47 protein-coding genes (1 of these 47 running past the window's edge) are annotated in these 57,671 nt (G+C 46.3%); 25 read left to right on the forward strand and 22 right to left on the reverse strand.

Translation table 11 applies throughout. The features are described from left to right. Positions 1-306 precede the first annotated feature (306 nt). Positions 307-699, forward strand: coding sequence for a DUF983 domain-containing protein (locus ACFS25_RS08970; RefSeq protein WP_381498891.1), 393 nt, complete (start codon positions 307-309; stop codon positions 697-699). A gap of 65 nt (positions 700-764) precedes the next feature. Then, positions 765-1,670: a carbon-nitrogen hydrolase family protein gene (locus ACFS25_RS08975; RefSeq protein WP_381498895.1), complete on the forward strand. Its 906-nt coding sequence runs from the start codon at positions 765-767 to the stop codon at positions 1,668-1,670. Here ACFS25_RS08975 and ACFS25_RS08980 read toward each other — a convergent pair. The 8 genes from ACFS25_RS08980 to msrA form a co-directional block, all read right to left on the reverse strand. After that, on the reverse strand, positions 1,651-2,166 hold the full coding sequence (locus ACFS25_RS08980) for an O-acetyl-ADP-ribose deacetylase (RefSeq protein WP_381498898.1): 516 nt from the start codon (positions 2,164-2,166) through the stop codon (positions 1,651-1,653). The two genes, ACFS25_RS08975 and ACFS25_RS08980, sit on opposite strands and share 20 nt — an antisense overlap. A gap of 71 nt (positions 2,167-2,237) precedes the next feature. Next, a complete protein-coding gene (locus ACFS25_RS08985; protein ID WP_381498901.1) occupies positions 2,238-3,878 on the reverse strand; it encodes a S8 family serine peptidase in 1,641 nt (546 codons plus the stop codon). Next, positions 3,865-4,563 carry a hypothetical protein gene (locus ACFS25_RS08990; RefSeq protein ID WP_381498903.1) on the reverse strand — a complete coding sequence of 233 codons (699 nt, stop codon included), beginning with the start codon at positions 4,561-4,563 and terminating at the stop codon, positions 3,865-3,867. The genes ACFS25_RS08985 and ACFS25_RS08990 overlap by 14 nt, the downstream gene beginning before the upstream one ends. 91 nt (positions 4,564-4,654) lie before the next feature. After that, positions 4,655-5,158 (reverse strand): hypothetical protein, encoded by a 504-nt coding sequence (locus tag ACFS25_RS08995; protein WP_381498906.1) that lies wholly within the window; start codon positions 5,156-5,158, stop codon positions 4,655-4,657. A 149-nt stretch (positions 5,159-5,307) separates the two neighbouring features. Beyond that, positions 5,308-6,354 (reverse strand): hypothetical protein, encoded by a 1,047-nt coding sequence (locus ACFS25_RS09000; RefSeq protein ID WP_381498908.1) that lies wholly within the window; start codon positions 6,352-6,354, stop codon positions 5,308-5,310. 98 nt (positions 6,355-6,452) lie between these two features. Then, on the reverse strand, positions 6,453-7,466 hold the full coding sequence (locus ACFS25_RS09005; RefSeq protein WP_381498911.1) for a hypothetical protein: 1,014 nt from the start codon (positions 7,464-7,466) through the stop codon (positions 6,453-6,455). 117 nt (positions 7,467-7,583) lie between these two features. Further along, entirely contained in the window at positions 7,584-8,300 is a 717-nt protein-coding gene (locus ACFS25_RS09010; protein WP_381498913.1) for a hypothetical protein, read from the reverse strand. 197 nt (positions 8,301-8,497) lie between these two features. After that, positions 8,498-9,151 carry a peptide-methionine (S)-S-oxide reductase MsrA gene (gene msrA, locus ACFS25_RS09015; RefSeq protein ID WP_381498916.1) on the reverse strand — a complete coding sequence of 218 codons (654 nt, stop codon included), beginning with the start codon at positions 9,149-9,151 and terminating at the stop codon, positions 8,498-8,500. A gap of 238 nt (positions 9,152-9,389) precedes the next feature. On the opposite strand from msrA, the gene ACFS25_RS09020 reads away from it, so the two are divergent. The 7 genes from ACFS25_RS09020 (at position 9,390) to bioB (ending at position 17,468) form a co-directional block, all read left to right on the forward strand. Next, positions 9,390-10,130, forward strand: a complete 741-nt coding sequence (locus ACFS25_RS09020) for a tRNA1(Val) (adenine(37)-N6)-methyltransferase (protein WP_381498919.1) — start codon at positions 9,390-9,392, stop codon at positions 10,128-10,130. An 83-nt stretch (positions 10,131-10,213) separates the two neighbouring features. Beyond that, positions 10,214-11,209 (forward strand): glycosyltransferase family 2 protein, encoded by a 996-nt coding sequence (locus tag ACFS25_RS09025; RefSeq protein WP_381498922.1) that lies wholly within the window; start codon positions 10,214-10,216, stop codon positions 11,207-11,209. A gap of 45 nt (positions 11,210-11,254) precedes the next feature. Continuing rightward, positions 11,255-11,857 carry an inorganic pyrophosphatase gene (locus ACFS25_RS09030; RefSeq protein ID WP_381498924.1) on the forward strand — a complete coding sequence of 201 codons (603 nt, stop codon included), beginning with the start codon at positions 11,255-11,257 and terminating at the stop codon, positions 11,855-11,857. Positions 11,858-11,976: 119 nt separating this feature from the next. Beyond that, complete coding sequence (gene sppA, locus ACFS25_RS09035) at positions 11,977-13,746, forward strand: signal peptide peptidase SppA (RefSeq protein WP_381498927.1); 1,770 nt, start codon at positions 11,977-11,979, stop codon at positions 13,744-13,746. 87 nt (positions 13,747-13,833) lie between these two features. Continuing rightward, positions 13,834-15,057 (forward strand): helix-turn-helix domain-containing protein, encoded by a 1,224-nt coding sequence (locus tag ACFS25_RS09040; RefSeq protein ID WP_381498932.1) that lies wholly within the window; start codon positions 13,834-13,836, stop codon positions 15,055-15,057. Between the two features lie 80 nt (positions 15,058-15,137). Beyond that, complete coding sequence (locus ACFS25_RS09045; RefSeq protein ID WP_381498935.1) at positions 15,138-16,346, forward strand: acyltransferase family protein; 1,209 nt, start codon at positions 15,138-15,140, stop codon at positions 16,344-16,346. 114 nt (positions 16,347-16,460) lie between these two features. Beyond that, positions 16,461-17,468, forward strand: a complete 1,008-nt coding sequence (gene bioB, locus ACFS25_RS09050; protein WP_381498938.1) for a biotin synthase BioB — start codon at positions 16,461-16,463, stop codon at positions 17,466-17,468. Positions 17,469-17,563: 95 nt separating this feature from the next. On the opposite strand, the gene ACFS25_RS09055 is transcribed toward bioB, so the two are convergent. Further along, the gene (locus ACFS25_RS09055; RefSeq protein ID WP_381498941.1) at positions 17,564-18,337 is read right to left on the reverse strand and encodes a hypothetical protein; all 774 of its coding nucleotides are present in this window, start codon (positions 18,335-18,337) and stop codon (positions 17,564-17,566) included. Positions 18,338-18,412: 75 nt separating this feature from the next. After that, positions 18,413-19,819 (reverse strand): OmpA family protein, encoded by a 1,407-nt coding sequence (locus ACFS25_RS09060; protein WP_381498944.1) that lies wholly within the window; start codon positions 19,817-19,819, stop codon positions 18,413-18,415. Between the two features lie 116 nt (positions 19,820-19,935). Between ACFS25_RS09060 and ACFS25_RS09065 the strand changes: the two genes are divergently transcribed. Continuing rightward, positions 19,936-20,721: a UDP-2,3-diacylglucosamine diphosphatase gene (locus ACFS25_RS09065; RefSeq protein ID WP_381498947.1), complete on the forward strand. Its 786-nt coding sequence runs from the start codon at positions 19,936-19,938 to the stop codon at positions 20,719-20,721. Between the two features lie 27 nt (positions 20,722-20,748). Here the strand turns inward: ACFS25_RS09065 and ACFS25_RS09070 are convergent, their stop codons facing one another. After that, positions 20,749-21,477, reverse strand: coding sequence for a carboxypeptidase-like regulatory domain-containing protein (locus tag ACFS25_RS09070; protein ID WP_381498950.1), 729 nt, complete (start codon positions 21,475-21,477; stop codon positions 20,749-20,751). 223 nt (positions 21,478-21,700) lie between these two features. Between ACFS25_RS09070 and ACFS25_RS09075 the strand changes: the two genes are divergently transcribed. Then, positions 21,701-22,243: a hypothetical protein gene (locus ACFS25_RS09075; RefSeq protein WP_381498953.1), complete on the forward strand. Its 543-nt coding sequence runs from the start codon at positions 21,701-21,703 to the stop codon at positions 22,241-22,243. Between the two features lie 461 nt (positions 22,244-22,704). Here the strand turns inward: ACFS25_RS09075 and ACFS25_RS09080 are convergent, their stop codons facing one another. From ACFS25_RS09080 to ACFS25_RS09090, 3 genes are all read right to left on the reverse strand, one after another. Next, positions 22,705-23,538, reverse strand: coding sequence for a phosphatidate cytidylyltransferase (locus ACFS25_RS09080; RefSeq protein ID WP_381498956.1), 834 nt, complete (start codon positions 23,536-23,538; stop codon positions 22,705-22,707). After that, complete coding sequence (locus ACFS25_RS09085) at positions 23,519-23,737, reverse strand: putative signal transducing protein (protein ID WP_381498959.1); 219 nt, start codon at positions 23,735-23,737, stop codon at positions 23,519-23,521. The genes ACFS25_RS09080 and ACFS25_RS09085 overlap by 20 nt, the downstream gene beginning before the upstream one ends. A 101-nt stretch (positions 23,738-23,838) precedes the next feature. Further along, positions 23,839-24,717 carry a CPBP family intramembrane glutamic endopeptidase gene (locus ACFS25_RS09090; protein WP_381500834.1) on the reverse strand — a complete coding sequence of 293 codons (879 nt, stop codon included), beginning with the start codon at positions 24,715-24,717 and terminating at the stop codon, positions 23,839-23,841. A gap of 243 nt (positions 24,718-24,960) precedes the next feature. On the opposite strand from ACFS25_RS09090, the gene dusB reads away from it, so the two are divergent. The 6 genes from dusB (at position 24,961) to frr (ending at position 29,940) form a co-directional block, all read left to right on the forward strand. Further along, entirely contained in the window at positions 24,961-25,953 is a 993-nt protein-coding gene (gene dusB / locus ACFS25_RS09095; RefSeq protein ID WP_381498962.1) for a tRNA dihydrouridine synthase DusB, read from the forward strand. An 81-nt stretch (positions 25,954-26,034) separates the two neighbouring features. Next, positions 26,035-26,943, forward strand: a complete 909-nt coding sequence (locus ACFS25_RS09100; RefSeq protein ID WP_381498965.1) for a DMT family transporter — start codon at positions 26,035-26,037, stop codon at positions 26,941-26,943. A gap of 48 nt (positions 26,944-26,991) precedes the next feature. Then, on the forward strand, positions 26,992-27,489 hold the full coding sequence (locus tag ACFS25_RS09105) for a biotin/lipoyl-containing protein (RefSeq protein ID WP_381498969.1): 498 nt from the start codon (positions 26,992-26,994) through the stop codon (positions 27,487-27,489). A gap of 16 nt (positions 27,490-27,505) precedes the next feature. After that, on the forward strand, positions 27,506-28,474 hold the full coding sequence (locus tag ACFS25_RS09110) for a sugar phosphate isomerase/epimerase family protein (RefSeq protein ID WP_381498972.1): 969 nt from the start codon (positions 27,506-27,508) through the stop codon (positions 28,472-28,474). A 62-nt stretch (positions 28,475-28,536) separates the two neighbouring features. Beyond that, positions 28,537-29,271, forward strand: a complete 735-nt coding sequence (pyrH, locus tag ACFS25_RS09115) for a UMP kinase (protein WP_381498975.1) — start codon at positions 28,537-28,539, stop codon at positions 29,269-29,271. Between the two features lie 108 nt (positions 29,272-29,379). Further along, positions 29,380-29,940, forward strand: a complete 561-nt coding sequence (gene frr / locus ACFS25_RS09120) for a ribosome recycling factor (RefSeq protein WP_381498978.1) — start codon at positions 29,380-29,382, stop codon at positions 29,938-29,940. A 143-nt stretch (positions 29,941-30,083) separates the two neighbouring features. Here frr and ACFS25_RS09125 read toward each other — a convergent pair whose 3' ends face one another. Beyond that, the gene (locus ACFS25_RS09125; protein WP_381498980.1) at positions 30,084-30,410 is read right to left on the reverse strand and encodes a hypothetical protein; all 327 of its coding nucleotides are present in this window, start codon (positions 30,408-30,410) and stop codon (positions 30,084-30,086) included. A 38-nt stretch (positions 30,411-30,448) separates the two neighbouring features. On the opposite strand from ACFS25_RS09125, the gene ACFS25_RS09130 reads away from it, so the two are divergent. The 5 genes from ACFS25_RS09130 to ACFS25_RS09150 all read left to right on the forward strand — a co-directional run bounded on the left by ACFS25_RS09130 (position 30,449) and on the right by ACFS25_RS09150 (position 45,811). Beyond that, a complete protein-coding gene (locus ACFS25_RS09130) occupies positions 30,449-31,642 on the forward strand; it encodes a glycosyltransferase (protein ID WP_381498983.1) in 1,194 nt (397 codons plus the stop codon). A 204-nt stretch (positions 31,643-31,846) separates the two neighbouring features. Further along, positions 31,847-32,680, forward strand: a complete 834-nt coding sequence (locus ACFS25_RS09135) for a TolC family protein (RefSeq protein WP_381498985.1) — start codon at positions 31,847-31,849, stop codon at positions 32,678-32,680. A 9-nt stretch (positions 32,681-32,689) separates the two neighbouring features. Beyond that, complete coding sequence (locus tag ACFS25_RS09140; protein WP_381498987.1) at positions 32,690-34,879, forward strand: GumC family protein; 2,190 nt, start codon at positions 32,690-32,692, stop codon at positions 34,877-34,879. Between the two features lie 114 nt (positions 34,880-34,993). Continuing rightward, positions 34,994-41,728 (forward strand): amino acid adenylation domain-containing protein, encoded by a 6,735-nt coding sequence (locus ACFS25_RS09145; protein WP_381498990.1) that lies wholly within the window; start codon positions 34,994-34,996, stop codon positions 41,726-41,728. A gap of 6 nt (positions 41,729-41,734) precedes the next feature. After that, on the forward strand, positions 41,735-45,811 hold the full coding sequence (locus tag ACFS25_RS09150; protein WP_381498993.1) for a non-ribosomal peptide synthetase: 4,077 nt from the start codon (positions 41,735-41,737) through the stop codon (positions 45,809-45,811). 166 nt (positions 45,812-45,977) lie between these two features. On the opposite strand, the gene ACFS25_RS09155 is transcribed toward ACFS25_RS09150, so the two are convergent. The 3 genes from ACFS25_RS09155 to ACFS25_RS09165 all read right to left on the reverse strand — a co-directional run bounded on the left by ACFS25_RS09155 (position 45,978) and on the right by ACFS25_RS09165 (position 50,877). Then, positions 45,978-47,417 carry an MOP flippase family protein gene (locus ACFS25_RS09155; RefSeq protein WP_381498995.1) on the reverse strand — a complete coding sequence of 480 codons (1,440 nt, stop codon included), beginning with the start codon at positions 47,415-47,417 and terminating at the stop codon, positions 45,978-45,980. 49 nt (positions 47,418-47,466) lie between these two features. Further along, positions 47,467-49,803, reverse strand: coding sequence for a T9SS type A sorting domain-containing protein (locus ACFS25_RS09160; RefSeq protein ID WP_381498997.1), 2,337 nt, complete (start codon positions 49,801-49,803; stop codon positions 47,467-47,469). A gap of 72 nt (positions 49,804-49,875) precedes the next feature. Beyond that, complete coding sequence (locus ACFS25_RS09165) at positions 49,876-50,877, reverse strand: T9SS type B sorting domain-containing protein (protein ID WP_381499000.1); 1,002 nt, start codon at positions 50,875-50,877, stop codon at positions 49,876-49,878. A gap of 133 nt (positions 50,878-51,010) precedes the next feature. Here ACFS25_RS09165 and ACFS25_RS09170 point away from each other — a divergent pair, with 133 nt between their 5' ends. The 3 genes from ACFS25_RS09170 to ACFS25_RS09180 all read left to right on the forward strand — a co-directional run bounded on the left by ACFS25_RS09170 (position 51,011) and on the right by ACFS25_RS09180 (position 53,580). After that, a complete protein-coding gene (locus ACFS25_RS09170) occupies positions 51,011-51,781 on the forward strand; it encodes a 4'-phosphopantetheinyl transferase family protein (RefSeq protein ID WP_381499003.1) in 771 nt (256 codons plus the stop codon). A 51-nt stretch (positions 51,782-51,832) separates the two neighbouring features. Continuing rightward, positions 51,833-52,786: a hypothetical protein gene (locus tag ACFS25_RS09175; RefSeq protein WP_381499006.1), complete on the forward strand. Its 954-nt coding sequence runs from the start codon at positions 51,833-51,835 to the stop codon at positions 52,784-52,786. Between the two features lie 146 nt (positions 52,787-52,932). Further along, the gene (locus ACFS25_RS09180) at positions 52,933-53,580 is read left to right on the forward strand and encodes an acyltransferase (RefSeq protein WP_381499009.1); all 648 of its coding nucleotides are present in this window, start codon (positions 52,933-52,935) and stop codon (positions 53,578-53,580) included. Here the strand turns inward: ACFS25_RS09180 and ACFS25_RS09185 are convergent. From ACFS25_RS09185 to ACFS25_RS09200, 4 genes are all read right to left on the reverse strand, one after another. After that, a complete protein-coding gene (locus tag ACFS25_RS09185; RefSeq protein ID WP_381499012.1) occupies positions 53,577-54,755 on the reverse strand; it encodes a glycosyltransferase in 1,179 nt (392 codons plus the stop codon). The genes ACFS25_RS09180 and ACFS25_RS09185 overlap by 4 nt on opposite strands. 36 nt (positions 54,756-54,791) lie before the next feature. Further along, positions 54,792-55,943: a glycosyltransferase family 4 protein gene (locus ACFS25_RS09190; RefSeq protein WP_381499015.1), complete on the reverse strand. Its 1,152-nt coding sequence runs from the start codon at positions 55,941-55,943 to the stop codon at positions 54,792-54,794. Further along, positions 55,927-57,384: an O-antigen ligase family protein gene (locus ACFS25_RS09195; RefSeq protein ID WP_381499018.1), complete on the reverse strand. Its 1,458-nt coding sequence runs from the start codon at positions 57,382-57,384 to the stop codon at positions 55,927-55,929. The genes ACFS25_RS09190 and ACFS25_RS09195 overlap by 17 nt, the downstream gene beginning before the upstream one ends. Positions 57,385-57,473: 89 nt before the next feature. Further along, on the reverse strand, positions 57,474-57,671 hold the 3' portion of the coding sequence (locus ACFS25_RS09200) for a glycosyltransferase family 2 protein (RefSeq protein ID WP_381499021.1). The gene runs 732 nt beyond the window's last position; only the last 198 of its 930 coding nucleotides appear in the window; its start codon lies beyond the right edge, outside the window; its stop codon occupies positions 57,474-57,476.

Consider the following 57,671-nt stretch of genomic DNA (forward strand, 5'->3'; position numbering starts at 1 on the left):
AATTGCTGAAGCCTCTAAGAACAACTACGAACTGACGCAGAAAGCCGCATTGGGTTCTGATTTAGTCGTATTTATTTTCAGTATGCTGACCAGCGTTGATCAGTTGCGCTAGTTTGTGCCGGGTTATATGGTTTCATTTCCGAATCTTAAAATCACTTACGAATACGCCACTATCGTTGATTTGTACCATACATCACTTTGTTTGTCTTTTCAATCAGAATCTATACTACCTATTTTTGTAGCGTAAAAGCTTTCTGATTTACAGAGACTAATTGGAAGCGTTACGGTATAATTAATCCTACAGCCATGTCAACCAATAGTCGTTTACACAGCATTCTATTCAATAAATGTCCTCGTTGTCAACAAGGCGATTTCTTCGTTACCAATAGCGCATTTAGCCGGAATTTCGATAAAATGCATGAACACTGCCCTCATTGTGGTGAAAACTTCATGCCCGAACCCGGTTTTTACTGGGCTTCTATGTTCGTTAGCTATGCGTTTTATACGATTTATTCATTAATTACCTTTGCCATTGTGGTAAAATGGTTGGCTATTGATTTGGACTATTTCTTAGTCGGATTAGTACCTACCTTGATTCTATTAACTCCATACTTCTTTCGACTGGCTCGCCGAACCTGGCTGTCTATTTTTATCTCGCCTAGACCAAACAGGGTTCATTTGCCAGAAGGAGGCATATAAAAAGCCGGAAAATAGGACTAATTTGACGCGATAACGTTTTAAAACGTACGTGAACTGAGCAAGCTATGAAGGTTAAAGTGGGGGTGGTTCAGGCAACGCCGGTGTTTTTCGACATCAACAAAACCATTGATAAAATTGATGCGATAGTTGTTGATTGTGCCAAAAAAGGTTGCCAATTCCTGCTTTTCCCGGAATCGTTTATTCCGGGCTATCCACGAAAATTCACGTTTGGGGCCTCCATCGGTTTACGAACAGATGCCGGGCGCGATCTCTACAAAACGTATTGGCAAAATAGTCTCCAAATTCCTGGTCCTGAGTTAAGCCGACTGGAACAAATTGCCCGTGAAAATGGCGTATATCTGGCTATCGGTGTAACCGAACGGGACGCGTTGAATGGTAGTCTGTATTGTACCTTGGTCTACATATCACCAACGGATGGCTATATGGGGAAGCATCAGAAAATTAAGCCAACGGGCGTTGAACGATTAGTTTGGGCAGAAGGTACGGGAAAGGATTCCCTGCGAACATTTGATACGGCTATCGGTCGAATTGGTGGGTTAATTTGTTGGGAAAATTACATGCCGCTGGCCCGCATGCGAATTTATCAACAGGCGCCCCAACTCTATCTGGCCCCAACCGCTGATGCCCGACCCAGCTGGCCCGCGACGCTGCAACACATTGCCTGTGAGGGCCGTTGCTATGTGTTGGGCTGTAATCAGTTTTTTACGCGAAGTGATTATCCAGAAGCCTATCAGCAATTTTTGGAAGATGACGAAACCATATTGAGTCGGGGTGGTAGTGCTATTGTTTCTCCACAGGGTGAGTTTATTGCGGGGCCTTTGTGGGATGAAGAAGGCGTTCTTATTGCTGATTTAGATTTAGATGAGGTTCTGAAAAGTAAACTCGACTTCGATGTGATTGGTCATTATAGCCGGCCAGATTTATTCGTTTTCAATGCGGGTGCTGTTTAATTTTCTGCTCGTAGAGCGCAAGATTCTCCGCGTCGAAACACACAAAAATAATTTCCTGAATGGATGTTGACTCTGCTAAAAAACGGGTAACGGCAGCAATGGCTATATCAGCCGCTTTGTCTTTTGGGTAGCCATAAATGCCGGTACTAATGTTGGGGAACGCAATACTCGTCAATGTATTCTCTGCTGCAATTTCTAATGACCGACGATAGCAACTTGCCAGTAGATCCGGCTCGCGGTGATTGCCGCCCCGCCAGACTGGTCCAACAGCATGAATAACATGCTTGGCAAGCAGTCGATATCCTTTTGTAATCTTGGCATCGCCTGTTTGACAGCCACGCAACAGTCGGCATTCGGCCAGTAGTTCCGGTCCGGCTGCACGGTGAATGGCTCCATCAACGCCCCCGCCACCAAGTAAGCTTGTGTTGGCTGCGTTTACAATCGCATCAACTGATTGCTTCGTAATGTCTCCCAGAATAACCCGAATTGTTGCCATTTGCCGTAGTTAGTCGTTGTCAATCATTAACGAGAATGGGTATTCACCAATCACTAACTACTAACCCCTAGCTACAGTTTTACCAACTTCACCGTTCGTTTTTTGTCACCCGATACGAGTGTCATAAAGTATAAACCTGCCGATAAATTCAGATTGGGTAACGTGAATGCGCTCAACCCCGCCGATGTATACCGGCTCTGCCACACAATACGCCCGGCAGCATTTATCAGCGTTGCGTCAAGTGGTACATTCGCTTCGATTTCGCCCCACTGAACGCCAAGTGGTTCGGCATCGCTGAATGGATTCGGAAAGATCAGTAGCTGGCCGAAGGAATCTGCAAGAACCGATGCCCGCTCAAAATTTGGAATGCCGTAGCCCAGTTGATCATCTGGATTGCCAAATTGACTACCCGACCGACGTAGTGCTTCGGTAACCTGTGCAGCTGTTAAGCGGGGGTGAGCCTGCCAGAATCCAGCCGACAGGCCAGCCACCAACGGCGTGGCAAATGAAGTGCCACTTCCCGAAACAACCTGCCCGCCCGGACTACCCACGATGGTTCCCTGTCCACGGGCCGCTAAATCGGGTTTCACACGCCCATCTGCCGAGGGGCCGAATGAACTGAACGAGGCTTGTTGCCCGGTTTGTGTAACAGCTCCTATGGCCAGAACAGATGCGGCATCGGAAGGGGCCGACAGATAATGCCAGGCACTACTACCCTCATTACCAGCTGCCACAACGACAACCATGCCTGTTTCGGTAGCAATCTGAGCGGCTCGGCTGCACAGAGCGGTTTTGCCGTCCATACTTTGATAAGTATAGTTGGTAGACGCATCATCGAACTGGGTATATCCCAATGAGGAACTGATTACGTCCACACCCGCACTGTCAGCATACTCGGCCCCAAAAAGCCAGTTTGCTTCTTCTATTTGTTTTTCGCTGCCTGCATCTTCGGTGCGAAGCAGAATAAACGACGCTTTGTAAGCAGTTCCATAGAGTTGTTTGTCGGCTGTAGCGGCTATGGCTGACAAGCACGAAAGTCCGTGTGAATCATCTTCATAAACGCTCGTTTCTTTTTTGACAAAATCATACGTTGCCAATACCCGTTTTTCATCGAAGAGCGGTTTTAGAAAGCCAACTTTATCGGCGTTTAAGAATCCCGCATCCAGTACCCCAATGAGCATTCCCTCACCATTATACCCTTGCTGGTGCATTTTATCGACGCCAATCTGGGCAATCTGACTCTGCGAAGTGCCATAGTCTAAAGGTACATCGCTCACACTACCCGAATTTTTAACGATTTTGGCTGATGTAATCTGGGTTTCGGCACTTAATCGAGTAGTAGACAACGACCGGCCAAATTCCAACCCTTTTACAAACGGAAGCGCCTGTACAGCCATTATAGTAACATCTGTAGCTTCAACCAGTACGGCATTCAGCCAGCGCGACGAAAACCATATCTTAGCCCCTGCTTGCTGGAGTTGCGTTACATAAACCGGATTAACGGGCAGGTCGCGTTCTAAAATACTGATATTCTGCTTTTGCCGACGCAAAATAGACCGTTGCGACAGAAACTGCTCCGGTTGGCTAATTCTATAGGGCGTATTTGTTTTTTCGCGCAGCAGAACCAGATACTTACGCGTTGTCTGGCCGAAACCGTTCAACTGGCAGAATAGCAGCAGTAGTAGGAGCGAACCTGCTTTATTCCTTTCCATACGTCTGAATATTATACACCTGTCTAATGCCATAATCAATTTGGTTCTTCCCAATACAGGATGGGGTAGCCGTGCAGAATTGCAGATAAGTACGCTCTCTATGAATTAGCCCAATCTGCCGGGCATAGACATCGATATGTTTGTCCTGCAAAACAAGTGTAGAATCATCCTGCGCGGCAACCGTCACTGTTTCGTTGAATTGTTTATCCAATACGCGATAAGGCTGGCCGACGTTGCGTGCCTGATAATCGTTCTGATCGAACGCGTTGTGTCGGTTACCGTTCCAGCTTAGTTCGTTGCTGATTGGGAACAATAAGCTGACAAAATCCTGACCATTTTCGGTGCGAATGGCTTCATTATTTACCAACCGGGCCGACCAAACCGAATCGGCTTGCCAGGGCTGACTGGTAGTCGAGCGACGATAGCGAATGAGTCGATAAGCGGTTTGCCCTGTTACGTCGGCGTAGGTCGATCCTATAACTTCTTTGAGTTGGTAGGTTCGCTGGACTGGTCCGGCATTAAGCGTGTACTTGTTTTCCTGCACATCGTAGATGACATACCGACCAGTTTCCAGTGGAAAATACGCATAGTCTGCTATGAGGGGCTCATCTTCTGCTGAACGGCATCCCGAGAGAATACGTACGGCAAACAGAACCAACAAAAGCCTGCAAAAATGAAACGACATACCGTAACAGAAAAAGAATTTCCGAATATACGTAGTCAGCCAGTGTTGGGCAAGCGGTGGGAGAGGAGCCCGTAGGGATAAGCGTCTTTAGTCAAAAAATCCGATTCCAGGCGAAACGGATGATGATAAGTAGGGCCACAAAACCCACAACGATGTAGGAAAAGGGTACATAAGTGATCGCGTAAATATGCAGGCGGTCAATGAACCACAAAATACCCATCACAGCCGCAATTAGCGTCAGGAAGCTCGACAATTTACCGAATCCCGGAATATATGTGAACGGCATTTTGCGCCGGATAAGCATCAGAGTGCCTACCATTGTCAGAATGGGTAGGACTTGTATTGCAATGTTCATATCCCAGATACTTTGTCGCTCGAACAGAAACAGATAAATATTCAGCGTAACGGCAAAAATGCCTGGAATGCAAACGAAATAGACAAGCACAGCATATACGTATCGCCATTTCCAGATTTCATCCGCTGTTTCGCCCGACCATAGACTAACTAAAAAAGCTCCCGTCGGCATGGCCGTCAGGAGCAGAAATAGTAATATTGGTTGGCCCGATACAGCCTCAAATACGTCGCGAAGAGTCATAAGAGGTTGGTGGGAGGTGGCAAAAGAGAAGAGAGAGTAAGAAGGCTATTGTCTGCCTTACTTTATTTTCCCCCTTAGAAACAGGCTGAAGGATGTCTCTTATTCAGTCAAAAACTACCCCTTCTAGAAGGGGTAGTTTTTGATAATTTTTACTTCAACGTTAATAGATAGCCAATCGTAAAGTTGGCATCCCAGTCGAAAACGAACTGGTTGCAGCCAGTTGCTTCAGCAATGGATTTGTAAATATTCAGCCCTGCTTTCGATTTAGCATTTTCAAGTTTGTAAGCCGAAGGGGCATCAAGTACGGTGTAGCGTTCTTTATCTTTTCGAACTGACTTGGCCAGTTCAAACGGTACTCCGCCAATAATAAAGCAGGTTTTGCGGTGGTCTGTCGGTATTTGTTTCGCCTTCGCTTTTACTTCGGTCGCAACTGTTTCGTCGCTGGTACCGTTCTCAAAATATTTTGCCCCATAGGTTTCCAGTGCCCTTGTCGAGCCACCTGATTGCCATGAAATCTTGGTATTGCCTGAGCCAATATCTGTTACAAATGAGTTGTCCGCGTAGTCGGCGGGAAGCACTGACCGTAGGCCCAACGCACCTTCCTGCTCCGGCGTGACTGTGTTGACAAAATAATTAAGCGACTTAAGTGCTTTGATGATTTTCTGTGTGCCCTCTGCTTTGAGAGCACCTGAACTAACGACGAAATGAATATTTCGCCCGCCAACACCATAGTCAAGCATTTTGCCAATGTAACTCTTCAAGCCCGTCCGAATATCATTGTCACTTGCCATGTTCTCCATGACCAGACTATTGCCGAATTCCGCTTTTTCGAGTTTCCAGTGTTTTTGGTCATCAATCTTGACAATGAATGAATTAAAACCACTAGCGCCTAACTCAACGACGCCCTTAAGTTGGCCGTTCTGAGGCTCAGGAGCCGTATAGCTGAAGGCTGGCCGAGGCTGGTCGCTGGCAGTATTGTTAGACGAACCGCCATCCGAAGCACTTGACTCTTCTACTGCCCCTTCCGCCGTTTTATCGTCGGCACGGGGCAACGTTTGCGACTCGCTATATTCTTTGTCTTTTGGCGCAAGCTTGCGCAGGGCTTCGTTACCACCGAAATAACGGAATGCAAAGAAGGCAGCGGCTAGAACTAGGGCCGTAATAAGCAGCCGACCGGCTACGGTTAAACGTTGCATAGGAATGTGATTTTGATTGATTTAGTAATTAAATTTCGACTGACCATGTTTTGCACGATTGACTTACTCCAGTATGCAAAACCTAATCAGTCGCTTGTTTAGTCCAGCAAATTCTTATACCCCGCATCTTTTTGTGGGTTCGGACCAAGATTAACTGGCTGGGCAGGAGCATCTAACTGGACCATCTTAAACTCACCCTTGTTGTAAGCCTCAAGCAGAGCGTCGCCCTTGTCAGATAATACACCATTCTGAATGTCTACGCCATTGATGAAATCCATCGAAAGGTCCATTGCCCGCTTCATTTCGCCGAGTTTCATGCTCATGTCGTCCTGAATATACTCCATCGACTGATCAAAATAGAACTTCTTATCCGGATCACCTTTGAAGATGCTAACCGCCGTTTTGAGGGCGTTAGAACTATCTTTAACGATCTGATACTCTGTCTCTTTCAGACGAACTTTAATCTCAGTTTCTTTGATAATATAGTCTGCGCTCTGGTTAACCTTTTCCATGAAAGCCAGCACGTTTTTCATGTTCCGTTGGAGCGGGAGCAACTTTTCGTTCATTTCCTGTAGACCGGCGCCTTCAATGGTTGCCAACTGAGCGGTTTCGCGCATACCCGGTTTATCGCTCAATGAATTAGCCTTGTTGGCTTCGGCGAACTTCTGCTTGATCGTATCGTTATTTTCGTTGATTTTTTTGTTCAGCTTAACCTGCTGCCCAGCCAGAATATTAATTTGTCCCTGCATTTTCTCCCGTTTTTCTTTCAAATCCTGAATGTAGATCTTCATGATAGCGATTGGATTCAGTTGAATGACCGTACCCGTAAGGCTCCGCATCAACGACTTGAACAGGAAGAATACAGCCGTGCGGACATCACGGCTGGTAAACAGGAAAATCAATACACCAAGCGCACCTAATAACAGGGCTAATTCGAGAATATTGGACGTGGCCCGAATCAGAAACTCAACAATTCGGTTAAAGTAAACTAAGCCCAGACCCGCCACGCCAGCCAGCGTAATCATGCCCAGAACACCTTCGGGACGGCTCCAGAACGAACGTTTTTCCGCGTCCGCACTGCCACCAAGTTGAGAAAAATCAGGAGTTGCCATTTGTTGGAGTTTTCGAGTTGTGGTTTACTGTTTATAGTTTTCGGTGGTCTGTCATTACGCTAAGCTTATGTACAAACGATCATGTATAAGTTTAGCGTAAACCCAATACTATAAACCTTACGTCAAATATTGCGACATCTTTGCGATGTCACCTTTAATCTGGTCAGTAAAATGCGCGAAGGTTGATTCGTAATTTTGCCGATTCTGCGTAATTTTCGCGCTTTGGTCCGTAATTTCACCAGTAATAGCCGTCAGCCGGTTTGTATTGGCGTCAATCTGTTTCTGAATTTCCACCAGCTGTTTCGCCAGCGCATCGTTTTCGGTTTGTAAGCGTTTTTGTTCGTTTTGTAAACCACCTACCCGCTCGGTCAGAGCCGTTTCAACACTCTTGCCGAATCCGTCGCGGTCTTTATTCAGGGCTGCAATATACCCATTTGCCGTATTGGTCAACACTGTAGCGTCGCTAACGCCCCCCAATGCCTTAAAACTTGCCCAGGCGGCCTGGAACTGCTTGTCTTCAGGCAGGCCGAGGTTACTCAGGCTTCGCAGCGTTTCGCGAAACTCGAAATAGTCGGGGCCGGGCGGGTTGTTTTGCGCTAACACATTGGCGAAGTGCTCGGCGAACTTCGCATCTACCGTTCCTGTAGAACTGGTATTAGAGTTAGGTAGTGATGTCGGAACGCTGTTCGGCGAACCCGTACCGGGTGTTGTAGCCGGAGGTCGGGGTGTGACCGGGACCGATGGTGCTACTGGTGTGCCGCTGGCGGTATCTGTTCCCTCTTTGACGAAGAAACTCAGGATTCTACTACCAAGTGATTTTTCAGGTTCTGGCATAATTGTCTGTTCGGGGCCACCCGTGTGGTAAAAGACTAAGCAATGTTACGAGGTTCCAGCCAATCCAGCAATATCAGTTTTGGCCGAACGGTCACGGGGCTTGATAAATTGCCACAGGGCGGGCCGAATGTTAGCGAAGGTTTCGTGTATCTGGGGTGTACTAGTGGTAGCAGGGTTGAGAGCCGGTCACCACTACTCTACTGCGTCAATTTGCCTTCCATCTGTTCTCTGAATTTTTCCACCTTAGGTTCTGAAACAAGATGAATATATAGATTATATGGGTTATGGCGATAGTAATCCTGATGATAGACTTCGGCGGGGTAAAAGACATCAAAGGGCACCACCTGCGTTACCACTTGCCCCTGATGATGCCCAGAGGTAGTTTCGCGCTGGATGGCCGCTTCAATACGGGCTTTCTCATTGGGTGTTCGGTAGAAAATCACCGAGCGATAATGTTTACCTATATCGGGGCCTTGTCGGTTTAGCTGGGTTGCGTCATGACCAGCAAAAAACGCATCTAATAATACGTCGTAGGAAAGTACCGTTGGGTTGTAATAAATCTGTACGGCTTCAGCATGTCCCGTCTGGTCGGTGCCAACTTGCTCATAAGTCGGATAGGCAAGGTCACCACCGGCATAACCGGAAACTGTTTTTCGAACGCCTTTCAGCAACTTCATTTCTTCTTGAACAGCCCAGAAACAGCCGCCCGCAACCGTAGCTACCGCTTCGCCGGGAAGTACAGCCGGAAGTTTAGCCGGATTAATGTCGATAACCGTAGACGTTTTCTCGGCTGATCGTTGATGACAACCACTCAGAAAAAGAAGAGCACAAAAAATAATACGACTAAACAATAGATGCTAGGCGAGCTGGTTTTAAACAGACAGCTTACAGGGTAAATTTAACGAAAACCTTGTTGTGCGTCATGTCACACTCATTTTTAACCTTTACTCAGACTATTTGTTCGTATCAACCAAGCGGACCTCTACTTTAATATACGCTAGTTCGCCTGATATACCCGTTAAATAATCATCTATTTGGGCTGCACTGCCTTTATCAGGTAAGAACCACTTCGACGTTTCATTCACTATCATGTTTCGTTTCAAGCAATTCACCATTCAGCAAGACCGTACGGCTATGAAGGTTTGTACGGATGCCTGCGTGTTGGGTGCATCTGCCGACGTAGCAGACTGCGGTGTTCCCGGCACGGCAGATCGGGTGTCCCGCATCCTTGACATTGGCACCGGAACGGGTTTACTTGCACTCATGGCCGCCCAACGTAACTTGACGGCACAGGTTGATGCCATTGAAGTAGATGATGCCGCTTTTGTACAGGCTAAGGAGAATGTAGCCGCCAGTCCGTTTGCTGGTCGGGTACGGGTGGTACACAGGCGCGTACAGGATTTTTACTGCGATATTCGCTACGACCGAATTATGACCAATCCACCCTTCTACACAAATCATCTTCGTTCGCCTGATGCGGCTGTGAGCCGCGCGTTGCATACCGACGAACTGCCTTTTTCGGAATTGGTCGAGGCCGTTGCCCGATTAATGCAACCGGATGGGCAGTGGTGGGTCTTATTGCCGCCTTACGAAGCTGGCAAACTGGCTGAATTGGCGAAGAAAGTAGGTTTGCGTCCATTTAAGCGACTTTCGATGCGTCACCATGCTCAAAAGGCGGTCTTTCGGGTTATAACGGGTTTTGCGTTTGAGAAAAGTTGCATACCGGATGAAACGCTGGATATTTACGAATTTGATGAAGAAACCCGGTCTGGAGGGACATATACGGTAGAATTTCGGGCTCTACTCCGTGATTTTTACCTAATATTCTGATTCTCTTTACGACCTTTACACCGGAGAATTGTTGATGAGCCAACTATGTTAGTAATAGTATAGAGCACATCGTCCATCAATACATGACTGAATTGCTTCAACTAACCGTTCTGATTCCGCTCTACAACGAAGATGAGTCGCTGCCTGAACTGCACGACTGGATTGTGCAGGTCGTGACAGAACATCACTTTACGTATGAGATCCTGTTTGTTGACGACGGCAGTACCGATGATTCGTGGACTGTTATCGAGCATCTGGCAGGTCGTAACCCAAATGTGCGGGGTATTCGGTTCAACCGCAACTACGGTAAAACCGCAGCGCTGCAAACCGGCTTTCAGGCTCTTCGGGGGCAGGTTGTGATTACAATGGACGCCGATTTGCAGGATAGCCCTGACGAAATACCCGACCTGTATCGCATGATTACGGCGGAAAAATATGATCTTGTATCAGGCTGGAAACAAAAACGCTATGACCCGGTTACTAAAACACTCCCGACGAAACTTTTTAACGCTGTTTCGCGCTGGATTTCGGGTGTACAACTTCACGATTTTAACTGTGGCCTTAAAGCCTATCAGCAAAAAGTTGTGAAAACTATTGCCCCCTCACTGTATGGCGATATGCACCGAAACTTGCCCATTGTAGCGAACTGGGACGGTTTTACACGTATTGGCGAAAAAGTTGTTCAGCACCGTGCCCGAAAATATGGTACGACCAAGTTTGGGCTTGAGCGTTTTGTAAACGGTTTTTTAGACGTGCTGGTTATTGCTTTTGTACACCGGTTCAGCAAACGGCCGATGCACTTTTTCGGCACCTTCGGAACACTGTCGTTTTTTGTTGGTTCGGTGCTTGCTATTTGGCTTATCATTGAGAAGCTTATCAATATTGCGCAAGGCGTTAAGTTTCGAAATGTGACTGATAACCCCCTGTTTTTTTTCGGATTGGTCGCTATTATTCTGGGCGTTCAGTTGTTTCTTGCCGGATTTTTAGGCGAAATGCTTGTTCGGCAAAGCCTGAACCGGTCCACCGAACAGTTGGTTGCCGAAAAAGTAGGTTTTTTAGAACAAAAAGTGTCGGCGTAGTCGGCTTTTATTTATCAATAGATCCATAATTTTAGTAGAAAACTAATGAAGAGTAATTTTAAAGCCCACCCATGGCATGGCATCCCAATAGGCGAGTTAGCTCCCAAACAAGTTACCGTCTTTATTGAGATTGTACCGACTGATACCGTTAAGTACGAGATCGATAAGGCGACAGGCTACCTCAAAATTGACCGGCCACAGCAGTACTCCAACGTGCTCCCCGCGTTGTATGGCTTTATCCCGCAAACGTTTTGTGGCGAACAGATTGCTCGTCTGGCAAGTGAAAAATCGGGTAGAATCGTTGAACACGGTGATGGTGATCCACTCGATGTTTGTGTGCTGACCGAGCGCGAGATTACCCATGGCGACCTTATTTTACAAGCTATTCCTATCGGTGGTTTCCGGATGATCGATAAGGGAGAGGCCGACGATAAGATTATTGCCGTTCTAAAAGGTGATGCCATGTATGGTCAATATACCGAACTTGGCCAACTGCCCGAAGCAGTGGTGAAACGGCTACGACACTATTTTATGACGTATAAAAACCTGCCCGATGAACCCGCTGTAATGGAACTGGCTAATATCTACGGTCAGGCTGAAGCTTGGGAAGTTATTCAAACCTCAGTGTCTGATTATAAGCTGATGTAAGGTTTGCGCCACTCGTCCGCTATTTTCTTGCACTTAACACTTTTATAGCCTGGAAACTTACATCCAGGCTATATTTGTGTATAGCCCGCTAAACAAAGGCTTTTTATTCATTCGTATTCATGCGACAGTTTCTTAAGTACGTACTGGCCACTATTGTTGGCTTGCTGTTGTTTTCATTTATTGGTTTTCTACTCCTGATTGGATTAGGAAATGCGTTGTCCTCGTCTGACAAAAAGACAACGGTTAAAGAAAATACGGTTTTAAAAATAGAATTAGACAAACCTATTGAAGAGCGGAGTGTCGATAACCCGTTTAATGGGTTTGGGCCAGTGAGCGGCTCAGGCGATGCTATTGGCTTGATTGAGCTGAAGAAAACCCTGAAAGAGGCTAAAGACGATGATAATATCAAGGGAATTTATTTGCAAACCGAAAGTCCGATGGCAGGCTGGGCTTCACTTGAAGAAGTTCGTGATGCCTTAATTGATTTTAAAAAGTCGAAAAAATTTGTGTACGCTTACGCCGAAAGGATGACCGAAAAAGGGTATTACATCGCATCGGTGGCCGACAAAATTTACATAAATCCAGCTGGCGATTTAGAGTGGAACGGCCTTGCTGCCGAACTGTCGTTCTTTAAAGGAACACTCGATAAATTAGGGATCAAGCCGGAAATTTTCAAAGTAGGTGATTTTAAAAGTGCGGTTGAACCTTTTATCCGCGAGAATATGAGCGACCCCAATCGGTTGCAGGTGAACTCGTTCCTGAACTCAGTGAACGACCACATGCTGGTTCGGGTAGCGCAAAGTCGGGGTCTTCGCGTTGATTCGCTTAAATACTACGCTGATAACTTGACTATCCAGAAGCCCGAAGATGCCCTCCGTACCAAACTCATTACGAACGTAGGCTATCAGGACGAACTGGAAAGCGTGATTCGCAAGCAATTAGGCCTTGATGAAAAAAAGAAAATCAACTACGTTTCGTTGAGTAAATACGAAAGCTCGGAGAAGACGAATGACGATACCGACGGTAGTGGTAAAAACCGAGTTGCTGTCATTATTGCCTCTGGCGACATTCATTCGGGCAAAAGCGGTGATAACAGCATTGGATCCGAAACGATTGTAGAAGAACTTCGCAAGGCTCGTTTAGACGATAAGGTAAAAGCAATCGTGCTGCGCGTCAACTCGGGTGGTGGTAGTGCGCTAGCGTCGGATGTGATGTACCGCGAGGTTCAACTGGCCCGTAAAGTCAAACCTGTAATCGGGTCCATGTCCGATTATGCAGCTTCGGGCGGCTATTATATGCTCATGGGTTGCGATAAGATTGTGGCTCAACCAAATACTATTACGGGTTCCATCGGCGTGTTTTCATTGCTGTTTAACACCGAGAGTTTCTTTAAGGACAAGCTTGGTGTAACCTACGACCGTGTAAAGACGAACACTAATGCTGACTTCCCGGCTGTAACGCACGAAATGACACCATTCCAGAAGCAAACGATGCAACGGGCAACAGAGCGGATTTATGCTCAATTCACGAGCAAGGCCGCTGCCGGACGTAAGTTGCCAGTTGATAGCCTACGCGCAATTGCCGGTGGACGAGTTTGGACTGGTTCGCAGGGTAAAGCCATCGGTTTGGTTGACCAACTTGGCGGTTTAGACGATGCTATTAAATTGGCAGCTCAGTCGGCTAAGTTGAAAGACGGCGACTATCAGTTGAGATACCAGCCCCGCAAAAAAGAGTTTTTTGAACAACTAATGCTCTCGTTTGCGGGCGATGAGGAGGCTAAAATTCAGGCGCAGCTGGGCGAGCTAGCTCCGTATGTAAAGTACATGAAAAAACTCAAAACGATGGAAGGCATCCAAATGCGGATGCCATTTGACGTCGAGATTCGATAATTAGTTTGGTTTACGTAGTTCAGACCTATACGATTTTTAAAGTCGTATAGGTCTTTTTTTTACCTTGCATTAAGTAACGTTGTTCTGATGCAGACCCTTCCAATCCATCTTGATTTATTCGCTCTCATTATTTTTCTGGGCGTAGCACAGGGCATTTTTCTGGGTGTTTTCTTCTTGACCGGATCACGGGGGCGGAGTGTGGCAAGTCGCTGCCTGGGTTGTCTTATGCTGGCAGTGTCGGCTGTTATTGGGGAAATGTTTCTCTGCTATAGCAACTACATGTTTCGGGTACTAGCCATCGTTGATTTTTCGGAGCCACTCAATTTTTTGATGGCTCCGCTGTTTTTCTTATTTGTTTTTGCCCGAATCAGAGGCCGATTGCCTAAGGGGTGGGGATGGCATTTTCTGCCTGCTGCTCTCTGGGCTATTAACGCTATCTCCTGGCTCTATCAACCTGTAGAAGTTAAATACAACAATTACCTTAACGCTTATCACCCTGAACTTCCGTTTATTTCCGAACCTCCGAGTTATTTATCTGAAGATTTTTTTGGTCTTCGAGACTACATCAATGAATTAACGATACTGAGTTGCCTGCTATATAATGTGGCTGCGTTAGTAATCATTTATCGGGCTTATCGTCAGGCAGGACAAAGGTTTTGGCAGAATTCGCCGGTGCGCCTGGCGCAATTACGTAACCAAAGTTTACTGTTCCTTGTATTGCCCATATTGATCGTTATCATCAAGCCGCAGTTTTACCAGGATCTGGGCGACTATCTGCTGGCCTGCTACCTGACCCTGACCATTTATATTACGAGTATACGAGTCATGACTGGCTCAATCTATTTTGCCGATGAGATAAAAATTCCGCCAGTCTTGTCGGCAATAGGTACGGAGTCAAAAAAGAAATATGAAAAATCGGCGTTGTCGGAAGAGGTAGAGGACGCGGTTCTTGGCAAACTCACTCGTTTACTCGAAGCCGAGAGACCTTACCTTGACAGTGCCCTGTCGTTACCTAAATTAGCCTCTCTACTGGATACCAGCCCGCATCATTTATCGCAACTGCTCAATGATCGACTTGGGCAAACGTTCTTCGATTGGCTGGCAACATATCGAATTGCCGAGGCCCAACGACTCCTTGACGACCCCACAACTTCATATCTCAAAATAGACGAGATTGCCGAGCGGGTTGGCTATAATTCACCGTCAGCCTTTCATACGGCGTTCAAACGGTTGACAAGCCAAACTCCGGCACAATACCGGCAAAAAATTGGGCCAACTGGTTCACATTCGACTTCGTCCCGGTCGGCATGAACTTCGTACGTATCGGGAGATAGGTCATAAAGGGCCGTAGACATGGAGATTTGAGCCATCAACCAATTTTCGTTCTGCTCATGTTTTCTGCTGACCAACCGCTATCCAATCTTTCTCAGATAGAAAGAAATACGCTGCCTACCACTAGTCCCGCTCGTCGCTATGACCTCGACTGGCTCCGCGTTATTGCCATTCTCACGTTGCTCTTTTACCATACCGGCATGATTTACGTGTCGTGGGGCTGGCATATTAAAAGTGCCGAACATAGCCAGCCGATGGAAGACGTTATGCGCTGGCTGCACCGCTGGCGGATGCCACTATTATTTTTCATTTCTGGGGCAGGCACCTATTTCGCGTTAAAAAGACGCTCATTCGGTTCCTACGCTGGTGAGCGCGTTCGCCGGTTATTTGTACCGTTGGTGTTTGGCATGTTCGTTATTGTACCGCCCCAAATTTACATTGAGTGGCTGTTTCGAGGTCGTTTTGCGGGGAGTTATGCCGATTTCTATCCCGAAGTATTCAAATTTCATATCTATCACGACGGTGGCACGGGTGGGGCGTTTAGCTGGCATCATCTGTGGTTCATTTGCTATTTGTTTTTCTATTCGGTGTTGAGTATTCCGGTATTTATGTGGTTGAAAAGCGATAGTGGCCAACGATTTATAGATCGTATCGGACGACTAATTGCCCGACCTTGTGGGGCGCTGTGGTTAGTTGGTCTCTTGCTACTCAACGATGTTGTACTAGGCGGATTCTTTCCGAATGAAACCCACGCCTTAGTAGACGATTGGGCTTACTTCATGAAAAATCTGCTGCTATTCTGGCTGGGCTATATTCTGATCAGCCGGCGCGATTTCTGGCAAACTATCACCGATCAGCGTCGTTATTTTCTGGTGGCTACGATTATCTGTACGGTTATTTTGTACAGTGCCAGAGCGTTTGTCGGCGATGATGTCATTGATAAATCTAAATTGCTAACCACTCTTTACAGTTTCAATAGTATCGGTCTGACATGGTTTTCGGTGCTGGCGACGATTGGGTATGGTTACCGCTACCTAAATGTCAATCGACCAGTTCTGCAGCATCTCAACGAAGCAGTTTATCCATTCTATATTCTTCATCAGACGGTTATTATACTTATTGGGTATTATGTTTTGACGCAAACCAGCCTGGGCGTTTACAGTGGTTTTTTAGTCGTAAGCTTTTCATCACTACTTACTTGTGTAGCTATTTACCTGGTCTTGATTCGCCCGTTCAAGGTGACACGTATACTGTTTGGGTTGAAATGATTGTTGGTTTATGACGTTTGATTTACGATTTTTGATCACTCATTACTCTTAAGCTAATGCGTTCCGTAACTCCGCAATTTGTTCTGGGGTTCATAATCAAAAAATTGTATATCCATGCGTACCGATTGGACTCGTGCTGAAATCGCCGAAATCTATAATTCGCCCGTTCTGGACCTGATGTATCGGGCCGCCACTGTTCACCGTCAGCACCACGATCCGCAGGAGGTGCAGGTCTGTACACTGCTGTCAGTCAAAACGGGCGGCTGCCCCGAAGACTGTGCCTACTGTCCGCAGGCGGCTCGCTATCACACTGCCGTGAAAGTGCATAAACTCATGGAAGTGGATGAGGTAATAACGGCTGCGCAACGCGCCAAAGATACCGGCAGTACGCGCTTTTGCATGGGGGCTGCCTGGCGTGAAGTACGCGACAACCGTGATTTTGATAAGGTCCTGGAGATGGTACAGGGTGTTAATGAAATGGGCCTGGAAGTCTGCTGTACCCTCGGTATGTTAACGGAAAGTCAGGCGCAGAAACTCAAAGATGCCGGCTTGTACGCCTACAACCATAACCTCGACACCAGTGAAGAATTTTATGGTGATATCATCAGCACACGAACGTATGATGACCGCTTAGACACCCTCGGACATGCACGCAAAGCTGGTATTTCGGTTTGTTCGGGCGGAATTATCGGTATGGGTGAGTCTGATCTGGATCGGATTGGAATGCTGCATACGCTGGCCACACTGCCTCAGCATCCCGAATCTGTGCCGGTAAATGCACTGGTACCCGTAGAGGGCACGCCCCTGGAAGATCAACCACGGGTATCGGTATGGGAAATGATTCGGATGATTGCCACCGCCCGTATTATCATGCCGAAAGCGATGGTTCGTCTCTCGGCTGGACGCGTTAGGATGAATATCGAAGAACAGGCATTGTGTTTTTTAGCAGGTGCTAACTCCATTTTTGCGGGCGACAAACTCCTAACCACGCCCAATCCCGACGAAAACGCCGACCAGCAACTGTTCCAGACGCTCAATATCCGTCCCCGCAAAGCTTTCAAAGATGCGGCTCAGCCCGGTCAGGGAAGGCCTGCTATTGTGTTCGAGCAGATCCCATTATAGGGAGTCAATCATTTGCACCTGAGTACAGAAGAGCAAAAAAGGGGTGGCGGAGATTATTCTCCGCCACCCCTTTTTTGCTAAACACTTTGAGTCGATTACAACCGGCGGGTATATTCGTTTTCCGATATCCGATCAATTAACACCTCAACTAGACTCTGAGCGCGTTCTTTTCGTACTTCGGATTTATCCTTTGTCTCTACGGTCACATTGATAACGTGATTATTGTAGAGAACATGCATCGCACCCGTTGTTGCATCCCATACAGCCTTGTCACCTACATTTGATACGGCCTCATAGTGCCCCATGCTAACTGCACGCTTGGTAAGAGGAGGGGTGGCAGCCGTTATACCACCATGTTGTGGTTGGTCGTCATCCGTCGTGTGGTGTTCTGGTGCATCAGGCGTTGCGTTAGCTGCCGACTCCGCATTGGTGCCTGCTGTTTCAGGACCACTAATGGTTGAATCACGGGCCGCTTCCTCAACAGGCTTAGTCATAACGTTGGCTGGTTTTGCCTGATACATCTTGTCGAACATATATTCGGCAAGGTAGATAGATGAATAGGGCTTCGAACCGCCGAACGAAACGAGTATTTTGTTACCCGCCCATGCGAACTCACAGCCGTTATGTTCGTGAACTTCTTCCAATTCTGTCGTTTCGCCCAAATTGAATGTACTGCGGACGTATTCTTCCCCCAAAATGTTGCAGGGCTCGTCGTAATTGAAATCGACGGTGAGCGCAGTAACACCAGTAGGTCTTTTAGCCACAATAGGGCTGGCGTCAACTTGGTTAGCGGGGTCGGAGGTAGAACTGGGGCTACTGCAGGCTAAACACAATACGGGGAAAGCCAGTATCAGTGATTTGATTTTCATGGGATGATTTGAGAAAAGCCAAAATTAGCGTTTTCTTAAATACCAGATTAGTTGTTGAGATGTTTTTGTTATATCTCACAATTTAATAAACTCAACGCGCCGATTATTGGCTTTGCCTTCGACCGTTGTATTTAACCCGGCTGGCTGCGACTCGCCCTTGCCATCGGTCTCCATCCGGCTGATATCAATCCCAAATGTACTGGCGAGGGCGTCTTTCACGGCAGCTGCCCGTTTCTTGGAGAGTGACATGTTCAAGGCATCATCGCCGTCGGAGTCAGTGTGACCAATGATACGAACCTTCACGTCGGCGTTTTCAGTCAACACACCGGCAATGTCTTTCATAGCCCCATACGATTCGGGCTTGATTTTGTCCGAATTTGTATCAAACAGAATGCCATGCGTAACAAACTTTCCTTCTGTAATGAGTTTGTTACGCGTATCAGGGGCACCCACGGCCAGTCGAAAATTACTGACGTAATAACGGTCATCATTGTTGTGCATATCCGCCATTGACAGCACCACACCGTTATAGACAATGTCCTGTTGAAAAGCTCTGGGAATATCCCATACTTTTGTTTCATCAACGTATACCCGAAGTCGTTGTTTCTGCCGCCACATAGATACCTTCACCATGTTGCGGGTCGCATTAAAGAAGGCATGTTGATCGGTTTCGTTTTTTAGTTCTTCTGTGCCTTTCGAATACGTAATAAATTCGGTTATGCCAGCGTCGCCATTACCGGCGTTTCGTGGGTGTAGCCCAACCCGAACGCCCTCAGTTGGACTAGGAAAACGTCCCCATTTAGTGAAGTCTTTGGCTGGATTGGCCATTGCGACAAGGTTTATCCACATGTAGGATGAATAGTAACTGAACGTTTCGTTGCAGGCCAGATCAAACTGAAGCGTAAAGTTATCAGGCAGGCTTTTGATAAATTCGGGCAGGTATTCGCCTTTCTTATTTAGCATTAGCCAATGGCCGGTTTTCCCATCGATGGTAACCATTTCGCCCGAACCCGTTGAATTCCATTTATCGGGAAAGTCACCGATGGCATCCTGCATGAAGTCTTCAACCGCTATAACTTTCTCACCCGGTACAAAGTCAAATTTACTATACGATTTCAGCGTGGCTGGGGCTTTGGAGCCACCCTCGACATTATCTGTGTTGGTAACTGTACCGTTGCTGCCCCCAGCTCGGTTGGCGGGTGTACCACCGTCAGAAGTAGGATTACTGTTTGTTGTGGGGTTCGAGTTGTCCGTTTGATTACTCGTAGGGGCTGGTTTGTTCTTGTCTTTTTTCTTGAAAATGCCCATTACGCCTTCCTCAACCTTATCTAACCCTTTGTTGATACCCTGGTCAATTTTGCTATTGGTGCGGTATTCAACGTTGCGCTCAACAACGTTACCGGGGTTACTGACTCGTACCTGAGCCTGAATGGCTGAGGCCATAAATCCAATGAGCAAAAGACTAATGCAGCATGTCTTCATAATGAATGGTCAGTAAAATAGACTATCAACAAAGATGCTTTTTTTGCTGACATCCGTCGAAGTTCACTGAGCGAACGGTAATCGTTGCGTAGTTTTACGTCTGAATTACCGTATTCATGTCTGATATCGAAACCATTTCCCTTGCCGCCGGTCGTAACGTTTACTTCGCTTCTGATTTTCACCTGGGCACACCTTCTTTTGAGCAGAGCCACGAACGAGAGAGAGCTATTGTTGCCTGGCTCGATGCGATCCGGTCCGATGCCGATGTGATTTTCTTGGTTGGCGATGTGTTCGATTTTTGGTTCGAGTATAAGCGTAGTATTCCTAAAGGATTTATTCGATTACAGGGCAAACTAGCTGAACTCACCGATACCGGAACGCGCATTGTACTCTTTACGGGTAACCACGATATGTGGATGAACGACTATTTTACGCAGGAAATGGGAATTCCGGTATATCGTAATCCACGGCAGTATGATATTGGCGGCAAACGCTTCCTCATCGGACACGGTGATGGACTCGGTCCTGGTGATTTCGTATACAAACGACTTAAAACGGTCTTTGAAAGCCGCTTTACCCAGCAATTATTTCGCTGGTTGCACCCCGATGTAGGCATTGGATTAGCTCAAGCCTGGTCGCGCCGAAGCCGTATAAATAATCAGGGAAAGGGGGAAGAACATTTTTTAGGCGAAGACCGCGAATGGCTCATGCAGTACTGCCGCGAAGTAGAAGTCCAAATGCATCACGACTATTACATATTCGGCCATCGTCATTTAACGCTTGACCTTGCCGTTTCGCCTACCAGTCGCTACGTTAACCTCGGCGAATGGGTATCAGCCAAAACATACGCTGTATTTGATGGGACAGATCTACGACTCAAAACCTGGTCTATCAATTCGTAGAGTGGAAAGAAGCTGTCCAGATTTACATTAATTACCTTCCTGTAGAATGTCTTTTCGGGATACGTTTTCGCGGGGAGCTTTATTGAGTTCACTGCGCCATTCTTTATTTTTCAGATCACCGCGCTTAACGGAGCGAATAAAGTTGGCCCAGGCAAATGGGTTTGTAAAGGCAAAGGTGGGCGTTGCACTACGACCAACAATTGACTCGCGTCCAAAAAACTGCTGATTTATAAAGTTCTGGTGGTTAGCCAATGCTCCCATTGGCATAGTAGCCGCCTGACGCATAAGAGCTTCCGGACTTAGATTCTTTGCTAAGTTCTCGCGTTCTTTTTCGTCGGGAAGTTTCAGATTGACGAAGGCTTCTTTAAACAGCTCCTCCGTTGCATACGGGTAAACCTTTACCTCCGCCAGCGTTTTTACGTCTTCCTGCAAAGCCACCACTGCTGAGTATGTTAGGTCAGTTAACCGGCGCGGAATGATATGATATTGTGTTCTAAAGCCGACGTAGCTAAAAATAATACTATCTCCCGGAAATACGGGCAAGGCAAAATAACCGTTCGGTGCGGACAGAACGCCTTTCCCTGCTTTAGGGATGTAGATATAAGCACCGGGCAGGGCATCATTAGATTTACCGCCGGTGATAAAGCCCGTGAACGTTATCTGCTGGTCTTGACCCTGCGCCTGCACGGTCGAAAAGAGTCCCGCCAGAGCAGATAACACCAGAATAAAGACCAATAACGTCGATGACTTCTTCATAGACAAACTAACCATACTACAAAGTAAACGAGGAAAAGGCAAGATATGGTTTCTATTACCCGATTTTTACGAAAGTTTATGAAGGAATGGCTTCAAATTTGCCTATAGTGGCTAAAAGTGAATTTTATTCAAGGTCAATTAAACTGGAAAAGTCCCAGAGTAGAATGGCCATTAACATGACTCCATTTGTTATATTGGGGTCACGCCACTGATTCTACAGTCTATGAAATACCTTTTCACACTCATGTTTCTCGTCCTTTCCTCGCTTGGCTTTACTCAGTCAGAAAATTATGATGTAAGGTCAGTTCGTTGGGGTATGACAAAGGAGGACGTAATTAAAGCAGAGGGAACCCCGACCGAAACGGCTACTAATTTAGTCCGATATACAGACGTTGAAATGGGGAAATTCTCGGTTGCGGTGACTTACTCATTTATTAATAATCAACTGAATAAAGTTGACATAGTAGTTCCGAATAAAAGCCAGTCCAGTAGTAAAAGTTTTAACGTATTAGAAGCTATTTTAAAGCAGCAATATGGTAATCCAACTGAGGTAACTAATATATGGGCAACGACAAACCAAAAACTGAGAAGTGATTCCAGTGCAGCAATAATAGCGGGCGCATTAGCCCGGAACAGCACCAGAACTAATATTCGTACGACTGTATACCATACTATTTATGGAGTGAATGGAAATACGATACATCAATTAATTTATAAGCCCAGAGTTGGAATTAAAGCGAAGCTGGACAACTCGTCAAAACGTTAACGGTTTCGCCAGAAAAAATTAGCTAGTTCCCTTACGCAAACAAGGTCGGTGCTGTTAATTGAAAGCATCGATAGATTACTTTAATTAATCGTGGTCGAGTTAACTAAAGTTTAATAGTACTATACGGGTTGAATGCGTTATTGCTAAACCACTAAACACATAGCGACATGAAAAAGAACAGTCTGATTATTGTTAGAGGAGCTTCAACAATGGGTCATATTACAAGCGTCTATTTGAATGTTGCTCAGGATGAGGCCCTTAGGAGGTTCAATGAAGATTGCTCATTTACGTCAAATACGTCAAGTTCAGTGTTAGAATTTGATGATGAAATACAAATTGAGGGGAACGAGCCATTTCTGCACTTCACGGTAATCAACTAAAGCAACGAGTTTATACAACGGGCAAAGATCCACTTTAACATTGGTTGTGGCTTCCAATGTTGATCGAAGTATGCTGTTGCCCTAGGCAAATAACTTTAGGAACGTGATAATAAATGGGGCGGCCAGCAGCAAGCCATCGAAGCGGTCCAGAAAACCGCCGTGACCGGGAATGCTGCTGCCAGAATCTTTAATAGCAATACTGCGCTTAAATAACGACTCGACCAGATCGCCATAGGTGCCCGTTACCACAATGATTCCGCCCACGCAATACCACTGCCAGGGCCGTAGTTCTGGTGCCCAAAAGGTAAGGCCTAGGGCTACCAAAGCAGCCGCAGCTGCTCCGCCAATACTGCCTTCCCACGATTTTTTAGGCGATACTCGTTCAAAAAGCTTACGTCGCCCGAACTTGGTACCAGCAAAGTAAGCGCCAATATCACTAGCCCACAGCAGCAACAGACAGCCCGTAATAATCATGGGGTGAAACGTACCACCCTGAAGGGCCAGAATAATCAACAGCGCAAACGGCATGGCGACATAGATGATACCCAAAAACGTGAAACCGATGTTGGTAAAGGGTTTCATGTCACGCTTTTTGTAAAGTTTAATTAGGAAAATCATCGAAGAAGCCGGACAGATCAGAAAGTAATTTCCCATTCCAATCTGGTCAGTTTCAATAAAGTAAGCCAGTACACAAATCATTGTGCCAACTACTGTGCCATAGGCTGTTAGCGGTTCGAAACCATCGAGGCCAAGTAAACGATAAAACTCCCGTTGAGTGAGGGCGCTAACGACGCAGAACAGCAGCGCAAATGTCCAGTCGGCATACCAGATCATGAATAGAATAAATGGAACCCCCGCCACGGCCGCAATGACCCGTTGTTGAAGATTCGAAAGGTTAGCTAAACGTTGCTTCATTCTCCAGAATTACTTTGGCTAAAATGGCATCTTTTGCCAATACATGGACCTCACTTTTTCCCAAGCCAATGGTTGGGTAACTGCTGCTTTGTTTATTGATAACCACCGCCGAGATATCATGTTCAAGCAGTAGGGCTTTTGCCAGTTCGGCTCTGTGGGGCAGAGGTGTTGCATAAATTATTTCCCAGCTTTCTGTCATTTTCTTTATAGGTAGATACCGGTCCGCCGGTACGGTATAATTGCGTATTCTTGTCAGACGGCTAGTAATAATGACTAGGAGAGACGCAAGCTATTGCCACGCTACACAGGTCGATTAAGCTGTCTGAAATAATACAATAATCCCACCGTGACGAATCCCGAAATCAGCGCACCCAACACAGGTACAGCTTCGGTGCTTTCTATATCCATAGAGGTTACTTTTTGTTGGTACAGATAAACCATAAAAACGGTAAATCCATTATTAACGAAGTGGGCCAGAATAGGTACCCAAAGATTACCTGACCACAAGTAGAGATAGCCAAATAAGGCACCGAGCAGCATCCGGGGGAAAAAGCCGAGAAACTGTACGTGAATAGCACTGAATAGAGCCGCTGCCAGCCAGATGCCCACATGCGCATTGCCAGCCCAGTAGGCGAAATTGCGTTGTAGAATGCCCCGGAACAAGACTTCTTCGCCAACGGCGGCAATAACACCAATTACCAGTAATGCCACCAGCAACTGGCCTACGCTTTTAAACGTCGTGAGGTATTTGGTCACCCCTGCCAGATTCTTCTCCTGATCGCGCATCCATTGCTCTACCGGAGCCAGTGTTTCGGGAAGGTGGAGGTTTTGGTTCCAGTCAATGATGAGACCGTCGAAGGGCATAAAGGCAATGATAATTAAGCTTATCAAGCCTACTCCCGCTACCGCCGAGACCGGTCGGGCCTGAAACTGCGACCACGTTCGCCGTTCAACCCAATACCAGTAGAGTAAGGATGGCACTAGATAGGTGCCCATATGATTGACGGCCTGAAGAGCCATGAGTTCATACCAACTGTTAGGCGACGCAGACGGCTTAGTGGCTAAACCAGTCAGGTAGGCCTGGGCTTCAGTGAGCCCCATTCCCTTGCTAACGGCCATGACACCGAATAAGAGCATCGTGCTGATAACTCCCCCGATGAGCACGAAACCGACGAGCATGATCAGTCCCCCGAGCGTTGGTGGCCGCGATGTAGTGCCTCCGGGCGTATAACTTGGTTGCATAATTTCCTGTAAATTTACAGACTAGTTCGCATAGTTTGTGCACGGGAACCAATTCGGCCTTTGGATTGTGCTAAAACTTGTCGATACAACGTAAGGTATGGGACCGTCAGTCACTACCATTTGTAAACTCGCTCAATTATAAAGAAATATCGGTCGGGTTCTTAACCCCGATACCACGAAATGGTCAATATTGGCAATATACAGCTCCCGGATTTTCCGTTATTACTGGCTCCGATGGAGGATGTCAGCGACCCGCCATTTCGGGCGGTCTGCAAAGCGAACGGAGCCGATTTAATGTACACTGAATTTATTTCGTCGGAAGGACTCATTCGCGACGCGGCTAAGAGCGTTCAAAAGTTAGATATTTTCGAGTATGAACGGCCCATTGGGATTCAACTCTTCGGCTCGGATGTCGAAACGATGGGCGAGTGTGCTCGTATTGCCACCCGCGCTCAGCCCGATTTGATTGATATTAATTACGGCTGCCCGGTTAAAAATGTGGCTTGTCGTGGTGCAGGGGCGGCTTTGTTGCAGGATATTCCAAAAATGGTCCGTATGACTCAAGCCGTTATAGATGCTACTCACCTGCCCGTAACTGTGAAAACCCGGCTCGGCTGGGACGAAAGCACCAAAAACGTTGGTGACGTGGCCGAACGGTTGCAGGACATCGGTATCAAAGCCCTAACCATTCATGGCCGGACGCGGGTACAGATGTACAAAGGCGATGCCGACTGGACGCTTATTGGCCGGATTAAAGACAATCCACGCATTCAGATTCCAATTTTTGGTAACGGCGATATTGACTCACCCGAAAAAGCACTGGAGTATAAAAATCGCTATGGTGTCGATGGTGTCATGATTGGTCGGGCCAGCATCGGGTATCCCTGGATCTTTAACGAAATAAAGCATTTCGTTCAGACTGGCCAGCATTTACCCCCGCCAACTGTGGCCGACCGGGTAGCCGTTTGCCGCCAGCATCTTGACTTTTCGATTCGCTGGAAAGGTGAAATCTTGGGTCTTTTTGAGATGCGACGCCACTACGCTAATTATTTCAAGGGACTACCTGATTTTAAACCCTATCGAATGCGGCTGGTCACAACGGATTCTTATAGCGGGGTGAGCGCAATTCTTGATGAAGTGGCAGAAACTTACGATGCTGTACTAAGTGCTTGATGCTCTGACACGATTACTAGTTTTCTGAAAACTATTCATTCCGACTCTTCGGCTATTAGTCCTGTTTAACCAATCCAAAAAATGACTGCCGAAGAACCCGTCGTTATTCCTCAAAAGCGCCCATTGCTGGCGTGGGTGTTGTTATGCGCACTGGCGTTGGTCTGGGGAAGTTCATTTATTCTCATTAAACGAAGCCTCGGCGCGTTTCCGCCGGAACAAGTAGGGGCCGGGCGACTGGTATTTGCCCTGTTATTTTTTACCCCTTTTCTAGCGAAGCAAAGTCGGCAGGCCGATATCCGGGTAGTCGTTAGACATCGATGGGTGGCCTTACTGGCGTCGGCAATAATTGGATTTGTTATACCGGCTTTTTTATTCGCTGAAGCCGGTGCACACCTCAACAGTTCACTGGCTGGTGCGCTCAACTCGCTGAGCCCGTTATTTACACTTATTTTGGGGGCTGTGTTTTTCGGTCAAATACTCAAAATCAGACAGGTGGCCGGAATTTTACTCGGGCTATTGGGATCGCTACTCTTGGTGTTTTTCAGTGCAACGGGTTCGTTTCAACTGAACGGTTACGCCTTATTAGTCGTACTGGCAACCCTTTGTTACGGACTAAATACTAACCTCATTGGTCGTTATTTAAGTCATTTGCCCGCATTAGTGTCTACGGCCTGGCTGTTTGCCTTTGCCGGTCCTATTGCCTTACTGACCCTTGTTCCAACAGACTTTTTTGCTCGCGTATTGGACGCGCACAGTAGTTGGTCGCTATGGGCATTGGTTACGCTGGGCGTATTTGGATCGGGCTTAATGTCGATTTTCTTCAACCGCGTTATGCAACTCTCATCGCCCCTGTTTGCCGCTTCGGTAACCTACTTAATTCCTATTGTGGCCCTCTTTTGGGGAGTGCTGGACGGCGAAACGATTTATGGGGTGCAGTTTGCTGGTATGGGTGTGTGTTTAGTAGGTATCTGGTTAGTAAATAAGTCGTAATATGATCTTACTATAACCGGTGAAGAGTAAGAAATCAACAAAAACGCTATGTACACCGCTACGCTTAACAACCAGTCATTCACCGTTGATTTTGCCAATGGGCAGCCGATAGTCAATGGCGAGCCGTTTAGCTGGGATATTATCAAGATTGTTGACCGGAGGTTTCATGTACTTTATCAGAATCGTTCCTATACCGCCGAAGTGCTGGAGCTGAATGCCGAAGAGAAAACGGTAAGTCTGAAAATCAACGGGCATATTCATCTCGTAAACGTAAAAGATCGTTTCGATCTGTTGCTCGAAAAAATGGGCATGAGTAATGCCGCCAGCGCCAAAGTCAACGAGTTGAAAGCACCCATGCCGGGTCTGATTGTCGGCATTAGTGTTCAGCCCGGTGATGTAATCAGTAAAGGCGATAGCCTATTGATTCTGGAAGCTATGAAGATGGAAAATAACCTCAAGGCCCCCGGTGACGGAACCGTGAAAACAATACGTGTCGGTAAAGGCGACCGCGTCGAAAAAGGGCAGGTGCTGGTAGAATTTTTGTAGATAGACTTTTAGGCGTATGGATCACTCCTATCCCCGACGTCATTTCCTAAAGCAAACGGCCCTGGTTGCCGGATACTTGCCGCTATTACCAGTGATGTTTCCTGCATCGGTTGCCGCAGCATCGGCTGGAGCAACGGAATTCTCCCTGCCCGATGTCCATATCTTTTCTAAGCACTTGCAGTTTCTGAACTATGCGGACATGGCCGATGCTGCGGCTGAAATGGGTTTTAACGGCGTTGATTTGACAGTCCGCTCAGATGGTCATGTGCATCCTGATCGGGTTGAAGAGGAGTTGCCTAAAGCAGTCGAATCCCTAAAAAAAGTGGGACTGATGCCTAAATTAATGACAACAGTAGTTGGCGATGCGACCAATGCCACTGATGTTCGCGTGCTAAAAACCGCGTCGAAAGTAGGTTTTCATCTGTATCGGATGAAGTGGTATCAGTACGACGAGAAGCGAGCTATACCCGATTCCATTTTAGGCTTTCAGCAACAACTGCGGGCATTAGGCGAATTAAATAAGACCCTAAACCTAACGGGCTGTTACCAGAACCATGCGGGTTTGTTGGTGGGCGCATCGGTTTGGGAACTATGGGAAATGCTTAAAACAGCCGATCTGAATTACATGGGTGTTCAGTACGACATCCGACATGCCACTGTCGAAGGGGGACAGTCGTGGCCTACTGGTTTGCGCTTGATTAGTCCTCATATAAAGTCCATTGCCCTCAAAGATTTCCGATGGTCAACCAAAAATGGGGTAACAATAGTACAGGATGTACCGCTTGGCGAGGGAATGGTGGACTTTAAAGCCTACTTTCGCTTATTGAAGCAACACAACTTGAACGTGTCTATGTCACTGCATGTGGAATACCCAATGGGAGGAGCCGAGCACGGAGCAATTCATCTGTCAATCCCACCGAAACAAGTATTTGCGGCTATGAAACGGGATCTAAACCGATTGAACGAACTCTGGAATTTGGCCTGATACTATTTTTAGTCTCCTCCCTTTCCGCCTTTTTCTTATCTTTGCCCGCAAAATTTCCCTTCATGACATCGCAAACAAAGTATAAACGCATCCTGCTCAAACTAAGCGGGGAGGCCCTTGCTGGGCCTAACGGGTACAACATTGACCCAGTTGTACTGGAGCAGTACAGTCAGGAGATTAAACAAGTAGTAGACTTGGGTGTTGAGGTAGCCATCGTTATTGGTGGGGGCAATATTTTTCGGGGAGTATCAGGCGAACGCTCCGGCATTGACCGCGTACAGGGAGACTATATGGGTATGCTGGCGACAGTCATCAACGCGATGGCTTTGCAGAGTTCATTTGAGAAACATGGCATGTACACGCGCGTAATGTCGGCTATCAAAATGGAGCAGGTTTGCGAACCTTACGTCCGTCGGCGGGCGGTGCGCCACCTCGAAAAAGGTCGCGTCGTAATCTTCGGTGCCGGAATGGGCAGTCCTTACTTCACAACCGATACAACGGCTAGTTTGCGGGCCATCGAAATTGAAGCCGACGTGGTGTTGAAGGGCACGAAAGTTGATGGCGTTTATACAGCCGATCCAATGAAGGACAAAACGGCAACTCGTTATACGACGATCACCTTCGACGACGTTTACGAAAAGAAACTAAGCGTTATGGACTTGACGGCCTTTACGCTCTGTCAGGAAAATAACCTGCCGATTATCGTCTTTAACATGAACAAACAGGGGAGTCTTCTCCGGCTTATCCAGGGCGATGATAACCAGGGTACACTTATAACAATGAAATTGCCAGAATAAAGAATAAATAGTCTACTCGCTACCAACTCGTAAAGTTACATAGTTGTCAAATTTTGGTAATGCAACGTATAACTTTACAGCCTTATAACTCTACAACGTCAAGTTAAAATGGAAGAAATCGAGCTATTTCTCGACGATGCAAAAGATACGATGGAAAAGGCACTCAAGCACTTAGCCATTGAATTAACCAAAATTCGTGCTGGCAAAGCTAACGTGGGTATGCTTGATGGTATTCAGATTGAATATTATGGGATGCTCTCGCCCTTGCATACGGTAGCGTCTGTCAACACGCCCGATGCCCGTACCCTTGTTATCAAGCCGTTCGAGAAGAAACTCATTGGCGAAGTGGAGAAGGCGATTCGTAACTCGAACCTCGGCCTCAATCCGAACAACGATGGAGAGCAGATTAGGCTGAGTATTCCGCCAATGACCGAAGAGCGTCGGCGCGACCTCGTCAAGAAAGTGAAGCAGGAAGTCGAAACGGCCAAAGTTAACGTCCGTAATATTCGTAAAGACACCAATGACGACATTCGTAAATTGACTAAAGATGGCGTTTCGGAAGATGCCGTAAAAATGGGCGAAGAGCGTGTTCAGAAACTAACCGACGCGTTTATTGCTCGGGTTGATGAGACTTTTCTTGCGAAGGAAAGGGATATTCTGGTGGTATAACGTTTTAAAAACTTATTTATAAAGAGCCGATAAAGAGTCCGTCTTTATCGGCTCTTCCTGTTTATGAATTTTGTGCAATTAGTTGCCCGATTCAGTATAATTATCTGAATATCAGGACAATAAGCTTTTAAGCCGTTAGGCCGTCATGTTGTTTGACGAATAGCTGACTTGACATAATCAAGGGCAATTTGGCGAATGACGGGTTCGTCAATCTTTGCTGTACGTTCACCCCGGTGTTCGTAGGGCAACGCATCACCAGTCAGTATGTCGTAGATCCCGTAGGGAAGCAGTTCATACTCCTCGTAACCCCAGAATAAAAAATCAACTGCATCAGTGCAGTGATCGAACCCCACGGCGTAGCCGATTTCCTGTTGAGCGAAAACAACGATGTAGCGCATGCTACCATATACGTAAAAATGATTCGTTAGGATGCGTCGGGTTTTGTGACTTGACACCAAATTTGTGGTCATAAATGAAATAAAATACCCGATTACATTACGGGTTTATTATGACCATCATCTATTCTATCTACCTAATTTTAATAGGGTTTATTTCTCTTAACGTCCTTTATTGGGCCGTATTTGCCGTGGCTGGCCGATTTGGTCGAGCCGACGATAATGATACCGTTCCTTTACCTTTGGTTTTTAGGAAAATAGGCGTTCTTATTCCGGCTTACAAAGAGGACGCTGTTATTATTGAGTCGGTTACCGAAAACTTAAAACAAAGTTATCCGGCCGATCGGTTTGAACTCATCGTAATCGCCGACTCGTTTCAACCGCAAACACTCGCTAAACTGGCAACTCTGCCTATCCGGGTATTCGAGGTTTCGTTTCAAGTCTCTACAGTAGCAAAAGCCATCAATACCGCCTTGGCGCGGTTATCGCTTGATGAGTATGATATTCTGGTGGTGTCGGATGCTGACAATCATATGGCACCTGATTTTCTGGGTCGGATAAACAAAGCTTTTGCACAAGGCTGGCGGGCCGTTCAGGGACATCGGGTTGCTAAAAATATGAATACGAGTGTGGCAATTCTGGATGCCATTAGTGAAGAAATCAACAACCATATTTTTCGAAAAGCAAGTCGTGTATTAGGGCTGTCGTCGGCAACAATCGGATCTGGCATGGCATTTGAACCTAGTCTGATGAAAACAGCTATGGTTACTCAACATACTATGGGGGGCTACGACAGAGAGCTAGAAACTAATATAGTGCTCAGTGGACATAAAATAGGCTATTTGGAAAAAGCCTTTATTTATGATGAGAAAGTAGCAAATCGGGCGGTGTTTGAAAACCAGCGTACCCGTTGGGTAGCCGCTCAATGGCAGTTTTTGACGTTTTATTTTTGGAGAGGTATATCTGAACTAGTACAAGGTCGATGGGCTAGTGGGTTTAAAGTGTTGCAGGCTGTTTTTCTGCCCAAAATATTGCTATTAGGTTTACTGTTTGCTTGTATAAGTAGTGGCTTAGTCGCTAACGACCCAATCCTGTGGAAAACTCCGCTCGTTTTATTGCTCATTTTGTGCGGGAGCCTGCTTATTTCTGTACCTACTTATTTATGGAAACTTATTACTCTGCGTGAAATTTTACTTATTCCAGTATTGATGCTAAGTTTTGTTCGGGCAGTGCTTACTATGCGTAAAGCCTTTAAGCGCTTTTTACATACACCTCATACAAGTAAAACAGGTATGAATATGCCTTAGCTGTTTTCTATATGTGACAATTTGTGTATATAACAGTCAAAAAAGCAACAAATATCTTATTAGAGTAAACAAGTAAAATGATTAGTTAATCAAGTGGAGTAAGCTCACCATTTAATAAACATTCTTCCATCTCACCGTCGGTTACAAAGACATATCGGCAGTCGCATTGTCGTGAGTTGTATAGGAAAACGACATATTAATATTATGTTTAGGATAAATTTTCGCTTTTATAGCGTACGAATTGGAATAACGTTTCAGACCAGCCTTTTTCTGCTGCTATGGTTGTTATCATATACAGTTTGCTCCGGGCAAAATAGAGGAGCACGAGGACTTGTTTCTTTCGGTCCATCCTCTGGGCTGGCTGATGATACCTTGTACCTTGATATTAATCAGGACATCGCCGTTCAACTGCTTCCATTTGATGATATAATGAAAGTGGCAGTAGCACACTCACCGCTCATCAAATACCAGAATGAGGTAGGTAATTCATTGAATTCGGCGTATCAAGTAGCGAAAGTTCAGATTCTACAGAACGTATCTGGATTTGCCAATTATTCAACGGGAAATCAATCTATTATCTCATCAGGAACGACAACAATAACAGGTCGGGATGCCTTGGGACAAATTGCCAATGGCTACCGGGTTGGCGTTGATGTTAGGGTACCTCTTTACGAGTTGTTTGGGCGTAAGCACCAGGTGCGTCAAGCCTACTCAAATTACCGGGCATCGGTTATCCAGAAGGAAACTATTGAACTTGAATTGAAACGTGATATGATTGGCGTTTACCAGGACATGATCACGACTCAGCAACTTTTGAAATATCGCCTGATTGATGAGCAGGCATCTTTGACTGCTCTTCGGGTTGCCGAAGTTGAAATTCAGAAGGGGCGAATAACAGCTGATGCTTTGGCTAATATTACCAGTCGGTATGTGCAGGCTAAAACTTCGTCAGAGCAGATAAAGGGTGATTTTTTAAAGAATGTCCATTATTTTGAAGCGTTGGTGGGTATGCCCATACAGCGGTTGAAACGTAACTAAACGAATCGTATGTCAGTCGATGTCTTTTTGCGCTTACTGAAACAGCACATACTCTGGTTTATCCTGATTCCCTGTATAACGGCAGGCACGGCATTTTTTGTTACTCGTAACGAGCCCAAAGTCTATAAATCGCAGGCAACTCTTTATACTGGCTTGGTGTCACGCTATTCCTTGTTGTCAGATAAACAGAACACGTTTACTGACCACTCGGCTAGTGCATTTGATAATATTTTGACTACCCTCAATTCACGGGAAACACTACTCCAAATTGGCATTGGCTTGCTAAGCGATCACCTTCGGCTTCGAAAGCCTGACACGCTGGTATTGGCGAATTCTGGTTTTCAGAAATTGCATCAGGCTATTACGCTCGATTGGGAGAGTCTGTTTTTTATTGCAGGCGACTCTATTCAACTACATCGCACCATCGATAGTCTGGCAAAATCACCGTCCGACAATCCGGTAAAAACGTTATTACTAAAATCGGATTCTTATTATTCAATTCAGCATATAAGCGAACACTTAAAAGCAACGGCTCGCAAGAATACTAACGATGTGCTGCTGATGGAATACGAGGCTGACGATCCGGCGGTGGCACAGCGTACCCTTAGCTACGCTATTGAAATTCTGAACAGACGCTATTCCACACTTAAAACGTCAGAAACTAATTCGGTAATAGGCTATTACGAAGCCAAATTGCAACAGGCCAAAGAGCAACTGGCGCAGGCTGAAGCTAGCCTGCGGGCGTTCAGTTCGAAACATCAGTTGCTAGATTATGACGAAGAAGCACGTAATGTTGCCACGTCTCGCGAGGCCCTGAACAATGAATATAATCAGGAACTCATGCGAAAAAATGCGGCCAAAGCGGGTTTAGATGCGCTCAACCGGCGTATGGGTCAGCAAGGTAGCATTCGTTCGGCCAACAATGACCTGAGCGATAAGCAAAAGAAACTCACAGATGCGGAGAATAAATTAGCGAATGCCCGCGCCTATGGACAGCCTAAAACCGTAATTAATCAGTTGCAGGCGAGTGTGGCTCAGGTTCAGGAAGAACTGAAAATTAGTGCGCAGAAATACGATGCCGCTGCTAACTCTGCGGATGCTGTTCCAACCCTAACGATGGCGAATGATCGTCTGACCAAATCGTTGGAGTACGAAGAATCGTCGGCTCGGTTAGAGTTATACCAGAAGCGCATGAACGACTATCAGGTCAAAACCAATGAATATGGCCCCTTAGGTTCACAACTTCGCGAGCTTAATAGAAATTTAACCGTTGCCGAAAAAGAATACCTGGACTTACTGCAAAACGTAGATCAGTCACGTACTCGCCGTCAGGATGTATCCATTGGCGGCACACTTGAAGTAATGGATGCGCCTGACTTTCCGCTGTTGCCTCAAGCCTCTAAACGTTCACAATTAATATTGGTTGGTTTAGGCGTTGGTATTTTTATTGCTCTCTTACTCACGGCGTTGCGGTTCTGGTTGGACAAACGAATTCAATCGCCCGAACAGGCTGAAGCCTTAGTTGGTATGCCCGTTACCGCCCTATTTCCAACGGTCAAAAACCCACTTGTTTATTCAAAAACAACCCGGGCATCGCGGAGTATGTTCGAGCAGCTATTCAATGCCATTAATATTGAGGTCTCTCAGAATACAGCCAAGGCTTACCCGCCAATTATTACGTTGTTTAGTATCCGGTCAAAGCAGGGAAAAAGCTGGATTGCCAATGGGTTAACGCAGTTGTATGATGATGCTGATCAAAAAATAGCCTACTGCTATCCGCGTGTAACGGGCAAAGAGCAACGGGAACACCAGAAGGGCGTGACATATTTTCCCTATACCATTCGTCCGGATTTTATGAATGTGACGGGCATCGATTACTTACTCGACTATAATCAGGAATTCGATATCTCGCGATATGACCGCATTATTCTTGAATTACCCGCTCTAATTAATAATCAGATTCCAACCTATCTGCTCAAAAGCAGTGCGTTATCGCTTCTGGTCGTTGATGCCAATAGCCCTTGGGCGCGGGCTGAAAAACAATTGCTAAGTATGTACGTGCGCGTAACCAATCAACCAATATTAACGGTATTGAATCGGGTTGAAGGAAACTATGTCGATGTTCCGCGCCGGGTTGACGCTATGCAGGCGCCCACAATCCAGGAGCGTTCAACGCAAACTCAACGTACTTTTTTGTAAGTAGAGAAATATCAACTAAGTAACGGTGAGTGAATGAAGAAGCAGGTTCATCCGCTAGTTAGCGAATAAGCGTGCTTGTGGGATAGATTTGCTCATATTCAATTAATTAGCTTTATGCGTTCTTTTGGTGACATAAGCGTAGGTCGGAACAGTCTCATCTCGCAGTTCGTTGATCAGGTTGCTCATGAGAATCCGGACCGCATTGCGGTGGTCGCCGGGAGCTATGAAATTACTTACAGTCAATTAATTAATCGAGTAAATAACCTCAGTCAGGCTATTTTACAAGCTGATTCCGATGCTGACCTGATTGGCGTAAGTACCTTGCGCAATCTGGAAATGGTTATCGGGGTATTGGCTATATTGAAAGCTGGTAAAGCGTATTTACCCCTTGACCCGGCCTATCCAGAACAGCGACTGCAACAAATCATCGCTGATTCGGGTCTCCGGACGGGAGTAGCCACCGCTCAGGATAAGCCATTATTCGAACAGTTAGGCCTTATTACGGTCGCATCCGACGAACAGTACACGTATTCTGTCCAACCTATAAGCCACCAAAGCAGCACCGCTTACGTGTTGTATACCTCCGGATCAACGGGCAAACCAAAAGGGGTTTGTATGGGACATGAACCACTAGTGAATCTGTTGCAGTGGCAGGCGAAAAACTCAGTTGCAGGTCTTGATACCCGAACGTTGCAATTGGCCCCATTGAGTTTTGATGTTTCATTTCAGGAAATTTTCGCGACACTAACTACCGGCGGAACGCTGTTTTTAGTTGATGATATACTGCGGCTGGATTTGAATGTGCTCTTGCAATTTATTGATAAGCAAGCAATTAACCGCCTTTTTTTGCCTTTTGTAGCCTTGCAGTATTTGGCTGAAGCTGCCGTAAGTCTCCAGCAATTTCCGAAAGACCTGCGCGAAATCATGACCGCTGGCGAGCAGTTGAAGATTACTCCTCAAATTGCCCGATTTTTTTCGGAATTGCCTGGCTGTGTTTTATACAACCAGTATGGCCCCACGGAGTGCCATGTTGTAACCCAACTCAAATTAGAGGGAAAGCCGTTTAGTTGGCCCCACTTACCAACAATTGGCAAACCCATAGACCATGTAAATCTTTTTATCGTTGACGATAATCTGAACATACTAGCCAACGGCGAAGTGGGAGAGCTTTGTTTTGGTGGTGTCTGTTTAGCCGAGGGTTATCTAAATCAACCCACCCTAACGAATGAGAAATTCATTGAGTTATTTATTTCCCAAACAAAGCAGGCTAAGCGCGTTTATCGTACCGGCGATTTAGGCCGCTCTCTTCCCAATGGTACCATTGAGTTTTTAGGACGTCGGGATGATCAGGTGAAAATTCGGGGCCACCGAGTCGAATTGGGCGAGATTGAAGTTGTTATTAGTCATACCACTGGCATAAAGCAAGCGGTTGTGATAGCGCGTGAAGGTGTTGATGCCCAGAAACAGTTGGTGGCTTACTTAGTCGCTGCCACTAACCACATCGATACATTGACGGTCCGCCGGGAACTTGAGCAGCAATTGCCTGAGTACATGATGCCATCCGCCTTCGTATGGATGGATGAACTGCCCAAAACGAGCAGCGGGAAAGTTGATAAAAAACAATTGCCGGAACCCAGTCGTAACCGGCCAGAACTAACCATAGCGTATCGAAAGCCCAAGTCTAAACTCGAACAAACGATTGCCAGCGTATGGAGTAATCTGTTACGGGTTGACAAAGTGGGCCTGGATGACAACTTCTTTGAGCTAGGAGGTAATTCACTGCTGGCTCAGAAAACAGTGGCGGCTTTAAAACAAGAGCAGTATGTCTTGCCCGTTACGAAGCTGTATCAATATCCAACAATTTCGGGTGTAGCCAATTACTTACAGCCACAAACTACTGATCATTCAAGGCGGATTGTGCATCCTCAATCCGAAAAGGTAAGACAAATAACCCAACAGACAGATGTGGCCGTCATTGGAATGGCAGGCCGTTTTCCGGGGGCAACGACCATCAATGAGTTGTGGGACGTGCTGAAGCAGGGTAAAGAAACAACGCGTTTTTTTACTGATGCTGAGTTGGATCCGTCAGTCTCAACCACCCTCAGAAATGATCCGCTCTATGTTAAAGCAAGGGGCATTATTGACCAAGCTGATCAATTCGATGCCCAGTTTTTCGGGTTGTCGCCCATGATCGCGCAACTGATGGATCCGCAACAGCGTGTCTTTCTGGAAATTGCGTGGGAAACACTCGAACAAACGGGTTATCTACCGCACCACTACGCTGGCCGGGTTGGCGTTTTTGCTGGTTGTGGTAACAATACGTACTACCTGAACAACATACGGGGCCGCAAAGACCTGATTGAGCCAGTTGGGGAGTTTCAGGTAATGACCCTGAATGAGAAAGATTACATAGCCTCCCGTACGGCCTATCAGCTAAATCTGAAAGGACCTGCTGTAAGTGTTTACTCGGCCTGTTCCACGTCGTTGCTGGCAATTACACAAGCCGTTCAAAGTATCCGTACTGGTCAGTGTGATGTGGCTCTTGCAGGTGGAGCCAGCATTACTGCGCCGGTCAATAGCGGCCATTTGTACCAGGAAGGGGTTATGCTAAGCCGCGATGGGCATTGCCGTTCATTTGATGCCGATGCACAAGGAACCGTTTTTAGCGACGGGGCCGGTGTGGTACTCCTGAAAAATCTGGATGCTGCCCGGCGTGATGGTGATACGATTTACGCGGTTATTAAAGGTATTGGTATTAATAATGATGGCGGAGGTAAAGGCAGTTTTTCGGCACCTAATGCCGACGGTCAGGCGGGAGCAGTTGCTATGGCAATTGCCGATGCCGACGTCGATCCCGCCACCATCAGTTATGTAGAAGCCCACGGAACGGCAACTCCGCTGGGTGATCCGATTGAGATTGAGGGCTTGATACAAGCGTTTGGCGAACAGGACCAAAAACAGTTTTGTGCCATTGGCTCCATAAAAAGCAATATGGGCCATCTGACGCAGGCTGCGGGTGTAGCAGGTTTCATCAAAACCACGCTGGCTCTGTATCATAAGCAGATTCCGGCTTCTCTAAACTTCTCTATGCCGAACCCGGCTATCGATTTTGTCAATAGCCCGTTTTTTGTCAACACGTATCTCCGCGATTGGCAGTTAGCAGGAACTAATCTAGCGGAGCGTCCTGCCAATCCACGCCGGGCAGGAGTGAGTTCGTTTGGGGTAGGAGGGACCAACGTACATGTTGTGCTTGAGGAATTTGAAAACGAAACGCCCGTGGCTAGCGTGTCCCAATCGACGAATGCCCGCACGGCTCAACTCGTCACTTGGTCGGCTAAAACAGTGGCTAGTCAGAAGAAATATGCATACCAACTGGCCGACGAATTGCATCAAACCAATTCGTTAACTCTAGCTGATGTAGCGTTTACACTACAAACAACGCGCCCTAATTTTAATCATCGTTCCTTCGTAGTGGCAACGACGCAGGCTGAATTAAGGGACAAGTTGCTGGCTGAAACCGATACTGTAATTACGCGAAAAATAGACGAAAGCCCCGATGAGGTAGTCTTTATGTTTCCGGGGCAAGGGGCACAGTATCTCAACATGGGCCGTATGCTATACGAGCATGAAGCTGTATTTAGACAGGCAATTGACGAATGTGCTGATCTACTAGTGGATCACTTAAACCTCGATATTCGCCAAATTATTTATCCGGAAGTACCTAATTCGGAAGCTGAACAGCGCCTGAAAAATACACGATACACCCAACCCGCTCTGTTCGTTACTGAGTATGCGTTGGCGCAGTTATGGATGAGTTGGGGCGTTGAACCAACCATATTTTGTGGGCATAGTGTTGGTGAGTTTGTTGCCGCGCACCTCTCAGGTGTTTTTACGCTGGCTGATGCGTTAATGCTCGTTGCCGCTCGCGGCAACATGGTGAGCAAATTGCCGCGCGGGAGTATGCTTTCGGTGCGTATGGAAGCAGAGCGTGTACAGGCAATACTGCCCCCGGTGCTTTCAATGGCCGCTATTAATAGTTACACGCTTTGTGTGGTGGCTGGTGCCGAAGAACACATTGCTGACTTCGCCCGTCTATTAGATGAATGCGAAATACCCAATCAGCCACTGGCAACCAGCCATGCATTTCACTCCATCATGATGGACCCCATCGTTGATAATTTTGCAAAGGTGGTGGCAGGTGTTACGTTAAGTCACCCAAAAAAACCTGTTGTGTCAAGCGTAACGGGTGATTGGCTTACTGATGCACAAGCGACTGACCCACAATACTGGGCAACGCATTTGCGCTCGACAGTTCGCTTTTCTGAGGCACTCGACACTATTTTTACGTTAGGGAAACCGTTACTGCTAGAGGTTGGCCCCGGTCATGTCACAACGACACTTGCTCGGCAACAAGCCGGTAAGAAATCGATTACCGTGCTGGCTGGCTTAGCGAACCAACCTGATTGGCCAGCAGTCTGTCAGTCGGTTTTAACGACGCTTGGTCAACTCTACCTAAATGGAGTAGAACCAAACTGGCAGGCGTTTTATGCCGGGCAAAAGCGTAGTAGGGTGAATTTGCCTACCTACGCTTTCGACCGAAAACGCTGTTGGATTGATCCTATCAATAGAGAGCCTCAAAGTACTACTGCTCCTAATCAGATAGTTATTGCTGACGTAAATAAGCCCACATCGGCGGTGATGACGTTTCCCGACCAGCCTCAACAAAGACACACCAACATGAGAAAAAATACTCTGCTCCAAAAGGTTAACCAATTGTTAGAAGATGCTTCCGGCATTGAGATGGACGGCGTGGCATCGGATAGAAGTTTTCTGGAGATTGGTTTCGACTCGCTATTGCTAACTCAGGTGGCACTAACAGTAAAAAAAGAATTTGGGCTGCCAATAACATTTCGGCAACTGACCTCAGATTACACAACACCCGAACGCTTAGCCAACTACCTTGATCAGACGCTACCAGTTGAGGTAGCTCAACCAATATCAGCACCGTCAACACCAGTATCGGCGGCTCTGCATTACAATGGACTTGCTGGTCAGGTTGAAACAGCCTTGCCGGTTAGTGATACAGCATTGGGATTGATTGCGCAACAACTCCAGCTCTTGGCCAAACAGGTTGCGTTGCTACAGGTAGGGAATCCGCAGGTGCAGGTAGCTCCCCCCGGGCCTCAGGTTCAAGTGGCAGTCCCGGCCAATGGATCGTTGGCATTGTCCGGTAGTCCAAAAAACGCTGTCGTTGCCGATGCTGCGTTGACACCCGAGGAGAAAATTGAGCTCAAGAAGCCGTTTGGTGCGACTGCCCGAATTGAGCGTCAGGCGTCCGCATTAACAAACAAACAGCAGAGTTTCTTAGACCAGCTCACAAAGCGGTATAATCAGAAAACGCAGGGGAGCAAAACGTATGCTCAACAGCACCGTAGCTACATGGCCGACCCTCGGGTGGTATCAGGGTTTCGGCCACTTACAAAAGAAATTGTTTATCCGCTGGTTGTGAATCAGTCTAAGGGCAGTCGTTTGTGGGATATTGATGGCAACGAGTACATTGATGCTTTGAATGGGTTTGGGTCAAACTTGTTTGGCTACCAGCCCGATTTTATCAAACAGGTTTTACACGAGCAAATTGAAAGCGGTTATGAAGTTGGTCCACAGCACGAATTAGCGGGTGAAGTTAGTCAGTTACTGTGTGAGCTAACAGGAACTGACCGCGTCGCTCTGTGTAATACGGGTTCAGAAGCTGTTTTAGGCACTATGCGGATTGCCCGAACCGTAACAGGCCGGTCGTTGATTGTTGCTTTCTCGGGTTCCTATCATGGCATTGCTGATGAAGTATTGGTGAGAGGAACCAAAAAGCTGAAGTCGTTTCCGGCTGCACCCGGCATCATGCCAGAGTCGGTGCAGAACATGTTGATTCTCGATTACGGTACGGAGGAAACCTTAACGATTATCCGCGAACGGGCGCATGAACTGGCTGCTGTACTGGTTGAGCCTGTCCAAAGTCGGAGGCCGGAGTTTGTACCTATTGAGTTTCTAAAACATGTACGGGAGATTACTGCTACGTCGGGTACTGTCTTGATTTTCGATGAAGTGATTACTGGCTTTCGAATGCATTCCGGTGGAACGCAGGCTCTATTCGGCATTAAAGCTGATCTGGCATCGTACGGAAAAGTAGTCGGCGCTGGGTTGCCCATTGGCGTTATAGCGGGTAAGCGTGAATTTATGGACGCGCTCGATGGGGGCTTCTGGCAATACGGTGATCAGTCCGTTCCTGAAGTTGGCGTGACGTATTTTGCCGGGACATTTGTTCGCCATCCGCTGGCATTGGCTGCGGCAAAAGCATCCCTATTGTACATGAAGAAGGTTGGACCTCAACTACAGGAGAAACTTACCCGAAAAACAGAACGAATGGCCAACGAGATGAATGGAGTTCTCACACGTTGGAAACTTCCCATTTTCGTGGCTAACTTTGGCTCACTCTGGAAAATAAAATTCAAGCAGGAAATAGTTTATAGTGAGTTGCTGTTTACGTTAATGCGTGAGAGAGGGATTCACATTTGGGATGGCTTCCCGTGTTTCCTGACCGAAGCACATACAGATGAGGAAATAAATACTTTGATATATCAGTTTACCGAAAGCATTCGTGATTTGATAGCGGCTGGTTTTTTTAGCAGCGACGAACCGTCTAAAAGTAACATAGAGACAACTGGTGCAACGTTTGTCGGGAATGTGCCTCCGGCCCATGGTGCCCGGCTGGGACGAGACAGGGACGGGAATCCAGCTTGGTTTGTACCGAATCCTGGGCAACCAGGGAAATACCTACAGGTTGAATTAACTTGATTACGGATGGCCGAAAGCACTACGAACGTAAACCTTATTGCAGTTGATTTCAATCCATTCGACGGTCCGGGTATTGCTCATCTGGCTCCGGCTACCGAGCCGCAGATGGAAATATGGGCAACCTGTCAGTTTGGAGGAGACGATGCGAATCGGGCATTTAATGAATCGGTGTCGCTGCGCTTCACCGGAACGTTAGACAGGCCGGCACTGGAGCGGGCGTGGCAGGACTTAGTGACGCGCCACGAAGCTCTGCACTCGGCGTTCAGTGCCGATGGAAATCAGATGTGCATTTTTGATGAGTTTCCTACGGCCATTTTCTATCAGGATTGTTCCGACAAAACAGATACCGAAAAAGAACAGGTTGTTGCGTCTTATGTGACTCAGGATGCACTCCATGTGTTTGATCTGCTAAATGGCCCTCTGATCAAAGCGGGTCTGATTAAGCTATCCGATACGCAGCATCACTTCACCGTAACGGCTCATCATATCATATGCGATGGCTGGTCGTTGGGTATATTATTGCAGGATTTGGGTGCTTTCTATTCCGCATATTCGCAAAATAAAACCCCTATATTGTCTGTAGCTCCGCTGTATAGCCAATATGCCACTGAGCAGCTTCAGTTTTTGGCAGGGGAGGAACATCGACAAATAGAAAAATTCTGGCTCGATCAGTACAAGGAAACGATACCCGTGCTGGACCTGCCGACCGATTTCCCCCGTCCCGCATTACGTACCTATGAAATTGCCCGCCTAGATTACCCACTGGGTGAATCATTGGCTCTGGCTGTAAAGCAGATGGGCTTAAAAGTCGGTTGTAGTTTTGTCACTACTCTGATAGCAACCTTTGAGGTATTACTGCACCGGCTGACAGGGCAAAACGACCTTGTTCTTGGTTTGCCAACGGCCGGCCAGTCAGCTACGGGGCAGCTTCGACTGGTAGGGCATTGCGTAAACCTGTTGCCGTTGCGAAGCTTTCCCTACGCCGAACTTAGTTTTCTCCAGTTTCTACAACAGCGAAAAGAAGCCGTTCTTGATGCCTACGAGCACCAGCAGCTAACCTTTGGTAGTTTACTGAAAAAACTGCCCATTACCCGAGATCCAGCCCGGGTGCCCATGGTGCCTGTTATTTTTAACGTGGATATGGGTCTGGATGATGGTGTTTCTTTTTTCGGACTCGATTATCAACTCATCAGCAATCCCCGAAAATACGGAGCCGTTGACTTGTTTTTGAACATCAGTGGTTCATCGACTACGCAAAACTCATCGTTGACCTTCGAATGGGCGTACAACACGCAACTATTTAAGGAGGATACTATCAATCGGATGATGGCCGAATTTGAACGCCTTTTGAAAGAGGTCGTTGCTAAGCCATCAATTCGAATTAACGAGATTCCACTAGCCGACTCTCGTGAGCAACACAGAAAGTTAGCTGCCTGGAATGCTACGCAGGCATCGTACCCAAGTCACATCCCTTTACACGAACTGATTGCTCAAACCGCGGCCCAATACGTCGATAAAGCAGCGGTAATTTTTAATGGACGTACTGTACGATACCGTGAACTGGACGAAACGGCTAATCAGGTTGCTCATGTCATTCAGCGCGACGGAATCGGGCAAAATCACGTAGTTGGTGTTATTCTGGATCGGTCGCCGGAAATGGTTATTACGCTTCTGGCCATCCTAAAAGCTGGAGCCGCTTACGTTCCCATCGACCCTGAATATCCACACGATAGGATAGCTTTTATGCTTGCCGATTCGTCGGCCAACCTGCTCATTACGTCGAAGAAGTATCATGGTAGTGGGACGACACCCTACCAAACAGCCGGACAATTGACAACTCCGACTAAGGTGCTTCTGATCGAAACGGTATTGGCTTCAATAGATAACTATTCTAAGGAAGCGCCAAAAGTAGTTGTGACGGGCAGTGATCTGGCTTATATTCTATACACATCCGGCTCGACCGGACAACCCAAAGGGGTATTAATCGAGCACCGAAATTTGGTTAATCTGCTGTACAGCATGATAACCATGCCTGGTATAACAAAGGATGATGCGTTGCTGGCCGTAACAACAATTTCGTTCGACATCGCTGGTCTTGAACTGTATTTGCCCTTGCTGGTTGGGGCTACACTAGTCTTGGCCGACACCGAAACGACCAAAGATGGCCGCGCCTTGCTTCAAGCCATACCTGAGCAGAACATAACCATTATGCAGGCAACTCCAGCAACGTATAAAATGATGCTGGCTGCCGGTTGGGAGCAACAATTTAACCTGAAGATTCTGTGCTGTGGCGAGCCTATGTCGAAAGACCTGGCTCAAAAACTGACAGCGCGCTGTGGTTCGCTTTGGAACATGTATGGGCCAACGGAAACAACCATCTATTCAACGGGCAAACAGATTTTAGCCAGCGACGAGATTATTACCATTGGGCGGCCTATCCACAATACGCAGGTATATATTCTGGACGAGAAATTGAATCCGTTACCAGAAGGTATTGTCGGCGAACTTTATATTGCCGGCGACGGTGTGGCGCGGGGGTATTTGAACCGGCCCGAACTGACGCATGAGAAGTTTGTGCCGAATCCATTTGACTCATTGCCAAATCGTTTAATGTATCGGACTGGTGACCTCGGTAAATTTATGGCTGATGGTGAGATACACTGTTTAGGCCGTATTGACCAGCAGGTGAAAATTAGAGGCTATCGAATTGAACTTGGTGAAATTGAACACGCTTTAGTGACGCACGGCGATATTAAAGATGCTGTTGTGATGGCTCGCGAAGATCGGCCCGGCGACCAGCGATTGGTTGCCTACATAGTGACCACTCCTCCGTTGACTAATGAGGTATTTATGGCACAGGTGTCGGTCTGGCGAACGAAGCTTCGGAATGTGTTACCTGATTATATGGTCCCGACAGATTTTGTCAGTCTGGAGCAGTTGCCTATTACACCAAATGGAAAGATTGACCGGAAGGCATTGCCTAGACCGGCGAGCTTGCTGGCGGAAAAAAGTGCAGGGACGGAGCCAGTTACAGCCATGGAGAAGTTGATTCACGGTATCTGGACTGATGTGCTCGGCGTAGGAAGGATTGGCATTAATCATGATTTTTTCGAGTTGGGGGGTCATTCAATGATTGCCGTTCAGATGATGACCCGACTCGAAAAGGAGACAGGCAGGCGGTTACCCTTATCAACCTTGCTGACGTATCCAACTATTCGGAAACTGGCGCAATTGCTTCAGGCTGAGAAACAGCCAGTAACTTGGAAGTCATTGGTACCTATTAAACCACATGGTAACAAAGTACCTATATATATTATTCATGGCATTGGCCTCAATTTGCTTAATTTCAGTAGTTTAGTTAATTACATGGACTCTGAGCAACCTATCTATGGATTGCAGGCGCTTGGACTGGATGGAACCGACGAGCCATTAGATAATATGGAAGCGATTGCCGCCCATTATCTCGCTGAAGTAGTAGAACAAAATCCAGTTGGTCCCTATGCTATTGCGGGATATTCATTTGGGGGGTATGTGGCACTCGAAATGGCTCGGCAACTCAAGGCGATGGGTAAAGAAGTAAAACTGCTGGCTATGTTTGACACTAATGCGCAGGAGTCAGATAATAATCAGCCTATGATTAGTTGGTTGAGCCGTAAAATACTACGGCAGTTTCCAAAGTTAATATGGTTTACACGCTCGCTGGTTCAGCATCCTATTATGACTATTCAATATCAACAACAGTATCTGGAGCGTCAGATCAATACTGCTTTGCGAATCGTTGGCCTGCATAAACCTCCTCAAACGGATGGGCAGCTCGATCATTTAAGCCTCATCATGGACAAACATGAAACGGCTTTTCATGCATATTCCATGAAGCCCTACGATGGCATTGTTGATCTATTCAAAGCGCAGCTACGCGTATACTTCGTTGATGATAGCAAATACCTGGGTTGGAAGAAATACGCCCTGAAGGGTGTTCGGGTGCATAGCGTTCCGGGTGATCATGAAATGATGTTATTGCCTCCTAATGATAAGGCGTTCGCTCAAGCGTTACAGGCTGCACTGGATAAAAGCGGAGAATAGCTTTTATCCAGTGCAGCCTGTAACGCTTGCATGCCTGTTGGTAATTGAGTTATATCAACAGAATCTTTTAATCTGACGGATAACTCCTAGGTATTATAATGGTGTTATAACTACTTCTGCGGGGTTGTAAAAAACGTACACCTTTACTTAGCCTTCCCATGAAAAACTAGCTAAGTGCCTGTCTGTATGCTTTCAACTCCGAAAACGATAACTTATAAACTAAGGTCAACAAGGCATATGTGGTTCCTCCAAGCATAATTTCTATTAACGTATTGGCTAAACCCGAATGGCCAACAAATACTTTATATGCATAAATGACGCCGACCATTATCAGACAGAAAACAATAGGTTTGACTATGTCTCTTAGAAAATTCTCTACAAAATCTCCGATGAGTGAGTGTGCAATGGCAAAGTTGGCGATCATATTAAGCAGCGTAGTTATTAGAAAAGCCATGGCAATACCAGTTACGCCCCAATAGTTTCCAAACAGGTACACTAATGGTACTTTTACAAGCAACGTACCCAGGTTGAGATAGAACAGTAGGCTTGGTTTTCCCTTGGTGAATACCAGTGTGAACAAGGGGTGACTCAAGCAGGTGAAAATTCCTACGAAGACAAAAATATGGATCAAGTCGATGGTCTTCTCCCAACCCGGTCCATAAATTAGGGGTACGACGCTGTCGGCTGTAATGAATAATCCGGCTAAAAGCGGCAGATTGCAGTAGCTGATAAAATCCAGAATTTTTAGGTACGATTTTTTTAAATCAGCCGTGTTGTCCTTCATCTTAGCTAAAATCGGGTAAGCGACCTGCAAAATAATTGGGTTGAGTTTAGTGATTGGAAAAATAGCCAGTTGGTAAGCGATAGTATAATAACCAAGTATCTTAATCCCCAGCATACCACCAATAAAAATATTGTCGGCGTTGAACTGAATAAAGCCCAGAAAGCCGTCGCCCATATTAAAGAGCCCGAAGCGAAGATGTTCTTTGACTTTGTTAAGATTGAAAGACCATGAAGGGCGGAAGAGTGACAGGCCAAACGTAATCTGCAGAGCTGACTTCACGGTTTGCATCACTAGTGAACCAATAATCATTGACAGTTCGCGATAGCCGCTGTAAGCCAGGGCTATTGTAACGCCCGATCCAATAACAGTTCCGGCGATATCGAGCATGGCTACGGATTTAAACCGGAGCTCTTTTTCCAGCAAAAACATGTATAGTTGCCCGAAATAAGCAATTACGAAGTAATACGAGGAGAGGTTGAGCACCCCCGCCAATTTTGGCTCGTGATAGAACGAGATAATGGAGGGCGTGCTAATATGAATGGCAATAAAGATGACTAACCCAACAATGAGGTTGAGATAATACAGTGTGGATAACACGTTACGGTCATTTTCCTGTTTATAAATGATGGAGTTGGAGAAGCCAAGGTTAGAGAAAATCTGAAAAAACGCGATAATTACATTACTAATACTGACGATGCCAAAAGCTAAAGGGTCTAATAGACGAGCTAGCACGGCTACCTGTAAGAACTGAAACAGGGTCGAGATGATGGTGGAAATCGTGATCCACTTTCCTCCGTTCATTGCCTTTTTTGTATTATTCATTTGGATACTCTATGGGCTAATTCTATTGATGAATTGGTCAGCTATCTCCTCACTGGGCTCTGATAATTTTTTTAATCACTCTCGTTTGCTCCTGGCGCACTTCCAGCAAATAGGAGCCGTGAGGTAAACTACTCAAATCGAGTTGCTCATTGAAAAAACGGCCTGATTTTAGAAAACTTACCTGCTTATATCTTCGACCTGAGTTATCATAAACCGTCACGTCAACCAGAGTGGTATTTTCATTTTCAATAGTCAGTTTCACATAATCGGACGTTGGGTTTGGGTAAACCTGTAAGGTTCTCAAATCAGTTTTAACCTTATTACCAGCCTCCCGCATTGGCATAATAAACACGGGCGTTTCGCTTACATTTACGGTCACCGTACCGGTTTGACTAACCTGTACGGTTCGTGTCATCTCATCACGACCGATGGTTGGTGTGCATATCTGTACTGTATCACCTTTTATCACTGATAGGCTATAGGTACCGGTTCGACCCTGTTCATCTGGTATGACTAGCACATAGGCCGATTGTCCATCTAGTTCATAACGGTCTACCAACGGATCTTTGTTGAGCGTTTCTTTGTAGTGGTAGTTGCCTAGCAGATTCTTAGCCTGATATAAGTAATCGGCGGCTGGTTTACGTGTTTTTCCGATTTCATTCAGCAACCCCATTGATGAAAATTGAGTCGGGTTGAGTATATCAAAATCATAAGCCTGAAAATAGAATACCCGATCAATACCCACTCGGCTGTATAGCAATGACGTTCGTAGAATCCAGTCTGCCTGCGTTTCGAGAACGGTTTTTCGACCAATGGGTATAGCCCGGAAAGGACTTTCCTTATTTATATCGTACCCCGCTTCAGTAATCCAGACAGGCATGCCGCCGGCATACTGACGTGACAGCTTCACAAATGCGGCAGCCTGCTCCCCAACGCCCGCCAACTCGGGCGCGGCTCCCCGAGTTGCCCCGCCGTTTTGCGACGATTTAACATCGTTGGCGTATAAATGCTGGTTCATGACATCCCAGCAAAGATTTACCGACCCATCGGGTCGGTAGCCCCGGAATTCTTTGCACCAGTCGATCATCGCCCGCATGTAGTCGGTTTTTGCGGTCGACATGCCACCCATAACAACTGTTACCGATGGGTCAGCGTTTTTTACACCAACGCCCGGTCCAAGTGTATTTTTATGGCCATCATAAAAGGCCGACATATTCGCTGCATATTCGCGGGCCGACTGATAGCCATTTCGACCTTTCCATGTTTTATCGGGCTCGTTGTTGCATTCTATATAGCGAATCAGCCCCAAGCCGATTTTAACCGTATTGACACCCGCCCAGGTAACTTCGGGGCTGACGCTGACTAGGGATGGATTAACATTCTTGTTATATCCGTATCGAGCCATGTACTGAAAGGCTACCCGGGCATGTTCGATATATGATTTTGGTGAGGAAAGGTCACTACCGTATCGGGCTGGTGCGTTGCTATAATCACGCCCATCTTCGGGGTAGATATTTTCCATCCACTTTGGGAGCGTCTGCAAACAGGCTAACATCTCAACACCTTCGGACTGTAGGCGTTTATACATACCATCGTAAGTCCAACTGCCGCTAAATGTAGGATTGTACGTGTAACTGCCTTGTTGATTTTCCAGCTTATCCCAGTCTATGTAATGACGCATAGATGAAAAGCTTTTTAATGCATTAATACGGGTATCTTCTACCTCGCGGAGGGCTGCACCCGTGGTGGGATCTTCAGCATCCCACTCGAATCCGTTAATGCCTAACGTATGACGAAATGGGTACGATTGCTGAGGGATAAGTGCTGGTTCCTGACCCGCCTGATATGTTCCGTAAAGTTCCATTTCGGTAGGGTAAGAGCCTGCGCTGTTTATCACTAGATACCGGGCATTTGAAATAGGTTTTTTAAGGGCGAATTCTTCGGGCTGGTCAGGATTTGGTCCTACCCAAGTCTGGTATTTATTCCCGGTAAAGCGGGCAATCGGAATGCGCTCCGATTTATCGGTAATGATCGACAGCGTCATAGGTGCATCAATATTGCTCCCTGCTCCATCATAAAGCCGAATACTTTCGATACTTAATTGCTCGCCCTTTTGTAGCGGATAGTAGGCATCAAAGTTGGTTAATATTTTGCCCCATCCCGTGTTGACTGTCACATCTGTGGCGCCGTCAAATAGGGCATCGAGACCATTGTCGGCATTATTGACTTGATACCAGCGTTTCGGATCTATAGGTATTTTTATTTTATTAGCAGTTTCGGATAATAAAGTCTCACTCAATACCGAAGAAGCACTGGTTCTGTTCGTCTGGTCAGCAATCACCAGCGTAACAGATGCTATTATTAGGGTGAGTAGGGTTTTTATCATTAGTGAAATACTGTCAAATTCTGGAAATAAAATAGATGAACTTGGTCTAGCCGATAATAATTGTGAACGGAATCATCGCATGAGCAAAACGTGGCCTGTTTGAACCTGTTCTCTCTGCTCTTGGGTTGCCTGAGTCGGTCGATAGGAAATCATCCATGTGTACTCTCCGGCTGTGCAGGGATTTCCTGCATAGCTGCCGTCCCACTTCTGGTTTACGTTGTTGCTGGTGAAAATTACACTTCCCCAGCGATCATAAACTTTCAGATCGTAGGACGATACTTTAGGCATAAAAAAAACCAAATCGTCATTTAGCCCGTCGTTGTTTGGGGTGAATACATCCGGCACATAAATCTGCTTGGACGAGCACTCATCACACTGCCTTATCTGAATGTCATCAATGACTATATCATTGCCACAACCATAATCTCCTTCATTATTTATCAATTTTATGATAAGCTCTTCGGTTGTTTGGGGGGCTGTAAACAGGGCTGAATACTGACGCCAGATTGGCTCATCTGCCTGCTCTATTATACCGATCATTGCCGACCCAAGAACATGACCACCCTTAGTTTCGATACGTACAGACAAGTTTGGTTTTAATGGGGTGGGGCATATGCCTGTTTTAAGTAAGTTGAGTACCCATAAAGAAATCTCATAACTTGTGCCAGCACATAAGCCAGATACGGATTGTTGATAAAAAACGCCAGCCTTGTTTGCGCCATTTACAATCATCATGTTACCGTCTACGTCGTCTGGAGTATGATCCATTGTAACAGCATACCATGTATAATTAAAACAGCTCCCATCAATAGTTTCTGTTAGCGTATATTGGCCGTCGCTTGGGCATGTTGGCGGGATGTATTGGTAAGGGGTCATCCCATCCAATTGTACGGGTTGACTAGCTGTACCGAACGATTGGTCAATGACTAATTGGCCCGACGGATTTACACACAACTGAGCAAAAGCTGGTTGGCAAAAGGCATAAATAATATATGTAATCAAGCCGACTACTCTTTGTAACTTGTTGAGCGATTGGCGGCTGTTTTTACTGAATATATGGGAATCAGATAGCATGGTCAATTGTTAAGACCCGGATAACTTATTTCGGTCACCAGTTCGGTAGATAAATAGCCTAATTGTCAATTGATTACACTTAGCATGTGAGTATGATTAGTTGATCATTTAATGTGAATATATAGTGCGCTTTATGCCAGTTTCCACGATTTCATGTGCTTCTTTTCAGGATGTTTCGTGGCTTCATTGGGCTGACTGTTCATACGATGACGAGATAGCCATATTTCGATTTCCACTAGTTGAGGGCATGATTATGCCGTTTCATCTGAAATCGGTACTTCAACCAGACGAAATTCATCGTTCACAACGGTATTATCGGGAAGAAGATCGCCAACGGTTTTTATACACTCGAAGTATCTTAAGAGTCTTGTCTGGAAGCTACACCAACCAGGCCCCTGAGCAAATCCGGTTTACGACGGGTATGAATAAAAAGCCTGAGTTGGTTGGTGACTCAGGTTGGCGGATTAATGTATCTCATTCAGGAAAGTGGATTTTGTTGACCATTGGAAAGGTTAGCGTTGGGATTGATGTGGAAAAAAACGACCCGAAGTTTTCGTTTCGGGATATGTTATCAACTAGTTTTAGTCGGGGAGAGCAGGATTACATCGAAGCGGGAGTCGATGCCCAATTACGCTTTTATCAGTTGTGGACCCGGAAAGAAGCGTTAATCAAGGCAACGGGTAAAGGGATGGATGATGATTTTTGGCAAGTACCTTCACTCGATGGTTCGTCCGTTACGGACAGCGGCCTGATTGGTGAGGCCGGAAGCTGGATAGTTAGTAGTTTTTTTGTAGCCACCGATTATCACGCTGCGATTGCTTACCGGGCAACGCAGGAAATACCTAAATTTTATACGCTCGATAGTGGCCTATTCTCTCATCGAGAGTCACAAGAAAGAACGTAGAAACTGATTTGTTTTTCGGCGTAGTTAATTCATAACTCAACGCTTGCCCGTATGCAGCGATTAATGCTAAAATTTCTGTACGTAGTTGCCGCCCTGAAGTATTCCGGAATCAGGCGCGATCTGCGCTATTTTATCCGTGATAATTATTATAGCCGATTAAATCAAATCCGTTTTGTTGCCAAGGACTATTTCACGAAAGGGAAGTATAAAGTCATTGATTTTCATGGAGAATTCGATCAGGAACTGCGTTACGTTTTGCCTTTCGCCTACTGGCATTATCTGAACGGGACACTGGCGAAAACTATTTCCAGTACTAATACCAAAGCCTTTTATTTTTTTAGTGAAAACCACAGCGAATTGTATGAAAAACGCCTGTGGCAGGCCGGTTACGATTATTACGACGTTCCAAATATGACACATAGTCCGTCGTTTAGCTTCACGAAGTGGGCGCGGGTTCCGCTGAAGAGTCATTATAGAAATAAACAATTCGTATTCCGCAAACCTATTCTGGTGATCGCAAATAAATACAATGTTGAATGGGACAAGCCACCCGTTAATTTTCTGGATATACCTGATTTAGACCGTATTGTATCAACACACAAGTTAAACTACCAAATTATTTATAACCGGCCATTGTCATCTCAAATTGTGGTGGACAACAGCGAAATCATGGATTTGAATGAACACGGGTGGTTACGGGAAAATCACCCGGAGGTTATCTTAATGAATGACCTATATGAGCAACACCACAACGCAGTCGACAATTTTAACCATCTCCAATTGTTAATTTACGCCAATTGTGACCGATTCATTTCTATGCACGGTGGTACTGCTGCTTTAGCCAGCTATTTTGGTGGAATAAATATCATTTTGTCTCATACCGGTGGAGGTATGGAGCATCATTTTAATGAATATGACACAATTTTTCCGGCCTTGTCGGGTGCTAAAATTCTGCACGCAAAAAGTACTGACGAGCTGTTTCAGTATCTGAGTGCCTACTATTAAACGTCAATTTAAAGTTAACGCTTTGTATTTCAGTCAATCGACATAAACGAGATACTCTCTTACTAGTAGTTTCATTAGCAGGAGATTTTAGTTGGCCTGCAAAAGATTCTCAGTTGTTCAATCAAAAGGTTGACTTCTTTAAAACCATGTCGTTAAAAAGTTATATCGACAAACATCCCACTCTGAAGCAGTCTATTCACCGATTGCTGATTCCCCGGTACCAGGCTAGGCCGCGCCGGTGGGTGAGTTGGTTTGTCAATCCGTTGGTTCACAAACGACATCGCTCGTCAATTGTCAGGTCAAGCGTTCGGTTAGACGTACTGCCGTTCAATCCGTTTGAGTTGGGCAAACGCAGTATTATTGACGAATTTAGTGTCATCAACAATGGTGTTGGCAGCGTGGTTATTGGGGAAAATACCCTTATTGGCATCGGGACTGTTCTGATTGGGCCAGTCCGTATAGGCTCCAATGTGATTATGGCTCAACATATCGTTTTATCAGGGCTGAACCATTCATATGAGGATATTTTATTCCCCATTCGGGATCAACCCATCACGACACGCCCTATTGTTATTAATGATGATTGTTGGATTGGTGCGAACGTCACCATCACAGCAGGGGTTACTGTTGGGTATCATTCAGTGGTGGCAGGGGGAAGTGTTGTTATCACCGATGTGCCTGCCTACACTGTTGTTGGTGGAAATCCGGCACGCGTATTGAAATCCTATGATACAGCCTCTAGGCAGTGGGTAAGGGCGAGTAAATCAGTAGCTTCTTCGGCTCAAACAGTCTAGATCTGCTGAATAACAGCTTCAAATTCTTCCGCGCGTCTCTGCCAGGAGTTTGCTTTGGCCATAGTTATTCGTTCGTTAAGGCGCTGGGTACTAGTATCGGAAAGTGCCCGTCGAAGCGCTTGGGCGAAAGCTATCGGGCTGTCGGCTAGTTCGATGACTCCGTCGAAATCATCAAGAATTGAAAAAGGTGTCGAAACTACAGGCAAGCCAGCCGCTAAATACTCATTAATCTTTAGGGGATAAATAGTGTACGTATGCTCATTGCAGACGAACGGAATCATTGCTGCCTTCATTTTGGACAGTAGAGCCGGTAATTCAGCGGGTTGATGGGGTGGAATGAATTCAACGTTTGTATAAGAAGATAGTCGCTGCTTTATGCTGGGTTCGTTTACCTCGCCTATGAACTGAAACAGCACATCGGGCATAGTACGTACACAGTGTTCTACTAAATCAAGATTAATGCGGTTATCGGCTGTACCCAAATATCCCACAATAGGTTTTGCGGGTGGCTGCATCTCCGCTAACTGGCGGGCCTGGTTGAATAAATCGAAATTGACACCATTTTTAACGCAATAGGCCTTGGGTTGAAGGATTGATTTCGACCGGCGTAAGGTTTCCGAAGTTGTAATGACCGCATCGACACGTTGAAGATACCGCGACTCGTACCGGTCGCCGTGTCGGCTTATCCAACTAGCGGCTGTTATTTCATCGAAGCAGTAGTAGATAGTAGCGAACTCATTTAGCTGATGTAGCATGGGTAGGCCGAATACGGGGTTAAAGGCATTAATAACCAAAGGTTTATTCATCTTTAGCTGTTGCATGATCTGCCGAATACCCTTCACCATCCGTCCCACATTTTGGCGAATCAGCACGTCATATGGCTTGGCAGATAGCCAATTGATGGGTAGCATTAGGGGGGGAGTCCAGACATAGACTTCGCTGCCATTTTCAAAAACTTTTTTTGTGAGCGGGTTTTTTAAACGGGCTAATTCCTGAACGGGGACATCCTGCAGCCCAGCTACGCCCATCGCCCAGTCTTTTAGTGTATACTGATAATCAACGTATAAAACTCGGTGACGTACCGCCAGTTCAGTCATCATTTGAACGACTGACTTCTGATAATCGCCCTTCCAAGGTGTCTGTCCAACACAAATAATACTATCAAACTTTTCCATGAAGAATAAAAACGCGGGCTGTGTGCTGAGAGCGTCTTAGGAGGCTACTAGTGGTTTTCCGGCGTTTATTGATTCGCTATACACATCAAGCAATTTCGCTGCGGTTGCCTGCCACGAAAATAAGGCAGCACGGGCTAAGCCTTTCTGTCGTAAATTGTTTCGTAGGATCGGTTGTTGAATCAAGCGGTCAATTTGCGATGCCATATCTTCGACCGAGGTAGGGTCAACCAACAAAGCTGCATTACCCGCTACTTCTGGCATGGAGGATGTCGTTGACGTAATTACGGGAGTACCGCAGGCCATAGACTCCAGAATAGGCAAGCCAAAACTTTCTCGTAGGGAGGGACACAGGAAAATTGTGGCAGCATTATACACCAAGGGCAATATATAGTTTGGGATGTATCCGCATAGAATAATGTCATCGATTAAGGCTAGTCCCTTAATTTCCGTCAGTGTGTCGTGAAGCGAAGTCGCAGATAGATTCGATATCACGACCGGAAGCGTAAGTTGCCCCTGTTGCTTAAGCAGTAGTAAAGCTTTCAATACACCCCTTACGTTCTTTTTTGGGTCGGTGTTGCCCAGGAAGAAAATAAATTCTTCGGGTAGCTTATATTGTAAGCGGACGTTAGCAATCTGAGTGGCGTCATTGATAAGCCGAAACTGATCATTAACGGCATTCCAAATTGTTACTACGCGGTCAGGGTCCAGCTTTAGGTGATCAATGATGCGTTGCCTTTCAAAGTCAGAAACGGTGACAATACGGTCACACTTCGTTACGATTTGTGGTACATTCCATCGCCGATACTGATTTCCAAATCGCTGATACCAACTGCCCCGCAGTAAGGGTTGGTTTTCAAGGAAAATAATATCGTGTAGAGTGAGTACCAATGGTACTGAGCAATTTAAGGGCGCGGTATTGGCTGTGCAATGCAACAAATCAATGCCATATTTTTTGACCGCTTTGGGCAACGCGTACTGTTCCCACACGGGATAAGGACCACCGGGGAGTTCTACTAACTGAATGTTGGGTGCGTTGTGAAGGCCATCGTAGTCGCAATCAGGTTTTACAAAAACTACGAATTCGTGCTCGCTATAGTCGGCAAGGGCCCGAATGGTTTCGAGTGCCACGATGTCCATGCCGTGCTTATGGGGCCTTAGGAGCCGCTGTGCTTCAATTCCGATTCTCATAAATTTCCTGTTTTGGTGTGTCCCAGCGGTCGCAAGTGGTGAATAAAATTGTATTAATAAAGATGATTGTACTGGTTGGAAATTGGCCTAATATTGGGTTAGTATAGCTCACGACAGCAATACCAATAAATTCGGTTAGCAGCGCAATCATGAGGATAGCTAACTGGGGGTCTTTCAATTGCCAGATTTTATAGATGCCAAGGAGAATAATACCTACCAGCATCAGTAAGTAAATGGTTAGTCCCACAATACCCGTTTCTATCCAAAGCTGAACATACCAGCTATCGGTTGGTATCTGAGCAGCAAAATGATTGGGTGAAAAACGGTTACCAGCTCCTGACGATGTACCTATACCTGCTCCGAATGGCTTGTCTTTAAGGTAATTGCGTAGTTTTTGTTGGTTCTCTAATCGAACGAGAAACGAAGCATCTTCAGTCGGACTCAGGGCAGACCGAATCCGGTAAATTTGATAGTTGGAATCACCAATGTGTGTAAACATTAAAAAAGCAAGCACGGGAGCTGCTACCAGACATCCCCGCAGAATATTCATGAGGTTACGTCCGATGAACAGATAAGCTGGGTAGCCTGCCAGTAGCACAAACAGAGCACCTCGGGTGCCTGAAACAGCAAATCCCCAAAAAAGGATAAAAGCCAGCAGCAGATAAATAATTCGGCGTAGCCATGACGTGCCTTCAAAAAAGAAGATGAGACAGATTAATGTTACTCCTGCCATCTCAGAACCAAACTGACCTGCATCGGAATAAAATGAGAAACTCCGCAGTTGACCCCATAAAATATGCGTTCGGGCACCTCCTTCGGCCAGCCAGGCGATCTCAGCGGGTTCCAACCGAATATACTGCTGCTTAAAAGCCCACAATGCGGCTAAGAACGACCATACTAACCAAGTTCTGATAAATAGGCGAATGTCATTCCGGCTGATAGGGTTAACCAAGACGATGATGGCGATGATGAACCAACTTAGAGAAAACGACCGGACGTTGTAAAACCAGGCTGGCCGATGAGGAGCTTCCGGATTGAAGTATTCCAGAATGGTGTAGGATAACCACACAATAAGTAACCACAAAATCGGCTGACGCAGCCGTTTCCAGTTCATCCGTTTCCCATTCAAAAATGTTCCTAACAGACTAAGTATCAATACAGAATCCAGACCGGTACCCAAGGGGGTCTCGGGTGGTAGAAATCGAATGAAACCGATCAGGAAACTTAAATGAACGTAGACCAGAAGACCAATTTTAGGCTCAATCAATGTGCCAACTACCATGCATAGTGCCACGGGCACGGCTATCGTCATGAGCGCGCCCTTAACACCCCAAGTGCCAATGAGCCAGCCAGCGGCTAAAGCGACCAGGACACCCAGCACACTAAATAGCCAGCGATTGTTGCGCCACTGATTAGGTATAAAGAGAGAAAGATCAGGCATGGCCTTCGTAAATTAAATTTCTGGTTGATAGTTTACATCGGGTAACCTTTGACGAAATAGCAATACAGAGTCATGAGGAATTTGATAAACTATACTGGCGATACACTTGTCGATCTGAAATTCCAGAATGTACCCTCAATAAAGGCCTTGGCGTGCTTTAATTGACCTGTAATTAAATATGAAACCATATGCTTGGGGAAAATACACAGCCCAAAAAACAGGTAAAAGATTGCCCGTTGAAAAGCCGAGCAGTGGCGTCGCATAAATAGAATGCGATTTCGTGTTAA

This window comes from Spirosoma flavum (assembly GCF_042686045.1).
Lineage (GTDB): Bacteria > Bacteroidota > Bacteroidia > Cytophagales > Spirosomataceae > Spirosoma > Spirosoma flavum.

Excerpts from the sequence above, each read along its gene's own strand:
- ACFS25_RS08970 (WP_381498891.1), top strand. The coding sequence starts at position 307 with ATGTCAACCAATAGTCGTTTACACAGCATTCTATTCAATAAATGTCCT.
- ACFS25_RS08975 (WP_381498895.1), top strand. The coding sequence starts at position 765 with ATGAAGGTTAAAGTGGGGGTGGTTCAGGCAACGCCGGTGTTTTTCGAC.
- ACFS25_RS08980 (WP_381498898.1), bottom strand. The coding sequence starts at position 2,166 with ATGGCAACAATTCGGGTTATTCTGGGAGACATTACGAAGCAATCAGTT.
- ACFS25_RS08985 (WP_381498901.1), bottom strand. The coding sequence starts at position 3,878 with ATGGAAAGGAATAAAGCAGGTTCGCTCCTACTACTGCTGCTATTCTGC.
- ACFS25_RS08990 (WP_381498903.1), bottom strand. The coding sequence starts at position 4,563 with ATGTCGTTTCATTTTTGCAGGCTTTTGTTGGTTCTGTTTGCCGTACGT.
- ACFS25_RS08995 (WP_381498906.1), bottom strand. The coding sequence starts at position 5,158 with ATGACTCTTCGCGACGTATTTGAGGCTGTATCGGGCCAACCAATATTA.
- ACFS25_RS09000 (WP_381498908.1), bottom strand. The coding sequence starts at position 6,354 with ATGCAACGTTTAACCGTAGCCGGTCGGCTGCTTATTACGGCCCTAGTT.
- ACFS25_RS09005 (WP_381498911.1), bottom strand. The coding sequence starts at position 7,466 with ATGGCAACTCCTGATTTTTCTCAACTTGGTGGCAGTGCGGACGCGGAA.
- ACFS25_RS09010 (WP_381498913.1), bottom strand. The coding sequence starts at position 8,300 with ATGCCAGAACCTGAAAAATCACTTGGTAGTAGAATCCTGAGTTTCTTC.
- ACFS25_RS09020 (WP_381498919.1), top strand. The coding sequence starts at position 9,390 with ATGTTTCGTTTCAAGCAATTCACCATTCAGCAAGACCGTACGGCTATG.
- ACFS25_RS09025 (WP_381498922.1), top strand. The coding sequence starts at position 10,214 with ATGACTGAATTGCTTCAACTAACCGTTCTGATTCCGCTCTACAACGAA.
- ACFS25_RS09030 (WP_381498924.1), top strand. The coding sequence starts at position 11,255 with ATGAAGAGTAATTTTAAAGCCCACCCATGGCATGGCATCCCAATAGGC.
- sppA (WP_381498927.1), top strand. The coding sequence starts at position 11,977 with ATGCGACAGTTTCTTAAGTACGTACTGGCCACTATTGTTGGCTTGCTG.
- ACFS25_RS09040 (WP_381498932.1), top strand. The coding sequence starts at position 13,834 with ATGCAGACCCTTCCAATCCATCTTGATTTATTCGCTCTCATTATTTTT.
- ACFS25_RS09045 (WP_381498935.1), top strand. The coding sequence starts at position 15,138 with ATGTTTTCTGCTGACCAACCGCTATCCAATCTTTCTCAGATAGAAAGA.
- bioB (WP_381498938.1), top strand. The coding sequence starts at position 16,461 with ATGCGTACCGATTGGACTCGTGCTGAAATCGCCGAAATCTATAATTCG.
- ACFS25_RS09055 (WP_381498941.1), bottom strand. The coding sequence starts at position 18,337 with ATGAAAATCAAATCACTGATACTGGCTTTCCCCGTATTGTGTTTAGCC.
- ACFS25_RS09060 (WP_381498944.1), bottom strand. The coding sequence starts at position 19,819 with ATGAAGACATGCTGCATTAGTCTTTTGCTCATTGGATTTATGGCCTCA.
- ACFS25_RS09065 (WP_381498947.1), top strand. The coding sequence starts at position 19,936 with ATGTCTGATATCGAAACCATTTCCCTTGCCGCCGGTCGTAACGTTTAC.
- ACFS25_RS09070 (WP_381498950.1), bottom strand. The coding sequence starts at position 21,477 with ATGAAGAAGTCATCGACGTTATTGGTCTTTATTCTGGTGTTATCTGCT.
- ACFS25_RS09075 (WP_381498953.1), top strand. The coding sequence starts at position 21,701 with ATGAAATACCTTTTCACACTCATGTTTCTCGTCCTTTCCTCGCTTGGC.
- ACFS25_RS09080 (WP_381498956.1), bottom strand. The coding sequence starts at position 23,538 with ATGAAGCAACGTTTAGCTAACCTTTCGAATCTTCAACAACGGGTCATT.
- ACFS25_RS09085 (WP_381498959.1), bottom strand. The coding sequence starts at position 23,737 with ATGACAGAAAGCTGGGAAATAATTTATGCAACACCTCTGCCCCACAGA.
- ACFS25_RS09090 (WP_381500834.1), bottom strand. The coding sequence starts at position 24,717 with ATGCTCGTCGGTTTCGTGCTCATCGGGGGAGTTATCAGCACGATGCTC.
- dusB (WP_381498962.1), top strand. The coding sequence starts at position 24,961 with ATGGTCAATATTGGCAATATACAGCTCCCGGATTTTCCGTTATTACTG.
- ACFS25_RS09100 (WP_381498965.1), top strand. The coding sequence starts at position 26,035 with ATGACTGCCGAAGAACCCGTCGTTATTCCTCAAAAGCGCCCATTGCTG.
- ACFS25_RS09105 (WP_381498969.1), top strand. The coding sequence starts at position 26,992 with ATGTACACCGCTACGCTTAACAACCAGTCATTCACCGTTGATTTTGCC.
- ACFS25_RS09110 (WP_381498972.1), top strand. The coding sequence starts at position 27,506 with ATGGATCACTCCTATCCCCGACGTCATTTCCTAAAGCAAACGGCCCTG.
- pyrH (WP_381498975.1), top strand. The coding sequence starts at position 28,537 with ATGACATCGCAAACAAAGTATAAACGCATCCTGCTCAAACTAAGCGGG.
- frr (WP_381498978.1), top strand. The coding sequence starts at position 29,380 with ATGGAAGAAATCGAGCTATTTCTCGACGATGCAAAAGATACGATGGAA.
- ACFS25_RS09125 (WP_381498980.1), bottom strand. The coding sequence starts at position 30,410 with ATGACCACAAATTTGGTGTCAAGTCACAAAACCCGACGCATCCTAACG.
- ACFS25_RS09130 (WP_381498983.1), top strand. The coding sequence starts at position 30,449 with ATGACCATCATCTATTCTATCTACCTAATTTTAATAGGGTTTATTTCT.
- ACFS25_RS09135 (WP_381498985.1), top strand. The coding sequence starts at position 31,847 with ATGTTTAGGATAAATTTTCGCTTTTATAGCGTACGAATTGGAATAACG.
- ACFS25_RS09140 (WP_381498987.1), top strand. The coding sequence starts at position 32,690 with ATGTCAGTCGATGTCTTTTTGCGCTTACTGAAACAGCACATACTCTGG.
- ACFS25_RS09145 (WP_381498990.1), top strand. The coding sequence starts at position 34,994 with ATGCGTTCTTTTGGTGACATAAGCGTAGGTCGGAACAGTCTCATCTCG.
- ACFS25_RS09150 (WP_381498993.1), top strand. The coding sequence starts at position 41,735 with ATGGCCGAAAGCACTACGAACGTAAACCTTATTGCAGTTGATTTCAAT.
- ACFS25_RS09155 (WP_381498995.1), bottom strand. The coding sequence starts at position 47,417 with ATGAATAATACAAAAAAGGCAATGAACGGAGGAAAGTGGATCACGATT.
- ACFS25_RS09160 (WP_381498997.1), bottom strand. The coding sequence starts at position 49,803 with ATGATAAAAACCCTACTCACCCTAATAATAGCATCTGTTACGCTGGTG.
- ACFS25_RS09165 (WP_381499000.1), bottom strand. The coding sequence starts at position 50,877 with ATGCTATCTGATTCCCATATATTCAGTAAAAACAGCCGCCAATCGCTC.
- ACFS25_RS09170 (WP_381499003.1), top strand. The coding sequence starts at position 51,011 with ATGCCAGTTTCCACGATTTCATGTGCTTCTTTTCAGGATGTTTCGTGG.
- ACFS25_RS09175 (WP_381499006.1), top strand. The coding sequence starts at position 51,833 with ATGCAGCGATTAATGCTAAAATTTCTGTACGTAGTTGCCGCCCTGAAG.
- ACFS25_RS09180 (WP_381499009.1), top strand. The coding sequence starts at position 52,933 with ATGTCGTTAAAAAGTTATATCGACAAACATCCCACTCTGAAGCAGTCT.
- ACFS25_RS09185 (WP_381499012.1), bottom strand. The coding sequence starts at position 54,755 with ATGGAAAAGTTTGATAGTATTATTTGTGTTGGACAGACACCTTGGAAG.
- ACFS25_RS09190 (WP_381499015.1), bottom strand. The coding sequence starts at position 55,943 with ATGAGAATCGGAATTGAAGCACAGCGGCTCCTAAGGCCCCATAAGCAC.
- ACFS25_RS09195 (WP_381499018.1), bottom strand. The coding sequence starts at position 57,384 with ATGCCTGATCTTTCTCTCTTTATACCTAATCAGTGGCGCAACAATCGC.